The organism is Streptomyces resistomycificus, assembly GCF_001514265.1.
GTDB classification, from domain to species: domain Bacteria; phylum Actinomycetota; class Actinomycetes; order Streptomycetales; family Streptomycetaceae; genus Streptomyces; species Streptomyces resistomycificus.
In genome coordinates this window covers 165932-222478 of the sequence record NZ_KQ949000.1, presented here as the reverse complement: position 1 = coordinate 222478, position 56547 = coordinate 165932, and the positions used below count along the sequence as shown (strand labels likewise).

The 56547-nt window shown below is 72.3% G+C and carries 51 protein-coding genes and 2 pseudogenes (1 of these 53 running past the window's edge); 33 read left to right on the top strand and 20 right to left on the bottom strand.

What is annotated here, in order from left to right; all coding sequences use genetic code 11:
* Positions 1-234 precede the first annotated feature (234 nt).
* Positions 235-1158, bottom strand: a complete 924-nt coding sequence (locus AQJ84_RS32685; RefSeq protein ID WP_030042776.1) for a MurR/RpiR family transcriptional regulator — start codon at positions 1156-1158, stop codon at positions 235-237.
* Positions 1159-1392: 234 nt separating this feature from the next.
* Between AQJ84_RS32685 and AQJ84_RS43645 the strand changes: the two genes are divergently transcribed.
* The gene (locus AQJ84_RS43645; protein WP_164873139.1) at positions 1393-1554 is read left to right on the top strand and encodes a hypothetical protein; all 162 of its coding nucleotides are present in this window, start codon (positions 1393-1395) and stop codon (positions 1552-1554) included.
* Position 1555: 1 nt separating this feature from the next.
* Positions 1556-1957 (top strand): DUF3662 domain-containing protein, encoded by a 402-nt coding sequence (locus tag AQJ84_RS32680; RefSeq protein ID WP_030042775.1) that lies wholly within the window; start codon positions 1556-1558, stop codon positions 1955-1957.
* Positions 1958-1966: 9 nt separating this feature from the next.
* Here the strand turns inward: AQJ84_RS32680 and AQJ84_RS32675 are convergent, their stop codons facing one another.
* The 3 genes from AQJ84_RS32675 to AQJ84_RS32665 all read right to left on the bottom strand — a co-directional run bounded on the left by AQJ84_RS32675 (position 1967) and on the right by AQJ84_RS32665 (position 6766).
* A complete protein-coding gene (locus tag AQJ84_RS32675; RefSeq protein WP_225889217.1) occupies positions 1967-3523 on the bottom strand; it encodes a glycosyltransferase family 39 protein in 1557 nt (518 codons plus the stop codon).
* A 228-nt stretch (positions 3524-3751) separates the two neighbouring features.
* Positions 3752-5680, bottom strand: a complete 1929-nt coding sequence (locus AQJ84_RS32670) for a phosphatase PAP2 family protein (protein WP_053190397.1) — start codon at positions 5678-5680, stop codon at positions 3752-3754.
* Positions 5681-5857: 177 nt separating this feature from the next.
* Complete coding sequence (locus AQJ84_RS32665) at positions 5858-6766, bottom strand: N-acetylglucosamine kinase (protein WP_053190396.1); 909 nt, start codon at positions 6764-6766, stop codon at positions 5858-5860.
* 320 nt (positions 6767-7086) lie between these two features.
* Here AQJ84_RS32665 and AQJ84_RS32660 point away from each other — a divergent pair, with 320 nt between their 5' ends.
* The 6 genes from AQJ84_RS32660 (at position 7087) to AQJ84_RS32635 (ending at position 15372) form a co-directional block, all read left to right on the top strand.
* The gene (locus AQJ84_RS32660) at positions 7087-8217 is read left to right on the top strand and encodes an ROK family transcriptional regulator (protein WP_225877350.1); all 1131 of its coding nucleotides are present in this window, start codon (positions 7087-7089) and stop codon (positions 8215-8217) included.
* 274 nt (positions 8218-8491) lie between these two features.
* Positions 8492-9814: an extracellular solute-binding protein gene (locus AQJ84_RS32655; RefSeq protein ID WP_053190395.1), complete on the top strand. Its 1323-nt coding sequence runs from the start codon at positions 8492-8494 to the stop codon at positions 9812-9814.
* Positions 9815-9938: 124 nt separating this feature from the next.
* Positions 9939-10850 (top strand): carbohydrate ABC transporter permease, encoded by a 912-nt coding sequence (locus AQJ84_RS32650; protein ID WP_030042770.1) that lies wholly within the window; start codon positions 9939-9941, stop codon positions 10848-10850.
* Entirely contained in the window at positions 10847-11749 is a 903-nt protein-coding gene (locus AQJ84_RS32645; protein ID WP_030042769.1) for a carbohydrate ABC transporter permease, read from the top strand. The genes AQJ84_RS32650 and AQJ84_RS32645 overlap by 4 nt, the downstream gene beginning before the upstream one ends.
* Before the next feature lie 2 nt (positions 11750-11751).
* Complete coding sequence (locus tag AQJ84_RS32640; protein ID WP_053190394.1) at positions 11752-13470, top strand: hypothetical protein; 1719 nt, start codon at positions 11752-11754, stop codon at positions 13468-13470.
* Between the two features lie 69 nt (positions 13471-13539).
* A complete protein-coding gene (locus AQJ84_RS32635) occupies positions 13540-15372 on the top strand; it encodes a hypothetical protein (RefSeq protein ID WP_053190410.1) in 1833 nt (610 codons plus the stop codon).
* Positions 15373-15400: 28 nt separating this feature from the next.
* Here the strand turns inward: AQJ84_RS32635 and AQJ84_RS32630 are convergent, their stop codons facing one another.
* Together AQJ84_RS32630 and AQJ84_RS32625 are read right to left on the bottom strand one after the other, a co-directional pair.
* The gene (locus AQJ84_RS32630; RefSeq protein WP_053190393.1) at positions 15401-16027 is read right to left on the bottom strand and encodes a hypothetical protein; all 627 of its coding nucleotides are present in this window, start codon (positions 16025-16027) and stop codon (positions 15401-15403) included.
* On the bottom strand, positions 15963-16676 hold the full coding sequence (locus AQJ84_RS32625) for a nucleoside/nucleotide kinase family protein (protein ID WP_051870114.1): 714 nt from the start codon (positions 16674-16676) through the stop codon (positions 15963-15965). Before AQJ84_RS32625 ends, AQJ84_RS32630 begins: the two co-directional genes overlap by 65 nt.
* A 99-nt stretch (positions 16677-16775) precedes the next feature.
* On the opposite strand from AQJ84_RS32625, the gene AQJ84_RS32620 reads away from it, so the two are divergent.
* From AQJ84_RS32620 to AQJ84_RS32600, 5 genes are all read left to right on the top strand, one after another.
* On the top strand, positions 16776-17171 hold the full coding sequence (locus tag AQJ84_RS32620; protein WP_030042763.1) for a YybH family protein: 396 nt from the start codon (positions 16776-16778) through the stop codon (positions 17169-17171).
* 110 nt (positions 17172-17281) lie between these two features.
* Entirely contained in the window at positions 17282-18019 is a 738-nt protein-coding gene (locus AQJ84_RS32615) for a beta-phosphoglucomutase family hydrolase (protein ID WP_030042762.1), read from the top strand.
* Positions 18016-20370: a glycoside hydrolase family 65 protein gene (locus AQJ84_RS32610; RefSeq protein WP_053190392.1), complete on the top strand. Its 2355-nt coding sequence runs from the start codon at positions 18016-18018 to the stop codon at positions 20368-20370. The genes AQJ84_RS32615 and AQJ84_RS32610 overlap by 4 nt, the downstream gene beginning before the upstream one ends.
* Positions 20371-20652: 282 nt before the next feature.
* Entirely contained in the window at positions 20653-22158 is a 1506-nt protein-coding gene (locus tag AQJ84_RS32605; protein WP_079022605.1) for a hypothetical protein, read from the top strand.
* A 599-nt stretch (positions 22159-22757) separates the two neighbouring features.
* Positions 22758-23048 carry a DUF6355 family natural product biosynthesis protein gene (locus AQJ84_RS32600; protein WP_030042760.1) on the top strand — a complete coding sequence of 97 codons (291 nt, stop codon included), beginning with the start codon at positions 22758-22760 and terminating at the stop codon, positions 23046-23048.
* Between the two features lie 99 nt (positions 23049-23147).
* Here the strand turns inward: AQJ84_RS32600 and AQJ84_RS32595 are convergent, their stop codons facing one another.
* Entirely contained in the window at positions 23148-24107 is a 960-nt protein-coding gene (locus tag AQJ84_RS32595) for a hypothetical protein (RefSeq protein WP_053190391.1), read from the bottom strand.
* 11 nt (positions 24108-24118) lie between these two features.
* The gene (locus tag AQJ84_RS32590) at positions 24119-25591 is read right to left on the bottom strand and encodes an APC family permease (protein WP_030042759.1); all 1473 of its coding nucleotides are present in this window, start codon (positions 25589-25591) and stop codon (positions 24119-24121) included.
* 350 nt (positions 25592-25941) lie between these two features.
* Between AQJ84_RS32590 and AQJ84_RS32585 the strand changes: the two genes are divergently transcribed.
* Complete coding sequence (locus tag AQJ84_RS32585; RefSeq protein ID WP_030042758.1) at positions 25942-26475, top strand: DUF5709 domain-containing protein; 534 nt, start codon at positions 25942-25944, stop codon at positions 26473-26475.
* 10 nt (positions 26476-26485) lie between these two features.
* On the opposite strand, the gene sthA is transcribed toward AQJ84_RS32585, so the two are convergent.
* The gene (gene sthA / locus AQJ84_RS32580; RefSeq protein ID WP_030042757.1) at positions 26486-27889 is read right to left on the bottom strand and encodes a Si-specific NAD(P)(+) transhydrogenase; all 1404 of its coding nucleotides are present in this window, start codon (positions 27887-27889) and stop codon (positions 26486-26488) included.
* Positions 27890-28034: 145 nt separating this feature from the next.
* Entirely contained in the window at positions 28035-28241 is a 207-nt protein-coding gene (locus AQJ84_RS32575) for a hypothetical protein (protein WP_030042756.1), read from the bottom strand.
* Between the two features lie 216 nt (positions 28242-28457).
* Here AQJ84_RS32575 and AQJ84_RS32570 point away from each other — a divergent pair, with 216 nt between their 5' ends.
* Entirely contained in the window at positions 28458-30692 is a 2235-nt protein-coding gene (locus AQJ84_RS32570; RefSeq protein ID WP_053190390.1) for an MMPL family transporter, read from the top strand.
* 22 nt (positions 30693-30714) lie between these two features.
* Here the strand turns inward: AQJ84_RS32570 and AQJ84_RS32565 are convergent, their stop codons facing one another.
* Positions 30715-31812, bottom strand: coding sequence for a PP2C family protein-serine/threonine phosphatase (locus AQJ84_RS32565; protein WP_225877349.1), 1098 nt, complete (start codon positions 31810-31812; stop codon positions 30715-30717).
* A 292-nt stretch (positions 31813-32104) separates the two neighbouring features.
* Between AQJ84_RS32565 and AQJ84_RS32560 the strand changes: the two genes are divergently transcribed.
* The gene (locus AQJ84_RS32560; protein ID WP_030042754.1) at positions 32105-33001 is read left to right on the top strand and encodes a GNAT family N-acetyltransferase; all 897 of its coding nucleotides are present in this window, start codon (positions 32105-32107) and stop codon (positions 32999-33001) included.
* Positions 33002-33186: 185 nt separating this feature from the next.
* Here AQJ84_RS32560 and AQJ84_RS32555 read toward each other — a convergent pair whose 3' ends face one another.
* Positions 33187-33543, bottom strand: coding sequence for a hypothetical protein (locus AQJ84_RS32555; protein ID WP_030042753.1), 357 nt, complete (start codon positions 33541-33543; stop codon positions 33187-33189).
* Between the two features lie 302 nt (positions 33544-33845).
* Here AQJ84_RS32555 and AQJ84_RS32550 point away from each other — a divergent pair, with 302 nt between their 5' ends.
* Entirely contained in the window at positions 33846-34427 is a 582-nt protein-coding gene (locus AQJ84_RS32550; RefSeq protein ID WP_030042751.1) for a DUF4352 domain-containing protein, read from the top strand.
* A gap of 196 nt (positions 34428-34623) precedes the next feature.
* Here the strand turns inward: AQJ84_RS32550 and AQJ84_RS32545 are convergent, their stop codons facing one another.
* Positions 34624-35511, bottom strand: coding sequence for a Gfo/Idh/MocA family protein (locus tag AQJ84_RS32545; protein WP_030042750.1), 888 nt, complete (start codon positions 35509-35511; stop codon positions 34624-34626).
* A 289-nt stretch (positions 35512-35800) separates the two neighbouring features.
* On the opposite strand from AQJ84_RS32545, the gene bdeA reads away from it, so the two are divergent.
* The 10 genes and pseudogenes from bdeA (at position 35801) to AQJ84_RS32495 (ending at position 47556) form a co-directional block, all read left to right on the top strand.
* The gene (gene bdeA, locus AQJ84_RS32540) at positions 35801-36766 is read left to right on the top strand and encodes a bis(hydroxyethyl) terephthalate hydrolase (protein WP_053190388.1); all 966 of its coding nucleotides are present in this window, start codon (positions 35801-35803) and stop codon (positions 36764-36766) included.
* Positions 36767-37819: 1053 nt separating this feature from the next.
* A pseudogene (locus tag AQJ84_RS32535) lies at positions 37820-39015 on the top strand (helix-turn-helix transcriptional regulator); the annotation flags it as partial.
* A 133-nt stretch (positions 39016-39148) separates the two neighbouring features.
* On the top strand, positions 39149-40426 hold the full coding sequence (locus AQJ84_RS32530) for a PucR family transcriptional regulator (RefSeq protein ID WP_030042747.1): 1278 nt from the start codon (positions 39149-39151) through the stop codon (positions 40424-40426).
* Between the two features lie 171 nt (positions 40427-40597).
* Positions 40598-41401: an ABC transporter ATP-binding protein gene (locus AQJ84_RS32525; RefSeq protein ID WP_053190387.1), complete on the top strand. Its 804-nt coding sequence runs from the start codon at positions 40598-40600 to the stop codon at positions 41399-41401.
* Positions 41398-42213, top strand: coding sequence for an ABC transporter ATP-binding protein (locus tag AQJ84_RS32520; protein WP_030042746.1), 816 nt, complete (start codon positions 41398-41400; stop codon positions 42211-42213). Before AQJ84_RS32525 ends, AQJ84_RS32520 begins: the two co-directional genes overlap by 4 nt.
* The gene (locus AQJ84_RS32515) at positions 42210-43106 is read left to right on the top strand and encodes a branched-chain amino acid ABC transporter permease (RefSeq protein ID WP_030042745.1); all 897 of its coding nucleotides are present in this window, start codon (positions 42210-42212) and stop codon (positions 43104-43106) included. The genes AQJ84_RS32520 and AQJ84_RS32515 overlap by 4 nt, the downstream gene beginning before the upstream one ends.
* Positions 43107-43110: 4 nt before the next feature.
* Positions 43111-44217 carry a branched-chain amino acid ABC transporter permease gene (locus AQJ84_RS32510; RefSeq protein WP_051870113.1) on the top strand — a complete coding sequence of 369 codons (1107 nt, stop codon included), beginning with the start codon at positions 43111-43113 and terminating at the stop codon, positions 44215-44217.
* Positions 44214-45488 (top strand): ABC transporter substrate-binding protein, encoded by a 1275-nt coding sequence (locus AQJ84_RS32505; RefSeq protein WP_030042743.1) that lies wholly within the window; start codon positions 44214-44216, stop codon positions 45486-45488. Before AQJ84_RS32510 ends, AQJ84_RS32505 begins: the two co-directional genes overlap by 4 nt.
* 248 nt (positions 45489-45736) lie before the next feature.
* Complete coding sequence (locus tag AQJ84_RS32500; protein WP_030042742.1) at positions 45737-46594, top strand: aldo/keto reductase; 858 nt, start codon at positions 45737-45739, stop codon at positions 46592-46594.
* Positions 46595-46737: 143 nt separating this feature from the next.
* Complete coding sequence (locus tag AQJ84_RS32495) at positions 46738-47556, top strand: SAM-dependent methyltransferase (RefSeq protein ID WP_030042741.1); 819 nt, start codon at positions 46738-46740, stop codon at positions 47554-47556.
* 64 nt (positions 47557-47620) lie between these two features.
* Here AQJ84_RS32495 and AQJ84_RS32490 read toward each other — a convergent pair whose 3' ends face one another.
* Positions 47621-48538 carry a helix-turn-helix domain-containing protein gene (locus AQJ84_RS32490; protein WP_030042740.1) on the bottom strand — a complete coding sequence of 306 codons (918 nt, stop codon included), beginning with the start codon at positions 48536-48538 and terminating at the stop codon, positions 47621-47623.
* Between the two features lie 133 nt (positions 48539-48671).
* Positions 48672-48902 (bottom strand): DUF397 domain-containing protein, encoded by a 231-nt coding sequence (locus tag AQJ84_RS32485; RefSeq protein WP_030042739.1) that lies wholly within the window; start codon positions 48900-48902, stop codon positions 48672-48674.
* A 364-nt stretch (positions 48903-49266) separates the two neighbouring features.
* On the opposite strand from AQJ84_RS32485, the gene AQJ84_RS32480 reads away from it, so the two are divergent.
* The 3 genes from AQJ84_RS32480 to AQJ84_RS32470 all read left to right on the top strand — a co-directional run bounded on the left by AQJ84_RS32480 (position 49267) and on the right by AQJ84_RS32470 (position 50768).
* Positions 49267-49677 (top strand): ATP-binding protein, encoded by a 411-nt coding sequence (locus tag AQJ84_RS32480; RefSeq protein WP_374934773.1) that lies wholly within the window; start codon positions 49267-49269, stop codon positions 49675-49677.
* A gap of 41 nt (positions 49678-49718) precedes the next feature.
* Entirely contained in the window at positions 49719-50264 is a 546-nt protein-coding gene (locus AQJ84_RS32475) for a hypothetical protein (protein WP_030042736.1), read from the top strand.
* A gap of 246 nt (positions 50265-50510) precedes the next feature.
* Positions 50511-50768 carry a DUF5133 domain-containing protein gene (locus AQJ84_RS32470; protein WP_030042735.1) on the top strand — a complete coding sequence of 86 codons (258 nt, stop codon included), beginning with the start codon at positions 50511-50513 and terminating at the stop codon, positions 50766-50768.
* Positions 50769-50805: 37 nt separating this feature from the next.
* Here the strand turns inward: AQJ84_RS32470 and AQJ84_RS32465 are convergent.
* A pseudogene (locus tag AQJ84_RS32465) lies at positions 50806-51111 on the bottom strand (helix-turn-helix domain-containing protein); the annotation flags it as partial.
* On the opposite strand from AQJ84_RS32465, the gene AQJ84_RS44810 reads away from it, so the two are divergent.
* Entirely contained in the window at positions 51086-51208 is a 123-nt protein-coding gene (locus AQJ84_RS44810; protein ID WP_259294280.1) for a hypothetical protein, read from the top strand. The pseudogene AQJ84_RS32465 and the gene AQJ84_RS44810 sit on opposite strands and share 26 nt — an antisense overlap.
* A gap of 125 nt (positions 51209-51333) precedes the next feature.
* Positions 51334-51549 (top strand): hypothetical protein, encoded by a 216-nt coding sequence (locus tag AQJ84_RS32460; RefSeq protein WP_030042733.1) that lies wholly within the window; start codon positions 51334-51336, stop codon positions 51547-51549.
* Here the strand turns inward: AQJ84_RS32460 and tgmB are convergent.
* From tgmB to AQJ84_RS32445, 3 genes are all read right to left on the bottom strand, one after another.
* Positions 51543-52544: an ATP-grasp ribosomal peptide maturase gene (gene tgmB / locus AQJ84_RS32455; RefSeq protein WP_051870112.1), complete on the bottom strand. Its 1002-nt coding sequence runs from the start codon at positions 52542-52544 to the stop codon at positions 51543-51545. The two genes, AQJ84_RS32460 and tgmB, sit on opposite strands and share 7 nt — an antisense overlap.
* Positions 52545-52560: 16 nt before the next feature.
* On the bottom strand, positions 52561-52752 hold the full coding sequence (gene tgmA, locus AQJ84_RS32450) for a putative ATP-grasp-modified RiPP (RefSeq protein WP_030042731.1): 192 nt from the start codon (positions 52750-52752) through the stop codon (positions 52561-52563).
* 131 nt (positions 52753-52883) lie between these two features.
* A complete protein-coding gene (locus AQJ84_RS32445) occupies positions 52884-53177 on the bottom strand; it encodes a DUF1232 domain-containing protein (protein WP_030042730.1) in 294 nt (97 codons plus the stop codon).
* A gap of 266 nt (positions 53178-53443) precedes the next feature.
* Here AQJ84_RS32445 and AQJ84_RS32440 point away from each other — a divergent pair, with 266 nt between their 5' ends.
* The gene (locus tag AQJ84_RS32440) at positions 53444-54571 is read left to right on the top strand and encodes a hypothetical protein (RefSeq protein ID WP_053190386.1); all 1128 of its coding nucleotides are present in this window, start codon (positions 53444-53446) and stop codon (positions 54569-54571) included.
* Here AQJ84_RS32440 and AQJ84_RS32435 read toward each other — a convergent pair.
* A protein-coding gene (locus tag AQJ84_RS32435) for a xanthine dehydrogenase family protein molybdopterin-binding subunit (protein ID WP_053190385.1) crosses the window boundary here: on the bottom strand, positions 54568-56547 show its 3' portion. Its footprint extends 123 nt past the window's final position; only the last 1980 of its 2103 coding nucleotides appear in the window; its start codon lies off the right edge, out of view; its stop codon occupies positions 54568-54570. The two genes, AQJ84_RS32440 and AQJ84_RS32435, sit on opposite strands and share 4 nt — an antisense overlap.

The window sequence follows — 56547 nt, the reverse complement described above, 5'->3', positions numbered from 1 at the left end:
CGGCGGCAGACGGTGCCCGCGCGGCGTGTGGTGCAGCGTGCGCATGAGCGGACCGTCGTCTCTGTGCGGGCGGATGCGGGTGCGGAACAGGCGACCCGGTATGGCCGGGGCGTGATCCGTGAGCAGTATTTATATATGCCGACCGCTTTGCAAGAAGCATGAAAACATTCATGCGGGAAATGTGCCGGAAGTTCCCCTTGTGTCCTGAAATGTAGGTGGTGAGTGGTGGTGAGGTCAGTCGCGCAGGAAGAACTGGTGCTGGTCGGAAATCTGCTCGTAATCCTCGAGCCGCGCCTGCGTGCGCTCCGGGTCGGCGTCGGTCATGGCCTGCAGCAGCGCGGAGGCCATGACGCCGGGAGCGGCGTAGGAGTCGAAGACCAGTCGGGACCCGGTTCCGGTGGCGAAGACGACGTCCGCCTCGTCGGCCACCGGCCCGAGCGCCAGGTCGGTGATGAGCGCGACCTTGAGCCCGGCGCCGCGCGCGACCCGTACGGCGGTCAGGGTCTCCTGGGCGTGCCGGGGCATCGAGAACGCCAGCACCCAGGTGCCACCCGCCTCGCGTGACTGGAGCAGCGAGTCGTAGGCGACGCTGCCGCTGCGGTTCACCAGCCGCACGTCGGGGTGGACCCGGCGGGCCGCGTACGCGAAGTACTCGGCCAGGGACGCCGAGATGCGCAGACCGAGCACGGTCAGCGGGGTCGACCGGGACAGCCGGCGGCCGATGTCGATCACCTGGTCGGGGTCGGCGAAGTCGCGCCGCAGGTTCTCCAGGTTGTCGATCTCGGCGTCGACCGCCGCCTGGAGTTCGTTGCTCCCGTTCTCCTCCGCCGCGGGCGGGCCGCCGGCGAGCGTGCCGAGGGCGATCGACTGGAGCCGCTCCCGTAGCGCGGGGTAACCGCTGAAGCCCACCGCCGCCGCGAACCGCGTCACCGACGGCTGGCTCACGCCGACGCGTTCGGCGAGATCGGTGATCGAGAGGAAGGCCGCCTCGGTGATGTGCTCGATCAGGTACTGGGCGATCCGGCGCTGCCCGGGAGACAGCCGGGGCCGGTCAAACAGGCCCCTGAGCTGGGAAATGGGGGAGGCCTCCGCCTCCGGTGCGGTCTTCCCCGAGGTGATCGCGGACGCCTGGGCGCGTGCCTGCTGCGGCGATGGCACGGGTCCGCCTCCTTTGTCTTCCACAGTGCCTCAACATAGCTCACACAACGTGGTGGCCCCTGGCTGTGCGAAAGCCCGCGACCACGGTCCGGGGGGCGAACCGATCGACCTGCCGGAAGGACGGATACGCGCGCCCCGGACGGGAACCCGCCCCCGCGACAGTGCTTTCGACGACGACGCCCGACGCCGGTCGGCGACGACGCGAAGCCATGGACGACAGTTGAGGAGCCCCGCGTGACCGTCCCCGAGGAGAACCGCCCCAAGACGCACACCACCGACGACACTCTCGAACACCGGGAGGGGGAGGCCTCGCGCCCGACGGGCGGCACCGGCCGCACCCTGCGGGAGGCCCTGGAAGAGGCCGAGGTGCGTCCCGACGACTTCGAGGAGCGGTGACATGAGCGCGCTCAGCGTGGTGGAACAGGCCCTGGAGAACCGGTGGGAGGCGCTGTGGGCGCGGGTCTTCGACAAGGAACCCGTCGAGCTCGTCGACGCGCTGCGACGTGAGTGCGACAGCAACGCGGTCGTGTGCAGCGAGACGCGGATCGTGGTCCCCAACGCCTACGACGTCGAGCTCGCCGACTCCGTGCACGACGAACTCACCCGGCGCGGCAGCAGCGTCGGCCAGGCGCTCACCGACAGCCTCATGCGGCACGCCGAGGACAAGGGATACGAGTGGGCCGGACCCCTCGCCGTGCACGTCACGAGGTCGACGCAGGTGCCCAACGGCCGCTACCGCGTGACCAGTACGGTGATGGAGCACGTGAGCGCCGACGGATTCCAGCAGGCCGTGCACTAGGAGCCGGCGTCAGCGGCGGTAGATCGTGATCGAGTGACCGACCTGGTCGATCACGCGACTACCGGCGATCAACTCGGCCAGCCGTCCCTTCGCCTTGGCAACCGCGGAGTCGGACACGACCAGCAGCCCGCGCACCTCGTGCCGGGGCACCGCAAGCGGGTCGGACGCCTCGATGCCGTACCAGGACGGCACACCGCTGCCCTTGTACACGAGCCAGACCCGCTCGCCGCGGTGGCGTTCGCGCAGCCGGTCGGCGAGCCGGCCGAGATCCTGGCCCCAGTCGACGTTGGAGTCGTGCAGGTGCAGGTGGGTGCGGGTTGTCCCGCCGAACGCCTCGTTGGAGTACGGCAGATAGTAGGGGTACGTCCGCACGGAGCTGACCGCGAGGAACAGCACCAGTGCCGCTGTCACCGCCGGTGCCCACCGCCACCGCACGACCAGGACACAGCCGGCCGCCACCGCCAGGAACATCGGCACGAAGAGGGCGTAGCGGGTGCCGAAGTCCCGCGACCCCTGCATGGCCGCCGCGAGGAGCACCGCAGGGGGCGCGAGCAGGTACGGCGCCACGGGGCGCGACCGCCGTACCGCCACCACCGCGACGGCACCGGCCGCCCACAGCGCGAGCAGGCCGAGCGGCGTCTTCACCAGCAGCGCGACCGGGAGGTAGTACCAGAGGGACCCGGTGTAGACCCGGCCGAACAGGAAGCCCTCCCACGGGCGGTTCTCCAGGCCGAACTGGATGCGCATCCCGTCCCGGTACGACTCGGGGAACGGTGACAGGTGGACGAGCAGCCCCCGCAGCCCGTGCACGACGGGCACGTGCTGCCGGGGCGTCCACCGCAGCCGGGGATCCACGGCCAGGTACGAGACCCATACGACGGCGAGCGCGATCAGCGCCACCACGGCGGCGCCCCCGATCGCCCGCAGCAGCCTCCCGCGCCGGTCGGCCGTTCCCGCGCCCGCGCCCGCGCACCACACGGACACCCCGGCCAGCACCGGCAGGACCAGAACCGCCGGCAGCGCGCTCATCTTCGTGGCGAGGGCCGCCCCGAGCGCGGCCCCGCCGAGCGGGAGGTACAGCCGTGGGCGCCGGCGCGCCCGCCACAGCAGCCACACGGACGTGAGCAGGAACCCGGCCGTCGGTACGTCGAGCGTGGCCAGCGAGCCGTGGGCGACGACGTCGGGGGAGAGGGTGTACGACGCGAGGGCAACCAACCCGCCCACCGCTCCCGCCAGTTCGCGGGCGAAGGCGAAGACGACGAACCCGAACAGCAGGGTCAGCACGATCACCGGGAGGCGGGCCCACAGCATGACCTGCCACGGGTCGTTGCCCGACTCGTACAGCAGGTGCCGGCCGAGCATGCCCTGGTCGCCGGTGAAGGACCGGTCGACGTGCGGGTCGGCGAGGGCCACACCGACGGCGACCACGAGCTTCCCGAGCGGCGGATGCTCGGGGTTGTGACGCACCCGGTGTGCGTGCAGGTAGTCGGCGGCCGTCGCCACGTACACCGGTTCGTCGATGGTCGGGGTCTGCTGGAGGGCGGTGGTCACCATCGCGGCGGCCATCTGGGCGAGCAGCAGGAACACCAGGAGCGGCACCGGCCACCGCCGGCCGGACCACCGGCGCCGCGGCGCCGGGGCGTCCGCGACCCGGGGGCATGGGGCCGGTTCGAGGGCCGAGCGCCGTTCTCCCGTCATCATCCGCCCCGCGGTAACACCGGGCGGGCGGTGGCGGGAGCGAGCGAGGGGCGTCTCATGCGCCCTACTCTGCATCAGCTCCCGCCACGGGAGGCGTTACCGCTTGAGGAGTCGTACCGACAGACCATCCGCCGTGTAGACGGGTACGGCCCGCAGCGTGTCGGAGTTCAGCTCGATCCGGTCGAACTGGCCCCGCAGCACGGGAGCGCCGAGGACGCGGACCGTGCGGCCCGCGGCAGGCGGCCGCTGGGCGTCGAGGCGCAGCGACAGCGTGCTGCCCCGGCCGAGCACCGCGCGGCGCGTCACCTCCAGGACGGGCTCCTGGCCCGACCGCAGGGTGACCTCCAGGGTGCCGGACTCCTGCGCGTACGTGCCGTGGACCTGAAGCGACTTGCCCAGCCGCAGCGTGCCGCCGGACACCCGCACGTCACCGTGGCCCAGCGCGTGGGCGGATCCGGCGACCAGCACACCGTCCGCCAGCTCGGTGCCGCCCGTGTACCGGTTGTGGCCCGTCAGCGTCAGGGTGCCGGTGCCGCGCTTGGTCAGACCGCCGTCGCCGTCGATGTCGTTGCGCCAGCTGTCGGCCGCCTTGAAGCCGCCGGCCGCCGCGTCGAGCGTCACGCTCACGTCGGAGTCGAAGGCGCCGTAACCGTCCGCCGCGGCGAACAGGTTCAGCCGGCCCCACTGCTCGAAGCCGTCCAGCAGGACGTATCCCGAGGGCAGCGCGGTCGTCCGCAGCACCTCGCGCCGCTGCGCCGCGTCCAGGTACGGCAGCCGCGTCTCCAGCAGCACCTCGGCGCCCTTCGGCACGGTCAGCGGCTCGTCGCGGCCCCGCCGGGTCAGTACGTACGTCAACCGGGGCCTGACCGCACACTCGTTGGCGTCCCGGTCGGCGTAGGCGTCGGAGCCGTCCGCGTGGGCGTACGCGTACAGCGTGTCCGCCGTCGTACCGGTCTTCTCCTGGAAGTACGCCAGCGCCTGGGCGCGTGCCGCGGCCTTGAGGTCCGCGTTCGCCGGGTCGGCCAGCGCGGCGGCGGCCAGGGCGGTGGCCATGATCCGGCCGCCGAGGACGTCGACGGTGGAGTGCATGCCCGACATGATCCGGGTGTGGCTCAGTTCGAAGGCCCGGGTCACCAGCTCCTGGAAGCGCTCCGGCACCGCGTACGCGAAGCCGAGGGCCGCCAGGTGGAAGGCGTTGGTGTGGCCGCTGGGGAAACCGCCGTCGTCGGTCGGGGAGGTGCTGCGCTGGCGCAGCAGCTGCGTCACGACGACGACCTCCGAGTCGTACACGGGGTAGCCGAGGGCGTCCTTGGCTCCCGTGTCGACGACCTCGCTGTCCTCGTTCATGCGCCACGGACGCGGGTACTGGAAGGCGTACTTGCCGGGGTTGCCCGAGGCGAACGGGCCGCGCACGGTGTCGACCAGCCTGGCGACCTGGCCGAGCGCGGAGTCGTAGGAGCCCGCGCCGATCGCGGAGCCCGCGGGGGCGCCGGCCGGGACGGCGTCGCTGATGGTGGTGGCGGGCGTGGTCTCGGGGGCCTCGGTGATCGAGGTGACCGCCTTGGCGCCGGTCCGGTACAGGTCGGCCAGCGGGCCCAGGGCCGCGATCATCGCGTAGCTCTGGTGCTGCCGGTCGTAGACGAACGCCTCCCGGGCCTGTGCCTCGGTGCGCGCGGACGTGATCCGGGCGCAGTAGCGCATGTTGGCGCGCAGCACCTCGGGCATCAGCGGGGTGCCGGTGTTCCAGGCGCCGCCGGTCTTCCACACCTTGGCGAAGCCGCCGAGGATCCGGACCACGGCGTTGGTCTCGGGCGTCAGGTTCGCCACGACGTTCGTCTTGTAGTCGTCGACGAACGCGGCGAAGGCGGTGGCCGCCTTGGCGTCCGTGGCGGCCAGCCAGGTGGCGAGGGTGGGCGCGGCCAGCACACCGGCCGAGGCGCCCAGGGACGTCTTGAGGAATCCCCTTCGGTTCACGGCGAGTTCACGGACCGACGACGGGGAACGGTGCCCGGCTGATGACGGCATGCGTCTGCCTCTCTGGAGTTCATCGGCCCTGCGGCCAAAGGAAGGAGGTGGTGCGAACGACTGCGGCCGACGGTGTGGCGCGTGACGCGGGGGCCGAACGCGCTTTCCGGAGCCGTACGAGCGAAGAACTACGGGCGAGTCGTGTCGGACCGGGGGTGACCCGGCGTCCGCCACATGTCATACGAGTGAACGGGCCATCGCCACCGCACCCTCGACCGGCGCCACCTCGAGGGGACTCGGCCGGGCCGTCGGCACACGCTCGGCCAGCGACGACACGAAGGCGTCGTAAAGGGTGGGTTGGGCGAGGACGGTGCTGCCCGCGACCACGACGTCGTCGACGGCGACCCCGCGGGCGGCGAGCCGCGCGACGAGGGCCGCCAGGGCGCGGCCGCCCTCGGTGACGACGGAGCGGGCGAGAGAGGAGCCCGCCTCGGCGGCGGCGAACACCACGGGTGCGTGCCGGCCCCATTCGGCGGAGACGTCGCCGGCGCTCTCCAGCGCCGCTCCGAGCGCCGGCACCTCGGAGACACCGAAGGCGGTGACGAGGCCCTTGGCCAGTTCGTCGGGTTGCTCGCCGCGGTCGTGTGCCGCCCACACCGCCCGTGCGGCCTCCCGGACGAGTCCGGCCGAGCCGCCCTCGTCGCCGAGGACCGCGCCCCAGCCGCCGACCTGGACGGCGGTGCCGTCGTCGAGCCGGCCGACCGCGACCGAACCGGTGCCGGCGACCAGGCCGACACCCCGGTGAAGACCGGCGGCGGGTACGAGGAGTTCGGCGTCGCCCATGACCAGCGCGGGCGCGTCGAAGTGGAGCTGCAGGGCGGTGCGTATCTGGGCGCACTGGCGGGGCGTCTCGCAGGCGTGTCCGCCCACGGCGACGGCGGACGGGCGCGTGCCCGCCGGCAGTGCCTCGGCGACCAGGGTGGCCAGCCAGCCTGCGGCGGCCACGGGGTCGTGCGGTCGCCAGCCACTGCTCGGCCGGACGTGATCGGCGACGCGCAGCTCGCCCGCGAAGGCGCGCAGCTGCGTCTTGGTGCCGCCCACGTCGATACCGACCACCACAGGGCCGGCGGGGGAAGCGTCCTGCACGGATCCTCTTTCGTCGTTGCGCGGGGCTGCGACGGTGGGCGAACCGTGCCTGCAGGAGGGACGTTCGAAGTGCTAGGGAAGCCCCGGGACGGGCCTCTGACGGAGCACGGCAGGCGAGTACCGTGACGTTCGTTAGGAAGTTAACTAACGAAGTACAGTGCGTGTCAAGAGCATCGCGTACCCGACCGCCGCGGCGTCCCGGACAGGCCGCCGGCGGGCGGTCGGGGGCGACGCCAGGGCATCCCATCGCCGCACCCGCGGAGACGAAAGAACCCGGGAGCGCGGCCCTCGACCCGAGTGGGAGAACTGTGGAACACGACGTGGCGAACGCCCCACGCCTGACCGAGAGCGCGAGCGCGGTGTTCGCCGTACTGGCCGGGGCGGGCACGGCGACCCGGCCCCAGCTGGCGAGCCTGGCGGGTCTGTCCAAACCGACGGTGTCCTCCGCCGTCGCCGAGCTGGAGGGCGCCCGGCTCGCCGCCCACTGGGGCACCGCCTCCGGCGGCACGGGCCGCTCCGCCGCCGTCTACGGACTCGGACCGGCCGCCGGGAGTGCCCTCGCCGTCGACCTCGGCCCCGCCCTCACCCGGGTGCGCGGCTGCGCCCTGGACGGCACCCTGCTCGCCCAGGCCACCGGGCCCCGGCAGGAGGCCGCGGACGTGGTGCGCGAGGCTCTCGCCGCGCTGCCCGCCGGCGCTCCGCTGCGCAGCGTCGTCGTCGCCGTCGGTGACGTCACCGCGCACGAGGACGGCACCGGTGAGCGCCCCGCCACCGCCAAGGCGGGCCCGGTCTTCGACGCCATGGCCGTCGCGCTGCCGCCGGGCGTTCCCGTGCACCTCGAGAACAACGTCAACTGCGCCGCGCTCGCGGAGCTGCACGAGGGGGCCGCCCGGGGCCGCAACACCTTCGGCTACCTGCGGATCGGCGTGGGCATCGGCCTGGGCATCGTGGTCGGCGGCCAGGTGCTGCGCGGGGCCAACGGGGCCGCCGGTGAGCTGGCCCGGCTGCCCTACCCCTGGGACGACGGCCGGGAGCCCCGTCACGAGGCCCTGGAGGAGTACATCGGCGCCCGCTCCCTGCTGAGACGGGCCGCAGAGGCCTGGCCGGAGGCCGACGGGCCCTGCCCCGACACCACCGAACGGCTCTTCGCCCTCGCCGACGAGGGCCGGACCGCGGCCCTCGCGGTGGTCGGTCGCCACGGCACGGACGTGGGCCGTCTGGCCGCCGCGGTGACCGCCGTACTGGACCCGGGACTGATCGTGCTGGGCGGCAGCACCGGCGCGGACCCGCAGGTCCTGGCCGGGGTCCGGGCCGAACTGGACCGTCTGAGCTGGCCCACCGAAGTGATCACCGGCACCCTCGGCGAGCTCGGCACCGTCGTGGGTGCCGCCCGCCTCGCGGTCGCCCGGGGAGTCCAAACCGTGACCGAAGCCGCGCGAGCGAAGGATTGACGGCCTCGGACTCGGTCTGCCAATGTCCGGACAAGCGCTTTCTAAGTCGGCCGGGACGCCGGCTTGGGGCGAGCCTCCCGCCCGTACTCGACGTACGGCAACCGCACGAGGGCGTGCCCGTGCGGTGACGGCCAGGACGGCCGGGGATGCCACCCCGCGTGGACGACGCGGCCGGGCGAGGCCGCGCCCCGGAAAGTGACTTTTCCTGCACAATGCACCCCCGTGCCGCCTCGGTCGGCGCCGGGCCGTCTCCTACGACGAAAAGGGATCGAAGATGACCACTGTGGGTGTGCGGCGTTCCCGCCGACTCGGCCGCGGCGGTATGCGCCGCCTGGCTCCCCTCGCTGCCGTTGCCACGGCAGGTGCCCTGCTGCTCTCCGCCTGCGGAGGGGGATCCGACTCGGGCGGGACCTCCAAGTCGCTGACGTTCTGGATCTCCACGGTGCCGGGGCAGGACGCGGGCTGGAAGAAGATGGTGGCGCAGTACGAGAAGGAGACCGGCGTCAAGGTCAAGCTCGTCAACATCCCCTACGACGGCTACGCGACGAAGCTGCGCAACTCCGCGCAGGCGAACTCGCTGCCCGACGTGGCGGCCGTGCCGGCGCTGGACCCGATCTGGTCGAACAAGCTGATCGACCTCAGCGACATAGCCAACAACAAGACCAACAAGATCAACGCCAACTTCGTCGCCAAGGACTCGTCCGGGAAGGTGCTGTCCATCCCCTCGGACGTCACCGCGTCCGGCATGTTCATCAACAAGTCGCTCTTCGAGAAGGCCGGCGTCGACTACCCGACCTCGCCCGACAAGACCTGGACCTGGACCGACTTCATCAAGGCGGCGGACGAGGTCCGGGAGAAGACCAAGGCCAAGTACTCCCTGACGTTCGACCAGTCGCCGTCCCGGCTGCGCGCCATGGTGTACGAGATGGGCGGAAAGTACGTCCACGCCGACGACTCCGGCAAGTTCTCGGTGGACGCGGCGACCAAGAAGGCCGTGAACACCTTCGTCGGATGGAACGACGACAAGACCATGCCGAAGTCGGTGTGGACCAGCGGCGCCGACCCGTCGGCCATGTTCCAGAGCGGTGACGTCGTCGCCTACTGGTCCGGCGTGTGGCAGGTCGCCGCCTACGCGGAGAGCATCACGAAGTTCGAGTGGGCGAGCGTCCCGACCCCCGCCCAGCCGGTGCAGGCCAGTGACGTCAACAGCGGCGGCATGACGGTCGGCTTCAACAACAACGCCGACGCGGCCGCCGCCGCGAAGAAGTTCCTGTCCTGGCTGTACGAGCCCGACCACTACCAGGCGCTGTGCGAGGCCTCCGGCTTCCTGCCGGTCGAGAGCGGTCTGAACCCGAAGTACCCCTTCAAGTCCGAGGCGGCGCAGGCGGCGTTCAAGCTCTACAACGAGTCCATCCCGCTCTACGACCCGATCTCCGGCTACTTCAACAGCGCGCAGACGAACTGGGTGCTGAAGGGCAAGAGCCTCGCCGACGACCCGACCAAGGCGGAGCTCGGCAAGGCGATCAACGGCGAGCAGTCGGCCGACAAGGCCCTGCAGAACATCGTGGACGGCTACAACCAGCAGGTCGGCGGCTGAGCGCAGCCCGGCAGTCCCGGGCGGCGGTGTCCCGACCCCGCCGCCCGGGACTCAGGCCCCACATGACGCCGGGCTCATGGCCTGAGCCCACAGGAACCCATTCCACCAGCACGGAGTCAGGAAGATGACAAAACGAGCCTCGGACACGTCCGTGAGCCCGCCCAGGAGACGAAGCAAGTACACCCTCGCGCCGCTCGTCCTCATCGCGGGCAATGTCGTGCTCTTCGCGCTGTTCTTCGTCTGGCCGGCGGTGATCGGGCTCGTCTACTCCTTCACGAACTACACGGGCGTAGGGGCGTTCCAGTTCGTCGGACTGGACAACTACCAGAAGCTGCTCGGGGACTCGACCTTCTATGCCGCGACGACCCGCACGCTGCTGTACACCGTGCTCTTTGTTCCGCTGAACTTCGTGTTGTCGCTGCTCATCGCCAACGTGCTGGTGAGCAAGCACGCCAAGGGCGCGTCGGTCGCCCGCATCTTCTTCTTCATCCCGTGGCTGCTGTCGCCCATCATCGTGGGTGTCCTGTGGCGATGGTTGTTCGGTGAGAACTTCGGACTGGTCAACTACCTCATCGAGAAGGTCGGCGGAAGCGCCGTTCCATGGCAGTCGAACGCGGACCTGTCACTGATGGTGGTCGTGGTGGCGGCAGCCTGGGCCTGGACGGGCTTCTCCATGCTGCTGTTCATCGCGGCGATCAAGAACGTACCGACGTCGTACTACGAGGCGGCGGCGCTCGACGGCGCCGGTCCGTGGCGCCAGTTCTTCAGTATCACCCTGCCGAGCATCGCCCCCACGTCCTTCATCGTCATCCTGCTCAACACGATCCACGCGATGAAGGAATACGCGGTGTTCGCCTCCCTCAACAACGGTGGACCCGGAACGTCGAACAACCTGCTGGTCCAGTACATCTACCAGACCGGGTTCAAGACGGGGCAGATCGGCTACGCGAGCGCCGCGTCGTTCGTGCTCATGCTCATCCTGATGGTCGTCGCGGTCATCCAGATGATGGTCAACCGGCGGGTGGAGAACCGATGACAACCACAGACATGCCACGCAAGGTCGACTCCGGGCCCGGCCGGGCCGTCCTCAGGAAGCGGTCCGGCGGCGCGGCCACCGGTGGGCTTCGGCGCGCGATTGCCCCGACGACACTGCTGTGGGTCCTGGCGGCCCTCTACGGGGTGCCGGTGCTGTGGTTCGTCCTCAGCTCCTTCAAGCCGGCCGGAGACCTGTTCTCCCTTCCGCTGACGCTGTTCCCGGACGACCCCACCGTGTCGGGTTACAAGGAAGCGTGGGCCAGCGCCAACTTCTCCGGGTACTTCATCAACACGATCATCGTGTGCTTGATCGCGACGATCCTCACGGTGGGAGTCAGCTGCTGCACCGGGTACGCGCTGGCCAAGTACGACAACAAGTGGCTCAAGGCCTTCTTCCTCTGCATCCTGGCCACCACGATGCTGCCGGCCGAGGTCATGCTCGCCCCGCTGTTCCTGGTGGTCCGCGACCTCGGCCTCTACAACTCGCTCTCCGGCATCATCCTCCCGGCCCTGCTCACCGCGACCGGCTGCTTCATGTTCCGCCAGTTCTTCCTGACGGTCCCCGACGAACTCATCGAGGCCGCCCGCATCGACGGCGCGAAAGAGCTGGCGATCTTCATGCGGATCATGGTGCCGCTCTCCCGGCCCATCATGCTGACGCTCGCCATCCTGTCGTTCCAGTGGAGGTGGAACGACTACATCTGGCCGCTGCTGATGCTGAACGACCCCGAGAAGTTCACGGTGCAGATCGGCATCCAGAGCCTCGTCGGCGCGCAGAACATCAACTGGTCGGTGCTGCTCGGCGGATCGGTCATCTCCATGGTCCCGCTGATCGTCGTCTTCCTGGTGTTCCAGAAGTACGTCATGAACGCCGACATCAACGCCGGCCTGAAGGACTGACCTTGCCCACCCCGCTCGACCACGAGTTCGTCCGGTCGGCGGCCCGTGCCGCCGACCGGACGGCCGCCCCGCTGGCGGCCAGCCCCGACGAGGAGCCCGCCGGTGTGCCGCACCGCGGTCTGGCGCGGCGGGTGAAGACCCTGGTCGCGGCATACCGTTCCCCGGACTCGGCACTGCACGGCAGCGGGCGATCCGTCGCCGCCGCGCTGACCCACCTGGGCGCCCTCCGGGCCGTTCAGACACCCACCGGCCTCTTCGCCGGCGGCGACAACGTGCAGTCACCGCCTGACTCCGCGTTCACCGTCAACGACGTGTGCGACGCGCACGTCCTCGCCACCGGCGCGGGGCCCGAACTGCGCGAGGTCACGGCCGCGCTCGCCGAGATCGCCGGCGCCGCCTGTGGCAGTCTCCTGACGGGTGGGGTGCACACCCCGAACCACCGCTGGGAGCTGTGCGCGGCGCTGGCCCGGCTGCACCGGTCGTTCCCGGACGACCGGTTGCTCGACCGCGTCGAGGAGTGGCTCTGCGAGGGCGTCGACATCGACGCGGACGGCCTGTACTCGGAACGGAGCGCCAACTACGCGGCTCATGTGTCCAACCCGTCGCTGCTGGTGCTGGCCGAAGTGCTCGGCCGCGCCGACCTGCTGTACGCCGTCGAACGCAATCTGGCCACGACGCTGGACCTGATCAGGCCGGACGGCACGGTGGAGACCGTCCACTCGCGACGGCAGGACCAGAACCACCCGTTCCCGCTGGCGCCCTACCTGCCGCACTACCGGCTGCTCGCGATCCGCACCGGCCGGGGCGACTTCGCCCGGGTGGCGCGGCTGGCGGCCGTCGGCGGCATCGACGACCCCGACCTGCTCGCTGAGACCCTCCTCACCCCGGACCTGTGCCGCGCCCTTCCGGCCCCGACTGCGGAGCCCCTTCCGCGCGACCGGTACCTCACCACCGCACGCCTCGCCGCACGCGCCTCGGCCACCGCGCACACGGTGGTGTACGGCGGCTCCGACGTGCCCGAACACCGGCGCATCCGCTCGGGCCTCGCCTGCAACCCCACCTTCCTGCGCCTGTTCGCCGGCGACGCCGTCCTCGACGCCGTCCGCCTCTCGCGGGGGTTCTTCGACCTGGGCCCGTTCCGCGCCGCCGACATGCAACAGCTCGACGCCAACCGGTACCGGCTCACCGAAACCCTCACGGCCGCCTACTACCAGCCGCTCCCGCCGGACCGGCGACGGGACGACGGCGCCTACCGGATGGCGGACGAGGGACGCTTCTCGGCCGCGATGGCCTTCCCGGACCGGCCTCGGGACGAGGTCTCCCACACGACCCGCGTCGAGGTGGACCTGAGGGAGGACGGGGCCGACCTGCGGATCGACATCAGCGGACCACGGGTGCCCTGGGCCCTCGAACTGACCTTCCGGCCGGGCGGCGTGCCGGAGGGCGCCGTACCGATCGGCGACGGACGCTGGTGCCTGACGACCGGGCCGATGACCTACCGGGTCGGTGACGACGAGATCCGGATCGAGGCCGCGGTCGAGGCAGGCGAACCGCTTGCCGGACCGGACCGGAGCGACGCACTGCGGTACGACCCTGGTCAGGACTACACCGTGGTGGGCGGCACCGACGCCACGACCGGGAACCGCGTCTACATCGGTGGACACGGCCCGCACACCCTGACCGTCGCACTGCGCGCCCGCCGCCCCGCACCAGTCGTGTGACCCCGACGAATGACGCCAGGCCATCTCAGGCATGAAGGGCTGATCCCCGTGCACCTCACGTCCCCTCCCGTGCACCTCACACACCAGCGCGGCCCCCTGCACGACCTGCCCGACAGCCCCGAGGCCTACGACGCGGTCCTCGCCGACGTCGTCGAGCAGGCCCTCGCGCGCGTCACGCCCGAGGGCAACCTCGAACACCCCGACTGCGTCGACGACATCGGCGACACCTCACTCGGCATCACCTCGCTCCTCGCGCTCGCCTGGCAGCGCACCAAGGACCCACGGCTGCCGGAAGCGGTGCGCCGCAGCCTCGCCTTCCACCTCCGCGAACGGGTGTACACCGAGGACAACCCCGGATACCCCAACCTGAGGGTGCGCGACTCCGGCCTGCCGTACGCCCGTTACACCCTCGCCCCGGGCGCCCACCCCATCGGCGACTGGCCCAGCACGGTCTGGGCGCTGCTGCAACTGGTCAACGTGCTCGACGTGGCCGACGGTCTTGTTGACGACGAACCGCGCTCCGCGACGGCCGAGTTGGGGCACGGCTACTGGCGCTGGCTGACCGAGGCCACCTTCTTCAACCCGCAGGAGGCGGGCAACCAGGCCATCGGCTGTGTGGTCGGCGGCCTGATGCTGTCCCGTCATCTGCCCCCAAAGGACGGGAAGGCGGTACGCGCCCGCGCGCTGGAGCTGTACGCCGACGAGATCCGCGCCCACCGGGTCCGCGACCGGGGCGCCCTGCTGCCCCCCGAGCACGGCGGCGCCTACGACAACAACTACGGTCCGATCTCCCTGTCGTTCCTCGCCCAGGCCCACCTGGTCAGCGGCGAGGAGGTCTTCGCCGAGGACGGCGACGCCCTCGCCCGCTACATCGACGCCCGCCTCACCGGCGGCGGCTTCGACAACGGCGGCCCCCGCTACAGCGAGCAGCACTCCGCCTTCGAGTCGGTACTCGGCCTGCGCTACTTCGGTGCCCGCATCGGCGCCGACCTGGGCCGATACCGGGGCGACAGCCGCTGGGCCCGCCACGCGGTCAAGCCGGACGGCGGCGTCGACGGTCACTTCGCGTGGATGCTGGTCTGGCAGATCCAGGACACCACGCCCTGGCACCGAGAGCCGTCACCGGTGCCCGCACGGCACCAGCTGCGCGCCGGCACCGTCTCGGTGGCCTTCGACGACCGCATGACCCCGGCGGTGATCGAGGCGGCCGGCACCTACTGCCTGCCCGCCGCCGTCAACCGCCAGCACGGCTTCGGCCCCGTCACCGACGGCTTCCTGCTGTGCCGCCCCATGGGGGAGGTCCGCGTCCGCGACGTCCGCGCCGACGGCCTGACGGCCAAGCTGGTCACCAAGCCGGTCGTGGGCCGCGACCACGTCCTGCGCCGGGTGCGCTCCCTGTACGTCACCGACGGCACGACCCTGTGGACCACGGTCGCCGTCGAACGCCTCGACGGGACGCCGTACCTGCTGGCCGGCCTGCCCTACGCCGAGGACGACGGCGACCGGGTCCGCCGTACGGCCCACGCGGCCGTGTCCTCGGCGGGCACCCTGCGGCTGACCCACCCCGAGGCCCGGGGCGCCGAGCACTTCGACGCCCGCGCGGAACTCACCCAGGAACAGGCCGCGTTCGCCCTCGCCGAGGACCCGCGCGGCTACGGCAACCCGGACCAGGGCTGGCGCCATCTGGTCAGCTCGACGGCCCTGGAGGCCGGGCCGGTCGCGGACGCGCCGGACGACCTGCATGTGTTCGCGGTGCGGTACGGGTCCGAGGAGCCGCTGGCGGTGTCGGTCGAACGGGGCGAGGACGGGCTGGTCGTCCGGACGGGCGCCTTCACCGCGGTCCTCGGGCCCGAGGACGCGCACGGGGAGCCGGAGCTGACCGTCCGCGGTGCCGGTCACTGAGAGCCGTACGCGGCTCGGGCTGCCCGTGTCAGACGGTCAGACCGAGCAGCCCCCAGCCGCGCCGCGCGCTCTCGTCGACCACCTCGGCCCACTGGCGCAGCAGGGCGTCGAACGCGTCGAAGTCCGGGACCCACCCTCCAGGACGCGCGGCACGGGCGTCATAGGTGTCACGGAGGCCCTCCAGACGTGGGGCCGCCCGGCCCCAGTGGGCGGCGAGCGACAGGACCTCCGGCGGCCGACGGACGAGCAGCCGACGTGGCCCGGTGGGCGCGGGATCCGAGGGGAAGAGGCGGCCGTCCGCCCCGTCGAGGCCGTCGTCCTCGTCGTCGGGGTCCGGCCCCCACCAGATCAGGCCCCGCAGGAAACCGTCCAACGGCTCACGCAGGGCCGGATCCGCGAACCCGCGGGCCCTGTCCCAGCCGTCCGCCGCCCAGAAGTGCGGCTTGTACGAGCCGAGGGTGCGGCGGAACTCGTAGCGCCCGCTGAACGGCACCTTCGGCGAGGCGGGAAACACCCAGCCCTCCTCGGGCTCCGGCCACGAGCCCGGCTCGTCCTCGGGATCCATGGCCTCGTACAGCAGGCCCTCCCGCTCACCCGCCGGTGTCCGCTCCAAGCGCTCCCAGTCCACCGCCAGCACGGTGATGTCCAGCCCCATCCGGCCACCCTACGACGCCCCGCACCACCAGATCCGCCCGCTCCCGCGTCGCCTCGACCAACTCGGCGTTGCGCTGGTCGCTGCGCCGCACCCACGCCACCGCCTCCGCGTGGGCCTTGCCGAACCGCTCGTGCCGGGCGACCAGCCGCCGCAGGCGCTCCTGTTCGTCGATCTCGCAGAACCACACCTCGTCCAGCTCGGCCCGGACACGCGCCCACGCGCCCGTGCCCAGCAGCAGGTAGTTGCCCTCCGTTACGACCAGCCGGGCCGACGAGGACACCGGGATCGCGCCGGCGATCGGCTGCTCCAGCACCCGTTCGAAGCCGGGCGCGTACACGATCTCGTCGTCCGCCTCGGGAGAGCGCAGCCGCCTCAACAACGCCGCGTACCCGGCCGCGTCGAAGGTGTCGGGCGCACCCTTGCGGTCGCGCCGGCCGAGCCGGTCGAGTTCGACGTCGGCGAGGTGGAAGCCGTCCATGGGGACGTGGGCCGCCCACGGGTCGCCGGTCGCGTTCAGCGCCCGCACCAGGTGCTCGGCGAGGGTCGTCTTGCCCGCGCCCGGACCGCCGGCGACACCGAGCAGCGCACGGCGGCCGTGACGGGTGAGGGCGCGGGCACGGGCCAGGAGATCGTCGAAGGTCAGCGGCACGCCACCGAGTGTGTCACCCGGTGTCCGATTCGATGTCCTCAGGTACGCGGTGCACCCTGGTGCGTAGGGGAGGAGGGAGCCGACACCGTGTCCGACGCCATGTCCGACGACCAGACGCAGATCCGCACACTGATCACCAAGTGGGCCGCGGCCGTCCACCGGGGCGACCTCGACGGCGTTCTCGCCGACCACGCCGAGGACCTCGTGATGTACGACGTGCCGCCGCCCCACGAAGGCATCAGGGGCCTGGCCGCCTACCGCGCGGCCTGGCCGCCGTTCTTCGCCTGGCAGGCCCAGGGCGCCTGCTTCGACATCGAGACCCTCGACGTCACGGCCGGCACCGACGTCGCCTACGCGCACGCGCTGCTGCGCTGCGCCTCACCCGAGGAACTCGCCGCGCACCCCACCTTCCGGCTGCGCCTCACCTTCGGCCTGCGCAAGGAGCGGGGCCGCTGGCTGGTCGCCCACGAACACCACTCGTTCCCGCACGACTGACCTCCGGCGCGCGCGGCCGGCACGGCAGAGGTGAGAATCCGTCACGAAAGTGCGCCCGGTGTGGCGTGCGCCACCCACTGGACGCGCCCTCGTGGGGAACCGTGTCCTGTATGACGGAGCTCGGTCTACCCGCAGACATCCTGGCCTGCCTCTTCGACCTCGACGGCGTGGTCACCAAGACGGCCGTCGTGCACGCGGCCGCGTGGAAGGAGATGTTCGACGCGTTCCTGCGCGAGCGCGACGGCGACGACTTCAGGCCGTTCGGCGACAGTGACTACGACGAGTACGTCGACGGCCGCCCCCGCGCCGACGGTGTCCGCACCTTCCTCGCCTCCCGGGGCGTCGAACTCCCCGAGGGGTCACCGGGCGACCCACCCGACGCCCCCACCGTCCACGGCCTCGGCAACCGCAAGAACGAGCTGGTCCTGGAGAAGATCCGCACCGACGGCGTCGAGGCCTACGACGGCACCCTGCGCTACCTCGAGGCGGTCCGCGCCCACGGCCTGCGCACGGCGATCGTCTCCTCTAGCGCCAACTGCCGTGACGTGCTGCGCGTCATCGGCGCCGAGCACTTCTTCGACGTACGCGTCGACGGTGTGGTGGCCGCCGAACGCGGGCTGCCGGGCAAGCCGCACCCGGACACCTTCCTGGCCGCCGCGCACGACCTGGGCGTGGACGCCTCGCGCTGCGCCGTCTTCGAGGACGCGCTGGCCGGCATGGACGCGGGGAGGGCCGGCCACTTCGGCCACGTCGTCGGCGTCGACCGCGTCGGCCAGACCGACGCCCTGTACGCGCACGGCGCGGACGTCGTCGTGCGGGACCTCGCCGAACTCGGAGGCAAGGCGTGATCAGCCACAGGTCGTACACCGTCGAACCCTGGGCCGTCCGCGAGACCGGGCTCAACCTCGACGTGCTGGCCCAGAGCGAGTCCGTGTTCGCGCTGTCCAACGGCCATGTCGGCTGGCGCGGAAACCTCGACGAGGGCGAACCGCACGGCCTGCCCGGCTCCTACCTCAACGGCGTGCACGAACTGCACCCGCTGCCGTACGCCGAGGCCGGCTACGGCTATCCGGAGTCCGGCCAGACCGTCATCAACGTCACCAACGGCAAGGTGCTGCGACTGCTGGTCGACGACGAGCCCTTCGACCTGCGCTACGGCCGGCTCGTCGCCCACGAACGCACCCTGGACCTGCGCCGGGGCGTGCTGGAACGGACCTGCGAGTGGGTCTCGCCGGCCGGCTCGCGGGTGCGGGTGCGCTCGACGCGGCTCGTGTCCCTCACCCAGCGGGCGATCGCCGCCGTCGCCTACGAGGTGGAGCCCGTCGACAGCCGGACCCGGGTGGTGATCCAGTCGGAACTCGTCGCCAACGAGAGCCTGCCCGAACCCGACGGGGACCCGCGGGCCGCCCAGACGCTGAGGTCGCCGCTGGAACCGGAGGAGGACTTCGCCTCGGGCTCCCGGCTGCGCCTGGTGCACCGCACGCGCCGCAGCGGCCTGCGGGTGGCCGTCGCCGCCGACCACGTCGTCGACGGACCCGAGCGGACCACGACCGCCGGCGAGAGCAACGTGGACGTGTCCCGGCTGACCGTCACCTCGGTCCTGGAGCCCGGACAGCGGCTGCGGGTGGAGAAGCTCGTCGCCCACGGCTGGTCCGGCGCCCGCTCCCGGCCCGCGATGAGCGACCAGGTCGAGGCGGCGCTCGCCGCGGCCGCGCACAGCGGCTGGCAGGGCCTGCTGGACGAACAGCGCGAGTACCTCGACGACTTCTGGGCCCGCGCCGACGTCGAGGTGGACGGCGACGAGGAGATCCAGCAGGCCGTCCGCTTCGCCCTCTTCCACGTCCTGCAAGCCGGTGCCCGCGCCGAGCGACGCGCCGTCCCCGCCAAGGGACTGACCGGCTCCGGCTACGACGGCCACGCCTTCTGGGACACCGAGACCCTCGTCCTGCCGCTGCTCACCTACACCGCCCCTGACTCCGTCGCCGAGGCGCTGCGCTGGCGGCAGAGCACCCTGCCCGCGGCCAAGGAACGCGCCGCCCAACTCGGCCTGGAGGGAGCCGCGTTCCCCTGGCGGACCATCGAGGGCTCGGAAGGGTCCGCGTACTGGCCCGCCGGCACCGCAGCCTTCCACGTGAACGCCGCCATAGCCGACGCCGTGGTGCGCTACACGGCCGCCACCGGCGACACCTGCTTCGAACGCGACACAGGCGTCGAACTCCTCGTGGAGACCGCCCGGTTGTGGCGCTCGCTGGGCCACCACGACCACCACGGCGTCTTCCACATCGACGGCGTCACCGGCCCCGACGAGTACAGCGCGGTCGCCGACGACAACCTGTACACCAATCTCATGGCCCGGGCGAACCTCCTCGCCGCCGCGGAGGCCTGCCGACGCCACCCGGAAGAGGCGGGCCGCCTCGGCGTCGACGACGAGGAGAGCGCCGGCTGGCGGAACGCCGCCGAGGCCGTGCACATCCCCTACAACGACGAACTCGGTGTCCACGAGCAGCACGCGGGCTTCACCCGCTACCAGCGCTGGGACTTCGCCGCCACCGGCGCCGACCAGTACCCGCTGCTCCTGAACTTCCCCTACTTCGACCTCTACCGCAAACAGGTCGTCAAGCAGGCCGACCTGGTGCTGGCGATGTACACGTGCAGCGGCTGGTTCGAGGAGTTCCACGACGAGGAGCAGATCGCCCGAAACTTCGCCTACTACGAGCCCCTGACCGTGCGGGACTCGTCGCTCTCGGCGTGCTGCCAGGCGGTCGTGGCCGCCCGGACCGGCCACCTCGGCCTCGCCTACGACTACACCGCCGAGGCGGCCCTGATGGACCTCGCCGACCTGGAGCACAACACCCGCGACGGGCTGCACATCGCCTCCCTCGCCGGCACCTGGACGGCCCTGGTCGCCGGGTTCGGCGGAATGCGCCGCGACGGCGACTCCCTGCGGTTCACCCCACGACTGCCCGAGCAGTTCAGCCGGCTCGCCTTCACCCTCCAGCTCCTGGGCAGGCGCCTGCGCGTGGAGATCGGTCCGGACAAGGCCACCTACACCCTGGTGTCGGGCGAGCCCCTGACGATCAGCCACCACGGCACCCCGTTGACCGTGAACGGCGACGGCCCCCTCGCCCGCACGGTCCCGCCCCACACCGCGCGCCCGACACCCGACCAGCCTCCCCACCGCCGCCCCAACACGCGCTGACCAGGGAGTTCACCCGACGGCCCGCGGGCCCGGAATCCGGGCCCGCGGGCCGTCGACGCGCACCTGACGCCGCCGCTCCAGGTCGACGGGAGCGCTGTCGTGGCCTGCCCCACGGCCGGCTGGCCCGGTGATCGGCCAGGCACCTGGCCCAATCCCAGCCTGCGCATCGGTGCGATGCGGGATAGTTTGGCCCTGTTTTTCCGGTCCTGTTCCCGCTTCCGGCCCGCACGCCGGACCGTGGGTCCGACAAGCCCTACGACGGGTAGGGGTGAGGGGTGGACGATGGCCCACGGCACGAACGCCATGCTCGTCGGCATGCGACGCGGCGAACCGGCGCCCGTGCCCGGCACGTCCTGGCGCACCCGTGGTGAGTGGCTGCTCGTGGCCGTGGCCGGCGCCTTCACGCTGGCTCAACTGCTCCTCGTACGCCCGGGCCTGGGTTTGGGCTGGGACGAGACGGTCTATGTCAGCCAGGTCGGCACCCAGTCACCCGCCGCCTTCTTCAGCGCGCCGCGCGCCCGGGGCGTCTCGGTGCTCGTGGCGCCGGTCGCGTCCTGGTCGACCTCCACCGAACTGCTCCGCGTCTACCTCGCCCTGCTCTCCGGCCTCGGCCTCTACCTGGCCCTGCGCGTGTGGCGCCGCCTGTTCCCGGCCCGGGTCCTCGCCCTCGGCGGGGCCCTCTTCGCCTCCCTGTGGATCACGCTCTTCTACGGGCCGCAGGCCATGCCCAACCACTGGGTCGCGATCGGTGCCCTGGTCTGCGTCGGCTGCTTCCTGCGCGCCCGCGCCGACCGCTGCGACCGAACGGCCCCTTGGGGTGTCGCGGCGGGCGCCGCGCTCATGGCCCTGATGCGGCCCACGGACGCCGTATGGGTCGTACTGCCGCTGCTCGTGCTGGTGGTCGTCGCCCGCCGGTGGCGCCTGGCGACCGCGCTGGTCGGCGGGCTCGTCGCGGGCGCGGGCCAGTGGGTGATCGAGGCGTTCGTGAGCTACGGCGGCCTGGGGCGGCGGCTGTCCGACGCGTCCGACATCCAGGGCGGACTCGGCCTGCACCTCGCCGTCGACGACCAGCTGCGCGGCCTGGTCGGACGGACCCTGTGCCGCCCGTGCGCCGGACCGCTGCCCAACCCCGCCGTAACGGCCTGGTGGTTCGTGCTGCCCCTGATCGCCGTGATCGGCCTGGTCGTCGCGGTGCGGGCCGGGCGCACGGCGCCCACCCTGCTGCCGCTGCTCTGTGCCACGACCGCCGCCGTGCCGTACCTGTTCATGATCGGATACGCGGCCCCCCGCTTCCTGCTGCCCGCCTACGCGCTGCTCGCCGTCCCGGTCGCCGACGCCCTGCTCTTCCTCGTCACCAACCCGGCCGGCCGATGGCGCCCCCTGACGGCGGCCCTGGTCGCGGTCGGGCTGGCCGGGCATCTGGCCGTGCAGTACGTCGTCCTGGCGCGTGCCGTCGACCGCACCACCGCCGACCGCCGCGACTGGGCCCGCACCGCAGACGAGCTCCACCGACTCGGCATCAGCCCGCCCTGCCTGATCGCCGGCCACGAGGCCATCCCGGTCGGCTACTACACCGGCTGCTCCTCGGCGGCGACCGCGGGCCACAACGCCAACAGCACCCGCGCCGACATCCTGCGCACGGCCCGCCGGGTACCGACCGCCGCCCTCACCCGCCCCGGAGCCCCGCCCCCCTCGTACGCCCACGGCTGGCGGACCCACCGGTCCGCCGGGCTGGACCTGCACATCGCGCCGAAGCCGACGCCGGCGGCCCAGGCACGGCCGGAGTGACATCGGGGCGCACACCGGCCGCCGAGGCGTGACGCCAGAGCCGATCGGGTGCACCGCGACCGGCGTTTCCCCTCCGGCCACTTCTGACAGGAGTCCGGCCGTCGGCCGGAGACGAGGGGGAACGCCAATGACGGGAAGCGAGAACGGCGCACGGCTGGGCGCCGCAGCAGGCCCGACGGACCGAACGCGACGCGGTGGCGTCGTGGCGCCGTGCCGTCACGGCACGGGCGATGACCGGCGGCTTTTCCCTATCGTGGTGAAGATCTGCCCCGGGCTTTACCGCACATGCCTTTGCGGTTGCCGGCGGATGGCACGAGGCTGCTGAGCGCGACCGTGCGACCGGAAGAAGGACCACCCCCGATGGCGGCCGCCCCTGAATCCGCTCCGCCCCTCCTCCCCGGCACCGCGTCCATGGCTCCGGACGCGGCAGGGAGTGGTTCAGGGTGGGCGGGGTCCAGCCCGCCGGGCAAGATCACTCCAGCGGCGTAACGGCAGAACGATTCGCCAGGTGAAAGGGGGCGGTGATCGATCCGCCGCCCGGGACGCACCGGTCATTCTGGGGCGGCAGTTCAACCCCTTAACCGGTCAAGGAGACTCTCTTGCGCATCCGTCGTACGGTCACCAACGCCCTCGGCGCCGCCGCCCTCGTGTTCGCCTCCCTGGGTGCGGTGACCACCACCGCGAGCCCCGCGGCCGCCGACCCGTGCGGGTTCTACGAGACCGGCTCCGACGCCTTCTACAACCACTGCACCTCCGACGGCTCGCGGGTCGTCATCAAGGTGGAGGTCGCCTGGCAGGCCGACTACGAGCGCTGTGTGGCGCCCGGGAAGTCCTGGCTGGGTGCCGCGAGCAAGATCGAAGGCGCCTACTACCTCGGCCGTACCTGCTGACGAACAGCCCGTCCTTGCGACCCTCGCCACAGGGCCGGGGCCGTGCTCCGTACCGTCCCGTGCCGGACGGTACGGAGCACTCCGTGTTCTCCGGCTCCGTCAGGACAGCAGCTCGAATTCCCTGCGCCACTTGACGAACTGCTTGTCCGGATCGCCGGTGTACGACCACGGAGTGCGCGTGCCCCGCCGCCCCAGCACCCGCAACAGCGATTCGGCGACGTCCTGGAGACCCGCGCAACAGGCCGCGTGAGTGAGGTAGTTGACGTCCCGCAGCTCCGCCGGCGCCACCCCGCGCTCGCTCCGGCCCAGGAACCACCGCTGCCAGGTCCGCCGTACGTCGCTGACCGCGCCGTCGTTGCTCCAGTGCTCGGCGAGCCCCACGGACGATCGGCTGACCTGCCCCTCGTCCAGGGAGTGCCGGAACTCCTCGACCCGGGCGTACTGCACCAGCACCGGCAGGGCGCAGCCGGACGGTGCCACGCCCGCCGCGTCGCGGGCGAAGTCGTACATCAGGCCGTGCGAACCGTGCCAGCGGGACGAGTAGTAGTGCAGCACCTGGAGATGGCCCTCCACGCTGTAGGGGTCCCGCCCGTGCAACTCGTCCCACCAGCGGGCCAGTTCCTGCCGACGTACCCCCGACGGATACAACCGTGCCACGGAGATCAGCGAGATCCACGGTGTCGGGTCGTCCGGGTACGCCTCGGCGGCCCGCAGACACGCCGCGACCGCGGCGTCGACGCGGTGCTGGTCGATCGGCGCGCCCCGGCCCGCGGCGATGGCCACGTTGAAAGCCCTGGCCGTCTCGGTCGCCGCGTACAGCACCAGCGCGTCGGCATGGTGCGGCTCGGCCGCCAGCCAGGTCTCCGCCGTCGAACTGGCCGTGCAGGCCTGGGCGAGCAGCCGGACCCGGTGGCCCCGGACGAGCCAGTCCGGGCCGGTGGCGCGCAGCAGTTCGCGCAGGCCCTGCCAGCGGCCGATGACGATGTCGTGGCGGGCACAGCTGAGGCCGGTGTCCCCGCAGTCGGGGTCGAAGTCTGGAGCGAAGCGGTCTCGCGCCATCGGGGTCTCCCTCAGAAGTCGGTGGGCAGACCCTCGTGGACACGGGAGTTGGCGCTCGCGTCGACGGCCGGGACGTAGTGCGTCTCGACGGTGCGGCTGGCGTCGAGCCGCGCGGGACGGTAGTAGTCGCTGCCCTGCCTCCAGTACCAGAGCATCGGGAACAGGCCGACGGCCAGCCCGCCGATGCCGATCGTGACCGCCGCGGTACTCAGCTCGCTCAAGGACTCGACGAAGATCCAGAACATGAACAGGGAGCCCATGAGCGGCCACAACCCGCCGAGGAAGAAGTTCGCCGCCGACTTCAGCAGCAACCTGCGGTACGCGACGACCGCCGCGAGCCCGGCGAGCCCGTAGTAGACGGCGATCTGCAGACCGATCGCCGAGATGGCGTCCGAGAGGATGTCGCCGACCGTGCCCAGCGCGTTGGAGGCGACCAGCATCCCCAGCGCGACCGTGCCGACGACCACGATGGCCACCCAGGGCGTGTTCCACCGCGGGTGGACCCGGCCGAGCGCCGACGGCATCGTACGGTCGCGGCCCATCGCGAACAGCGAGCGCGTGACCTGGATGAGCGTGGTCTCCAAGGTGGCGATGGTGGACAGCATCACCGCCACGATCAGCAGCTTGCCGCCCCAGCCCGGCCACACCTGCTCACCGAGCACCGCCAGCACGTTGGCGTCGTTCGCCTGGATCTGCCCCGAGGACAGGATCACGTTCACCGCGATGGTGAACGCCTCGAACAGCAGGAAGACGACGCCGATGCCGATGAGGCCCGCGAGACCCGTCGTGCGACGGCTGTTGCGGGTCTCCTCGCTGAGGTTGCTGGTGACGTCCCAGCCCCAGTAGTAGAACGCGGCGATGAGCGCGCCGGAGGCGAAGCCCGCCATGCCGTCGAAGTGGCCGAAGCCCAGCCACGACCAGTCGAAGGCCCGGGCACCCCCGGTGTGGAGGAGGGCGAGCACCGCGAACAGCGCCAGGATGACCAGCTCGACGCCCGACATCAGGAGCTGCGCGCGGACCGTGAGCCGGGCCCCGCCGAGGACGACCAGCAGCATCGCCAGGAACCAGGCCGCGCCGACCACCGTCGACAGCGCGGTGTTCTGAGCGAGTTCGGCGTCGAAGAGGGCGAGCGTCATCGACCCGGCGGGCAGCGACCCCGCCACCATGAAGATCGTCGCCGAGATCACCAGGGCCCAGCCGCTGATGAACCCCAGAAAGGGATGCAGCGTACGGCCCACCCACGAGTAGCTGGCGCCCGCGTTCACGTCGATCCGGCCGAGATAGCTGAACGCCAGCGCGATCCCGAGCATCGGCAGGGCGCAGTACAACAGGGCCGCGGGACTCGCCAGGCCGACCGCGCCGACCAGGACCGCGCTGGTCGCGGCGAGTGAGTAGGCCGGGGCGCTGCCCGCCACCGCCATCACCACCGTGTCGAAGGTGCCCAGGGCGTTGGCCTGCAGCCCTCTGCCCCTGAAGTTGCTCATGGATGCGCTGCTTTCCGTCTTGCACGACGCGGGGACGACAAGACCCCGACGACGTAAGGGGAGTGGGGGTGAAACCGCCCCGGACGGGCGAGGGATGGCCTCGGGTCAGGGCGGTGAAACGAAGACAGGGCGGCGGATACCGCGAGATCGCTGCGTAGACGGACGGTCACACCGTGTGTGCGTGTGATGATAGCGGGACTCGTTGAGCTTTCAAGATTGACCGGGAAGTAACCTCCCGAACCGTCGAACACGCCACTCCCGTACCTCTTTTCGGGGTTGGAGATCCCATAGCTGGAAACGCGGATCAGGACACCCGAGACCGACGAGCGCGCAGCGCGAGGGAGGCGGCGATGGACACGGAGCGCACGGACTCCGAACCGATGGCGGACGACGCTTACCAGCCCACCGGGACCAACGAGGAGCAGGAGGACGCGGCTCCGCTCGACCTGCAGGACGCCGTCGACGAGCGGACGTACGACGAGACCCTCGACGAGGGCTACTCGCCGCCCGAGAAGCCGCTCGGCGTCACCAAGTACGGCACCACGGCCGCCGAACAGCACGACGGCGAGAGCCTCGACCAGCGCCTCGCCCAGGAGGTGCCCGACCCCGCCGAGCCGGTCGGTGACGGGGTCGGCGACCTGCCCGGCGGGGACGGCGAACCCGTCGACCCGGAGGCCGGCACCGAGCGTGCGGGCCGTCTCGTGGCCCCCGACGAGGGCGCCCACGCCGACACCGTCAAGGAGGAGGTCGCCCGCGACGTGGGCATCGACGCGGGCGCCGCCGGCGCCGAGGAGGCCGCGATGCACGTCGTCGAGGACGAGACCGAACTCCCCGACGACGGCAGCGCCGACGGTGGGTACCTGGACGAGGGCGAGAGGGCCTGAGGCGGGCCGCTCAGTCCCCGATCCGGTCGATCAGCCGGAGTTTGTTGGTGGCGTCCAGGGCGGCGACCTTGTAGGACTCCGCGAGCGTCGGGTAGTTGAACACGGCGTCGACCAGGTAGTCGACGGTGCCGCCGCAGCCCATCACGGACTGACCGATGTGGATCAGCTCGGTGGCGCCGGTGCCGAAGCAGTGCACCCCGAGCAGACTCCGGTCCTCGGGGGATACCAGCAGCTTCAGCATGCCGTGCGAGTCGCCCATGATCTGCCCCCGGGCCAGCTCGCGGTAGCGGGAGATGCCGACCTCGAACGGCACCCGGTCCTCGGTCAGTTGGTCCTCGGTGCGGCCGACGAAACTGATCTCGGGGATCGTGTAGATGCCGATCGGCTGGAGGTTGTGCATCCGGGGGGCGGGCTCCCCACAGGCGTGATAGGCCGCCGCCCGGCCCTGCTCCATCGAGGTCGCCGCCAGCGCCGGGAACCCGATGACGTCACCCACGGCGTAGATGTGCGGGACCTCGGTGCGGTAGTGCTCGTCCACCGTGATCCGGCCGCGGGCGTCCGCCGACAGGCCCGCCCGGTCGAGCTCGAGTTCGTCGGTGAGGCCCTGCCGGCCCGCCGAGTACATCACCGCGTCCGCGGGGATCTTCTTGCCGCTCTCCAGAAGGGTGAGAGTGCCCCGCGGATGCCGCTCGACCGCGGCCACCGTCTCGCCGAAGCGGAACGTCACGGCCAGGTCCCGCAGGTGGTACTTGAGCGACTCGATCACCTCGACGTCGCACATGTCGAGCATCCCGGCCCGTTTCTCGACGACGGTGACCTTGCTGCCGAGCGCGGCGAACATGGACGCGTACTCCATGCCGATGACACCGGCGCCGACGATGACCATGGACCGCGGCACCCGTTCCAGGGCGAGCACGTTGTCCGAGTCCATGATCGTCCGCCCGTCGAACTCGACGCTCGACGGCCGCGCGGGCCGGGTGCCGGTCGCGATCACCACGTGCTCCGCCGTGATCAGCCGTTCATGGCCGGTGACTTCACGCAGGGCGACGGTGTGGGCGTCGGCGAAGTGGGCGGTGCCCGAGTACAGGGAGACATGGTTGCGGGACAACTGGCTGCGGATGACGTCCACTTCACGGCTGACCACGTGCTGGGTGCGGGCGGTCAGGTCGCCGACGGTGATGTCCTCCTTCAGCCGGTAACTCTGGCCGTACAGATCTCGCTGGGTCAGGCCGGTGAGGTAGAGCACCGCCTCCCGCAGCGTCTTGGAGGGGATGGTGCCGGTGTGGAGGGAGACCCCGCCGACCATGTCGGGGCGGTCGACGACGGCCACCCGGCGGCCCAGTTTGGCCGCGGCGATGGCGGCCTTCTGGCCGCCCGGACCGGATCCGATGACGAGCAAGTCGAAGTCGGGCACCCTCGGGAGTCTGGCAGTCCCGGTGCCCCGTGCGGAAGAGCGGGACCCACGGCACACCGGTTCCCGGGCGGGCCGGCCCGCCCGATGGCGGTGCCGGTGCCGGAACGGGCCGGACGCGGGGCCGTGAGTGCCGGAAGGAGCTGTCCTACGGCAGCAGCTTCTCCATCGCGGCCGGCCCCTCCGCCTCCAGCTTGCGGCGGGCCCACTCGAGGTTGCGCGGAGTGATGTCCCGGCCGGTGGCCAGGACCAGGTCCTCGGGTGACACGTCCGTGCCGGTACGGGTGTGGAGCAGGGCGTCCGGGGTGGCACGGTCCTCGGACGGCCCGGTCGCGTCGGGTTGTGACGTCGCCATGATGTGTGCTCCTCGGATCCGGATCGTTGCTCGGTCCCGGTTTCGCTCACCGGGCCCGCTATCACCATTCAACGCCTGAGCGGACCCTGCATCCCGAGGAGGCGGAAAGCACCTCCCGGAGCCCGGCCGGCGCCCCACGCTCCGGGATGCCCGGGCGATCACCCGGGCGTCTAATGGGGGTACCGCACGACTCGGCCGACCGGAAAGACCAGGGCCATGTCATCCACCCAGACACCTGACGAGGGAGGGGAAACCGCCGCTCCGGGGGCACTGCGGCGGCTGGGGGAATGGTGTGCACGGCACTTCGTGATCGTCATCGTGGCCTGGCTCGTGGCCGTCGTCGCGCTGCAGGCACTGAACCGTTCTCACGGCGGCACCTACTCCGACGACTTCTCCCTGCCCGGCGTGCAGTCCCAGCAGGGCCTCGACGTCCTGCAGCAGCACGATCCGGCGGCGGGCGGCTACAGCAGCCAGATCGTCCTGCACGACAAGGACAAGGCCCTCACCTCGCTGAGCTCGCAGATGTCCACGACAGTCGCCGACCTGCAGAAGCTTCCGCACGTGCTGGCCGTGCAGAACCCGCTCTCGCAGAGCGCGTCGAAGATCGGCCCGCTGTCCACCGACGGCGACACCGGCTACATCACCATCCGCTTCGACGTCCAGCCCTCCACCCTCGGCGACGACTACCTGCACGGCGTCGACGACGCCGTACAGCCACTGCGGTCGGCCGGAGCCGACGTCGAGTACGGCGGACCGCTCGGCGAACTGGCCAGGCCGGCCGCCGACGACCGGGTGAGCGAACTGATCGGCTTCGGCGTCGCGATCGTCGTTCTGCTGATCGGCTTCGGCAGCGTCCTCGCGGCCGGTCTGCCCCTGGTCACCGCGCTGATCAGCGTCGTCGCCGGGCTCGCCGGTCTCGGTCTGCTCGCCGCGGCGTTCACGTTCGCCACCGTCTCCCCGACCCTGGCCACGATGATCGGACTGGGTGTCGGAATCGACTACGCCCTCTTCCTGATCACCCGTCACCGGCAGAACCTCATGAACGGCCGTGACGCGGTGCACGCGGCGGGCCGGGCCACCGCCACCAGCGGCCGCGCCGTGCTCGTGTCCGGCTGCACGGTGATCATCGCCCTGGCCGGCCTGTACGCCTCCGGCGTGTCCTTCATTGGCAAACTCGGCCTGGCCGCCGCCGTGACGGTCGTCTCCGCGGTGCTGGGCGCGCTGACCCTGGTGCCCGCGCTGCTGGGCCTGATCGGCCGGCGCATCGACCGCTACCGGGTGCGCCGCCCCGTCGCCGAGACGGACGCCGAGGAGGGCGCCGCGCCCCAGGGCGCCTGGCACCGCTACGCCCAGCGGGTCGAGCGGCGGCCCTGGCACTTCCTGGCCGCGGGCGTGACGACCGTCGTGATCCTCGCCATCCCGGTCTTCTCCCTCCAGCTCGGTCACATCGGGGACGGCGCCGACCCGACGTCCTTCACCGACCGAAGGGCCTACGACCTGATGACCGACGCGTTCGGCCCCGGCTCCAACGGCCCGCTCACCGTCGTCATCGACCAGACCTCCGTGCCGTCCTCGCAGCGCTCCGACCTGTCGTCCCAGGCCCAGAAGACGATCAACGCGGTCGCCGGGGCCGCCGAGGTCACGCCGCTGACGGCCACCCAGGACGGAGACGTCCTGATCTCCACCGTCTACTCGAAGCAGTCCCCGCAGAGCGCGGACACCACGGACCTGACCAACCGACTGGTCGACACGACCCTCCCCGAGGCGGTGAAGGGAACGGACGCCAAGGGGTACGTCACCGGGACCACGGCCGCCCAGGTCGACTTCCGGGACATCGTCGCGAGCCGGCTGCCCCTGATCATCGGCGTCGTCGTCGCCCTCGCCTTCCTGATCATCCTCGCCGTCTTCCGGGGCCTGCTCGTCGCGCTCAAGGCGGCCGCCCTCAACGTCCTGTCGATCGCCGCCTCGTACGGGGTCGTCGTCGCCGTGTTCCAGTGGGGCTGGGGCGGCCCCGCGCTCGGCGTGCACGGCGACGTGCCCATCGAGAGCTACGTCCCGATGATGATGTTCGCGATCATCTTCGGGCTGAGCATGGACTACGAGATCTTCCTGCTCTCCCGGGTGCACGAGGCCTGGCTGCGCACCGGAGACGCCAAGGGGTCGGTCGCCCACGCCCTGGAGATCACCGCGCGGGTCATCACCTGCGCCGCACTGATCATGGTGAGCGTCTTCGCGGCCTTCATCGTCAGCGACAACATCGTGATCAAGATGATGGGGCTGGGGCTGGCCGTGAGCGTCCTCATCGACGCCACCGTCGTCCGGCTGCTGATGGTCCCGGCGGTGATGACCCTGCTCGGGCGGCACGCCTGGTGGACGCCCCGCTGGCTCGACCGGATCCTGCCGCACATCGACGCCGAGGGGGAGGGCGAGCGGGAGCCGGAGCGGGTCTGAGCGTCACCGCGGCGCATCCCGGTCAGTCCCGGGGCGCCAGGACCAGCATCGTGACGTCGTCCTCGAGCGTCCGGCTGTAGTGGACGAGGTCCGCCCACACCCGTGCCGCGAGCGCGGCGGGGTCGTCGTCGGCGAAACCGGTGAGCCGCTCGGCCAGCGGGTAGAAGACACCGGCCGCGTCCCTGGCCTCGCTGACCCCGTCGGAGGCGAGGAAGAGCCGGTCCCCGGGCCGCAACGGCACCGTGCGGCAGACCGGCGGCACGGCGTCGGACAGCCCGAGACCGAGCGGGCTGCCCGGCGGGACGTCCAGCTCGACCACACGCCCACCACGCAGCAGCAGGGGAGCGGACTGCCCGCACGCCACGATCCGCACCGCCCGCCCGTCCGCGGCGAAGTCCATGAGCACCGCCGTCGCGAACAGCTCCGAGTGCCGTACGCCGGCCGAGTCCAGCACCAGCCTGCGATCCAGCCGGGCCGCCACCGCCTCCGGGTCAGGCTGGTCGAGCACCGCCTCCCGGAACGCCCCCAGCAGCGAGGCGACCGTGGCGACGGCCGACAGCCCGTGCCCCTGGACGTCACCCATGACCGCCCGTACGCCGTAGGGCCCCTCCCGCACGTCGAAGAAGTCGCCCCCGACCAGCGTCCCGCGCTGCGCCGCCCGGTACAGGCCCGCGCATCGCACGGGCCCCACGCGCGGCGGCAGCGGCGGCATCACGGCGTGCTGCGCCGCCTCGGCCACCGCCCGTTCGGTGACCAGCTGGGCGTCCCGCCGGCTGCGGACGAACGACACGAACACGCTCAGCGTCGCCACGAAGCACACGGTGAGCAGATCGGTGCTGCCGGGATCGTCCAGCCGGAAGGCCGGGACGACCAGCACCGCCACCACCAGCGAGCCGAGCAACGCCGTCGCGGCGGGCCCGTAGGACAGGACCGCCAACGGCGGGATGGCGCCCAGCACGAACCCGATGTCGAGGGGCTCGTCACTGAGGAGGGTCGCCGCGCACACCCCCGTCAGCAGGGCCGCCGGCAGCACCCGCACCCAGCGGGGCGGCGGCGCGCCCCGCAACCAGCCACGCCGGTCGCGGTCGCGCCGCGACCACGGGCCGCGCACGGTGCTCACACCCCTACGCTGCTACGACGGCTCCCGCACCGCATGCCGGGGCAACCCGGGCGGCCCCGGCGCGAGCGTCGGCCGTACCGCGGTGGGTGCCGCGTTCCCGGATGTGACCGCGATCGTTCAATTCGGCCTCGAACACCGCTTCATCCGTGTAGCGTGAGGCGCCACGCCCCGACACCGACGGAAGGAGGCGAGTGCCGTGCAGTTCACCACCATCCAGCGCTCCCTTTCCGTCGCCCCGGCGTGCTTCGTCTGACCGGGAGCGCTTCACGCAGTACGCATCCCGGAGGAACCCATGACCGACTCGGTCATCCACGCGCTCGACGAGCGCGACGCCCATCTCTTCGACGCCCTGCCCGACCCGCTCGGCGCCCGTGAAGGCCACCGGCTCACCCGGCACCGCCCCGACTGGAAGCGCGTCGCCCTGCGCGACGGCGAGGTGGTGGCGCGCGGCGCCTGGTGGGGCGGTCCCGACGACGCCGAACCCCTCAACATCAACTGGTTCGACGTGGCCGAGGGCGAGGAGGAGGCCGGTGCCGAACTCCTGCGCGGCGCACCCTGGCAGGTCGAACTCGAGCTGAACCTGCCCGGCGGCTGGCGCGAGGACCCCGCCCTGCGCGCCGCCGCGGAGACCCGCTTCGCCGCCGCACGCGCGGCCGGCTACGAACTCCTCGTGGAACGCTTCCTGTACCGGTGGACGCCGGAGTGCGGTCTGCCCGAACGGCCCGGCCGTCTGGTCTTCCGTCCCGAACCCGACGACGAGGTCTTCCTCGACGCCCTGCGCCGCATCCACTCCGCCACCCTGGACGCCCACAGTCTGCTGGCCATCGAGGAGGGCGGGGTCGAGCAGGCGGCCCAGGAGGAACTCGACTTCTTCCACTGGTGCCCGTCACCGCGCGAGTGGTGGCAGGTCGCCCACACCCCGCAGGGCGACCCGGTGGGCATCCACATCCCGGCACACAACCCGTCGGGCCCCTGCGTCGGCTTCATCGGCGTGCTGCCGGCACAGCGGGGCCGCGGTTACGCGTACGACCTCCTGGCCGAGTGCACCCACTTCCTCGTGGAACAGGGCGCGGAGTTCGTCACCGCCGCGACGGACCAGGGCAACTTCCCCATGGCCGCGAACTTCGACAGGGCGGGCTACCCCGTCGTGCGGGAACGCCTCAACTTCCGGGCCCCGCGCACCGGCTGAGCGACCGGCACCGGAACACACCCGTACCGGGTCACCGGCACTCACCCGTCCTGGGTCACGGGCACACACCCGTTCCGGGTCACCGGCACCGGCAGACGGCCCCGTCCGTCCGCCGGTGCCGGGCGGCATGCTGATCGGCCGGCTCCAGGAGCTGTTCGCCTGCCGGAGTCGATGCGACGACCCTTTCAGGCACCCGCCCATGGAACACGGCACGTGTGCGGCGCCATGCCCTCTGGGCACAGGGTCTTGATCACTGTCCTGCGGATCGCCCGCCATGTCCGCAGGGAGCACAGCAAGTGGACGCGCAGTTCCACGGCTTCGCGTGCGCCGCTGCTCTGGGCAGGATGTTCCAGCGCCCACTGTTCGGCGAGGTGGTCGTACACCTCGGCGGTCGACAGTTCGCTCCCGGGGAAGGTTCGGGCGATGGTCTCGTCGACGATCCGGGCGTTCCGGGATCCCACGGCCTCCTCGACGAGTTCGCTGACCCATGCCAACCCCTGCTCGTCCGCGTACAAGCCGAACTTCAGGACGCGCGTCCTCATCGCATCAGGCCTTTGTGATCGTCGTCATCGCTCATGGCGAAGGTGGTGGCGAGGCAGGTGCCTCGGGAGCGAGTGGCGGTGACACGTGGTCCGCTCGCCCAGCGGGAAGGCTACGGTGCGGCACGAAGATGGGCCGGCCGTACACCTGGCGCCCACGCTGTGCCGCCTGCCCACGCCGGTGCGTCACCTCCAACTGTGGCGTGGCTTAGGCTTGCTGCTCCGTGTGGCCAGGGGGGCCACTGAGCCATGGGGGATGCGCTATGAGCGCTTACACGCGTCGTGCCTGCGTGCCGGCATTACTGATGTCCGCGGTTCTGATGGCGGGGTGCTCGTCGGAGAGCGGCTCGGGGGAGTCGGTCGCGAAGAAGCCCAGGACGGGGGCACCCGCCGAAGACGCGGCCGTGGAGTCGTCGGAGCCATCCGCCTCCGCCCCGGGCCCTGTTCTGGAGGTCGGGGAGACAGGCGAGTTCGAGACCGGCGAAACCGACGAGTACGGAGAGAACTACAAGACCACGTCGAGGATGTCGATCAAGGTCGTCGGCGCGGAGTACGTGACGCCGGACGAGGTCGACACGGGCAACGAGCCGGAGAACGGACAGTTCGTCAAGGTGACGCTCACGCTGAAGAACATCGGCGACGCTCCTGCCGAGATCATGACCTACGGCACGATGGAGTGGGAGGACACCGACACCGCACCTCAGGACGCCTCCACCCTGGAGGGCGCCGGTGACGGGCGGAGCATCGACACGTCGTACAAGCCAGGCCAGTCCGTCACGGGGTTCCTGATTCTCGACGTCGGCGAGAAGGGTGGGACCGTGAGCTACAACGGATCCGAGGATCCGAACGCGGAGGGCCCGGTGTTCTCCGTCAACCTGCCGGAGTAGTCCGGAACATGGTCAGCCCCGCTCTCCAAAACCTCTCCTCCGGGCGGGCCAGCCGAACGAGCGGCAGCGCGGGTACGTACGTCGTAGGACAAGTCCGCCCTCAGAGGCGGTCGGGGGCTGCGCACCGGCTCCCTGACCGAGTGGCCGCGTCCGCCGGGCGCCGGCTCCGGTGCCCACGTCCAGGACGCCCTGGACCTCATCTCTGGTTGCCGTCCAGCAGGCCTTCGGCAGCCGCGAGGATCTCGGTGACGCGCAGCCCGAACCGGGCGTCGCACGCGTGCGGGCGGCCGGTACGGGCCGCGCCGAGCAGGGCGTCCGCGGCCCGGGAGAGGGCGGTGACGACGTCCTCGGAGCTCTCCGGAAGCAGCGTCACGCCGGCCTCGCCCCACAACTCCACGGCCGCTCCCGCCGCCGCGGGCGGCGCGGTGAGACTGAGCGTCAGCGTGCTGGACGCGCCGCCGGCGTGATCGAGGACCACATGCACGGTGTCACGCGGACCGCGCGCGGCCGCCGCCACCCGCCGGACGTCGCCGAACACCGGCAGCAGCACGGACAACGCGTGCGGGCCCACGTCCCACAGGGCGCCCTTCTCCCGCCGCCACGGCGAGTCTGCGAACGGGCTGTCGCTGGTGAACACCGAGCCCAGCCACTGGGCCCGCCCGGTGAACCAGCCTTCCGTGTCCGCCTGTTGGGCGATCCACGCCGCGGTCTCCGCCTGGAAGCGGGCGGTGAAGAAGACGACCGAGGCGACTTCGGCCGCCTCGACGGCCGCCGCCACGGCCCGCCCCTCCTCCACCGTCGCCGCGAGGGGCTTGTCCAGCAGCAGATGGCATCCCGCCCGCGCGGCCCGCACGGCGAGGTCCGCCTGAACGTCCGGCGGCAGGGCGACGGCCACGGCGTCCACATCAAAGAGCAGCGCGTCGACGTCGTCGTAGGCGCGAGTGCCGTGCAGGTCGGCCAACTCCTTGGCCGCGTCCGTTCGACGTCCCCACACACCGGCGAACTCCAGCCCGTCATGTGCGCTCAGGGCGGGAGCGTGGGCCATCCGGGCCCAGGGACCGGTACCGAGCAGACCGATGCGCATGCCGCCGCCTCTCCATGCCGTACGACCTCGTGACGACCGGTGCGGGAGAGCGACCGACCGGGGCTGAGCGTGCCACACGGACCGGGCGGGCGCGCAACCCCCTCCCGAGGGCCGGACGCCGTCGGGGTGAGCCGGCGGTGTCACGAGACCGGTGACATTGCCGGTGCCCGCTCCCGGGGGGCCCGCCGACAGTGGCACGGCCAGCAGTCGGCGGCGCCCTCCGGTGCGGCACACCCATGTGTGCCCCCTTTCGGCGGGCGGTTCGCCACGACCGAGAGGACGACTCGTCGTGCAGCAGCAGCAGCACCAGCACCCGCACCAGCACCCGCACAGCGCCCATCCGCGGGGTTCCCGCCCGGCCCTTCCGGGCGGTCGCCGCCCGACGGCCCGCCGCCTCACCGCGGTCCTCGCGGCGATCGCCGCGACCGCTGGGCTCGGCTGTCTCGCCGCGCCCGGCGCACAGGCGGCGGACAACCCCTACGAGCGCGGCCCGGCGCCCACCAACACCTCGATCGAGGCGCCGCGCGGCCCCTACGCCGTGTCCGAGACGACCGTCTCCCGCGCCGTCGTCACCGGGTTCGGCGGCGGCACCGTCTACTACCCGACGAGCACCGCCGACGGAACCTTCGGGGCCGTGGTGATCTCTCCCGGCTACACCGGCACCCAGTCCTCCATCGCCTGGCTGGGACCGCGCCTGGCGTCCCAGGGATTCGTCGTCTTCACCATCGACACCCTCACCACGCTGGACCAGCCGGACTCACGCGGCCGTCAACTGCTCGCGGCCCTGGACCACCTCACCGAACGCAGTACGGTCCGCGGCCGCGTCGACAGCAGCCGACTCGGCGTCATGGGGCACTCCATGGGCGGCGGCGGCAGCCTGGAGGCCGCGAAATCCCGCCCCGGCCTCCAGGCGGCGATACCCCTCACACCCTGGAACCTCGACAAGTCCTGGCCCGAGCTCAGCACACCCACCCTGATCGTCGGCGCGGACGGCGACACGGTCGCACCGGTCGCGAGCCACGCCGAACCCTTCTACACCGGCCTGCCCTCGTCCCTCGACCGGGCCTACCTGGAGTTGAACAACGCCACGCACTTCTCGCCGAACTCGTCGAACACGACGATCGCCAAGTACAGCGTGTCCTGGCTCAAGCGGTTCATCGACAACGACACCCGCTACGAGCAGTTCCTGTGCCCGCTGCCCCGGCCGAGCCTGACGATCGAGGAGTACCGGGGCAACTGCCCGCACGGCTCCTGACGGCGCGGACGGCCTTGTGCCGGTGCACGGACACCAGCCGGGCACGCTGGGCACCGGCACAAGCCGCGCACCCTTTCGGACGTGTGGCTTCCGCCTCTCATTACGGGTCAGTAACGTCGCGGGAATGACCGGACACAGGACCGTGCCGCCGGCGGGCCCCAGGCTCACGACGTGCGGTGCGCGGGCGCTGTCGGCCGCGCTGCTCCACGGGACGACCGGCCCGGCTGCCGACCCGGTCGTCCGCGAGGCGCTCGAGGCGGCGGCCGAGGGCGACCCCGCGCCGCTTCTCGCCCTGGTACGCCGACGGTTCCCCGCGCCGCTGCCACGCCCGCCGGCAGCTGCGCACGCCCCGACGGACGACGGGGGCACTCGCCTCACCGGCCTGACGGCAGGGGCTTTCGCCCTCGCCCCGGGGGTCGCACCGACGCCGGACGGCCGGGACCGGGCGGGCAAGTGTGCCGCCGCGGCGGAGCAGGCGTTACGCGCGGGCCGCCCGCACCGGGCGCTCCGGCTGCTCGCCGCGACCGGCGGCGGCACGGCACCGGACAGGGTGCGCGGCCGTGCGGACTGGTGCGAGGGCTCGTCGAGTTGCGCGACGGCCCCGTCGGCGACGCCCACGCCACCCTCCTCCTGGCCGCCTCCCTCCTCGCCGCCGACGCCCCCGACCAGTCGGCCCGCGCCACACTCGCCGCCGCGGACGCCGCGTGGTCGACGGGCGACCGGGCGGCATGCCTCAGGGCACTCGCGGTGGACTCCGGGAGGAAGGGGGCCGGGCAGGGCTCGGGCGAGGTTGCCGGGGAGGCCGTCGGCCAGGCTGCCGGGCAGGTTGGCGCCGGGGAGGGCGTGGGTGAGGTTGTCGGGGTGGTTGTGGGTGTGGCTGTCGGAGGGGGCGGGGGACTGGGCGTCGGGGAGGCCGTCGGCCCGGCTGGCACCGGGGACGGCGTCGGCCCTGCTGCCGGGCAGGGCCTGGGCGGGGCCGCTGGGCGGGCCGGGGCTCGGGCGGCGGGCGGCGCCGGCGTGGAGGCCGGGCAGGTCGGCGTCGACCCGGTGTGGGACCACGCCCTCGGGATGCGGGCCGTACTGGAGGGGCGCTTCGACCGGGCGGCGGGCCGCTGCGACGGGTGGTGGAACGCGGCCGTACCGGCGAGGAGCCGGAAGGGCTGTTGCGGTCGGCGGCCGCGGCGCTGTTGCTCGGGGACATGGGCGCGGCCCGCCGGGCCGGCGCCCGGGCCCTGGCGGCGGCCCGCGACCGGGGGGCGGTGGGGCTCGTGCCGCAGGCCCTGGAGTACCTGGCCTACGCCGAGTTGCGCGCCGGCCGCCACGCGCAGGCCCGCACCCACGCCGGCCAGGGCCTGCGCGCCGCCCTGCGGGCAGGCCAGCGCAACACCGCGGCGCACCACCACGCCGTCCTCGCCCTGGCCGCCTCGATCGAGGGGGACACCGCCTCGGTCACCGGGCACGCCACGGCCGCGCTGGCCATCGCACGTCGGCACGGTCTGACGCAGGCGGCCACGCTGGCGCAGTGGGCGGCGGCCCGCGCCGACCTCGGGCGCGGTCGCCCCCTCGACGCGGCCGACCGGCTCGGCCCGCTGGTCAGGCCAGGCCCGCGGCGCGGCCACTTCGCGGTGTGGATGCTCGCCGTCCCCTGCTACGTGGAGGCCGCCGTGCGCGCGGGCTGCCCGGACGACGCCGCCCAGGTCGTCGACGAGTTCGCCCTGTGGGCCGCCTTCGGCGCGGATCCGCAGGCCCCCGCCCAGCTGGCCCGCTGCCACGCCCTGCTCGCCGCGCCGGACGAGGCCGACGCCCTCTACCGCCGGGCCCTGACCCTGCACGACGGGGCGGGCGGCGACTTCGAACGGGCCCGTACCGAGCTCCTCCACGGAAAGTGGCTGCGCCGGCGTCGCAGGCCGCGCGAGGCGCGCGACCGGCTCGGCGCCGCACTCGTCGCGTTCGAGCGGTGCGGCGCCCGGGTGTGGGCGCAGCAGACCGGCGCGGAACTGCGGGCCAACGGAACGGCCCCCTGCCCGGCGGGGACGGACGCGTTGTCCCGTCTCACCCCGCAGCAACTGCGTATCGCACGGCACGTGGCCGAGGGCGCCACCAACCGGGAGGTGGCACTGCGGCTGGCGGTGAGCACCCGCACGGTCGACTACCACCTGCGCAACGTCTTCGCCGTACTCGGCGTGCGCTCCCGGATCGAACTGGCGCGCATGGTCGACCAGGCGGAACAGACCGGTGCACGACCCTAGGGACCGACCGGACGGTATGTCATCCTTCGGGTCAGGACGATTCGGGTGGCGGGCACCACGGGACGGCCCGTGGACCGGCAGTGGGTCCGCCGGCGGCGAGGTGCCGCGCCGCCGAACGTGGGGGAGGACCGTGATGCACCACGCCGTACGGCCACGAACAGCGCTCCGCCCGGGACCGGCGCCGCTGCCCGTCGCACAGCCGCGTACCCGGCACCGGCGGTCGTCGACCGACGCCGACGCCCTGCACGTCCTGCACCGCGCCGCCCGGGTGCTGCTGGACGACCTGCCCGACCTGACCGACCGGCTGGTGGCCGCCCTGCAGGAGCAGGAGCCCGCCTACCGCGCCGCGCTCGCCGGGGACCCCGCCGGGACCTGGCAGGAGGTGCACCGTTCGCTGCGGCACAGCGTGGCGTCGCTGCTGGACCCGCGCAGCGCCCGCGACGCGGCCCGCCGCTGCTCGTGGAAGATCGGAGCCACCCGCGCCGAACAGGGGCTCCCGCTGGACGCCCTGCTGCACGCGTTCCGCCTGGGCGGTTCGCTGGTGTGGCAGGGGCTCGTCGAGGAGACCTCCCGGGCCGCGCCGGAGGACGTACGCCTGCTCGTCCACGTGGCGTCCGACGTCTGGAACTTCGTCGACGAGCACTGCACCCTCGTCGCGGACGCCTACCGGCAGGTCGAGCGGCAGCTGGCCTGGCGGCGCGAGAACCGGGTACGGCTGCTGGCCACCGCCCTGCTCGACGGCACCAGCCGCATCGCCGACCTGCCCGAGGCCGCCCAGGTCCTCGACCTGCCCGAGCACGGTCGGTACGCCGTGGTCGCCCTCGCCGGCCCCGATCCCGCCGTCTGCGCCGACGCCCGGGCCGCGGCCGTGCCCGGCGGGGCACGGGTCCACTGGCACACCGGCGTGGAGGCGGACTACGGAATCGTCCTGATCGGCGCCGGTGACGCGCCGGAGCCGGAGCCACCCCCGGAGGGCGCCGCCGCGCTGGCGAGGATCGGTGTCGGCGGCGTCGTCGAGGGACTGGCCGGCATCGGTGACGCCCGCAGGCAGGCCGACGTCGCGCTCGGCATCTGTGCCCCGGGCGGCGGAGTGGTCCGGCTGGCGGAGCACCTGCCCGCCGCCCTCGTCGTCTCCTGTCCCGACCTCGGCACCACCCTCGCCGACCGGGTGCTCGGCCCGCTGCTGCGGCTGGAGCCGGGCGACCGGGAGGTGCTGCTGGAGACGCTGGCGACCTGGCTCGACTGCGACGGTTCGGCCCAGCGGGCCGGTGAGCGGCTCTACTGCCACCGCAACACCGTCCTGAACCGGCTGCGGCGCTGTGAGCACCTGACAGGACGCTCGCTGGCCCGGCCGACGGACCTCGTGGAGATCAGTCTCGCCCTGACCGCCCACCGGTTGCTGCGCCCCTGAGGACACCGCCGTCCCCGTATCCCCTGGGCGCCCGCACAGGGGGTAGGGGCGGGCACTGGGACGGCGCAGCGACCGCGCCCCAAGTCCTGTACCGGCGGCCGACGCCCGTGCTGTCGTGAGCTCCCCTTCCCCCGCAGCCCGTGCCCCCCGGCACGGATACGAGGAGCCGCGATGCCCGCAAGTCCACCGGCCGAGGAACCCGCCCTGCACGTCGAGGAACTCGACGTGACGTACGGCCGGGCCCTGTCCGCCCTCCGCTCCGTGTCCCTGACCGTCCCGCACGGCGGCGTCGTCGCCCTGCTCGGTGCCAACGGCGCCGGGAAGTCGACCCTGTTGCGTGCGGTGTCGGGCACGCTCCGGTTGCACCGCGGGGCGATCACGGGCGGGCGGATCCGTTACGGCGACACGGCGCTCGACGGCCGGGACCCGGTCGCCGCCGTCCGCGCCGGAGTGGTCCAGGTGCCCGAGGGCAGGCGGGTGTTCGCCGGGCTCACCGTGGACGAGAACCTCCGCAGCGGCGGCCTCGGACTCGGCCGGCGCAGCCCGGCACTGGTCCGCGCCGGCCGCGAGCGGGTGTTCGCCTTCTTCCCCCGGCTCGCCGAACGCACCCACCAGGCCGCCGGCCTGCTGTCCGGGGGAGAACAGCAGATGCTGGCCATCGGCCGCGCCCTGATGGCGGCCCCCCGCCTGCTGCTGCTCGACGAACCCTCGCTGGGCCTCGCGCCGCTGATGGTGCACCGGATCGCCGAGGTCGTCCGCGAGATCAACGCCCAGGGCACGGCCGTCCTGCTGGTCGAACAGAACGCCGGCATGGCGCTCTCGCTCGCCGACCACGCCCACGTCCTGGAAGTGGGGGAGGTGCGGCTGTCCGGCCCCGCCGGCGAACTGGCCCGCACCGACGCGGTGCGTCGCCTCTACCTCGGCGAGGAGACCGGCACCGACCGCCCGTCCGACGCAGGCCAGGGGGTCGCGTGAGCACCCCCGCACCCCGTTCTCGAACCGCCGGACCACCCGTGCTGCGGGTACGGGACGTCACCGTGCGCTTCGCCGGACTCACCGCGCTCGACGATGTGTCCTTCACCGTGTCCCCCGGCTCGGTGCACGCGCTCATCGGACCCAACGGCGCGGGCAAGTCCACCTGCTTCAACGTCCTGTCCGGCCTGTGCCGGCCCGCCGCCGGCGACGTCACGCTCGGTGACGCGGAACTGTCCCGGCTCGCCCCGCACCGGATCGCCGCCCTGGGCGTGGCCCGGACGTTCCAGAACATCGTCACCACGGAGGGAACCGTCGCCGACAACCTCATGCTCGGCCGCCACCTGCACTCCCGCGCGGGCTTCGCCGCCAGCGCCCTGCGCCTGCCGTGGGTCGTGCGCGAACAGCGCGAACACCTGGCGAGGGCCCGTGAGATCGCCGAACTCACCGGACTGGAGGCGCACTTCGACACACCGGTCGCGCTGCTGTCGTACGGCGACCGCAAGCGCGTGGAGTTCGCCCGGGCCCTGTGCCTGGAACCGAGCGTGCTGCTGCTCGACGAGCCCGTGGCCGGCATGAACGCAGCCGAGCGCGCCCGGACCGCCGAGGCCGTGCGGGACGTCCGCGCCGAACTCGGCCTGTCCGTCGTCCTCGTGGAGCACGACATGGGCCTGGTCATGCGCCTCGCCGACGAGGTCACGGTCCTCGACTTCGGCCGCCGCATCGCCCACGGCACGCCCGACGAGGTCCGTGGCGACCCCGAGGTGCTGCGCGCCTACCTCGGCACCGACACGGCACAGGAGGACGTGGCATGACCGGCCTCCTCGACAACCTCCTCAACGGCCTTGCCCTCGGCTCGGTCTACGCCCTCGTGGCCCTCGGCTTCGTCGTCATCTTCAAGGCGTCGGGCGTACTGAACTTCGCTCACGGCTCCCTGCTCCTGCTCGGCGGCTATCTCACCGCGGTCTGGCACGACGACCTCGGCTTCGCCGGCGCCCTGGCCCTCGCCGTGCTGGTGACGGCGGCCGTGGCCGGAGCGCTCGACCGCCTCCTGCTCCAGCGCGGCGAACCCGATCCGCACGCCGCCCATGTGCAGACCATCGTGACCATCGGCATCGACATCGTCCTGGTCACCGACCTGGCCCGGCGGATCGGAGGCGACCTGCTGTCCCTGGGCGACCCCTGGGGCGACTCGGTGCGCGACCTGGGGCCGGTCACCGTCGCCGACAGCAGGCTCGCCGCGGTCGTCGTCTCGGCCGTGGTCATCGGCGCGGTCTTCGCCCTGTTCCGGTTCACCGCCTGGGGGCTGTCCCTGCGGGCGGCGGCCGAGGACGTGGAGGCGGCCGCCCTGATGGGCGTACGGCTGTCCCGGGTGCGCGCCCTCGCCTGGTGCCTGGCGGGCGCCCTCGCCGCGCTGGCCGCCGTGTTCCTGGTCGCGTTCCCGGCGCCGGGGCTGGAACGCACCACCGGGCAGATCGCCCTCAAGGCCTTCCCGGCCGCGATCCTCGGCGGTATGACCTCACCGGCCGGTGCCCTGGCCGGCAGCATGCTGATCGGCCTGACCGAGGCTCTGGTCGCCGGCTACCAGTCCGAACTGCACGTCCTGGGCGAGGGGTTCGGCGACGTCGCCCCGTACGCCGTGATGGTGCTGGTGCTGCTCGTGCGGCCCACCGGCCTCTTCGGCACGAAGGGAGCGGCACGTGTCTGATCCCATGATCCGCGCCCGGGCCCGGCTCTGGGGGAGAAGGTTCCTTCCCGTCGTCGTCCTGTGCGTCCTGCCCTTCTACCTGGACGCCTTCTGGCTGCGCATCGGCCTGTTCTCCCTGGCGGCCGCCATCGGCGCCGTCGGCCTCGGCCTGCTGACCGGGACCGCGGGACAACTCTCCCTCGGCCACGCCTTCTTCCTCGCCGTGGGCGCGTACGGATACGTGTGGCTCGCGGGTGAGCCGGGCCCGGGTCTCCCGCCCGCGCTCGCCCTCGTGCTGGCCGTGCTGCTCGCCGGGGCGGCGGGCGGGCTGTTCAGCCCCGTCGCCGGCCGGGTGCGCGGCATCTACCTGGGCGTGGCCACACTCGCGCTGGTGTTCCTCGGCCACCACGTCCTGCTGACCGCGGACTCCGTCACCGGCGGATTCAACGGCCGCTCGGTCCCGCCACTGCCGGGCTTCACCGACTCCGATCCCCAACCGGTCCTGCTCGGCGTGCCGTTCGGGTCCGCGGAACGGCTCTGGTACCTCGGCCTGGCCCTGTTCGCACTCACCTGGTTCACGGCCCGCGGCCTGCTGCGCGGCCGCCCCGGCCGTGCCCTCGCGGCGCTGCGCGACAGCGAGACCGCGGCGGCGGTGATGGGCGTGCACGTGGCCCGGTACCGCTCGGCGGCCTTCGTGGTGTCCTCGATGTACGCGGGCCTCGCCGGAGTGCTCCTGGCCCTCGCGTTCCGCCGTGTCGTACCGGACTACTTCGCCCTGGCACTGTCCGTCGACTATCTCGCCATGATCGTCGTCGGCGGTCTCGGTTCCGTGGCCGGAGCCACCGCCGGAGCCGTCTTCGTGACCGCGCTGCCCCTGCTGATGGCCCGCTACGCCGACCAGCTCCCCCTGGTCGCGGCGCCGGGAGCGGCGGACGGCGCGGTCGGCCCCACCGAGGCGGCCCGCTACCTCTACGGCGCCGCGATCGTCCTGGTCCTGCTGTACGCGCCCGACGGCCTGCGCGGTGTGACCCGCCGCCTGCGCGCCCGGCGGCCCCGCGAACGTCCACCGCGCACCCCGACCTCATCCCCCGCGTCCACCCCAGCCGTACGAGCCAAGGAGCACACCCCGTGAACGTCACGCACCACAGCAACCGCCGCCTCACCGGGATCGCCACCGCCGTGGCCGTGGCCCTGCTGATGGCGGGCTGCAGCTCCAAGGCCGGTGATCAGAGCACCGGCGACGCGGCCGACGGCGTGAAGGCGGGGCCCGGTGTCACCGACGACACCGTCCGGCTGGGCGCGCTCACCGATCTGACCGGCCCCTACGCCACCCTCGGCAAGAGCATCGTGCAGGCCCAGAAGATGTGGGCCGACGAGACCAACGCCAAGGGCGGCGTCTGCGGCCGGGACGTCGAGATCGTCGTCAAGGACCACGGCTACGACGTACAGAAGGCCGTCGCCGCCTACGCCGACATCTCGGCGGACGTGGTGGCGCTGCCCCAGGTCATCGGGTCGCCCGTGGTCGCCGCGCTCCTCGACGACATCGAGCGTGACCGCCTGCTGACCTTCCCGCAGGCCTGGGCGGCCTCCCTGCTCGGCAAGGACTCCGTGCAGGTACTGGGCACCACCTACGACGTCGACATGATCGCCGCCGTCGACTTCCTCACCCGCGCGAAGAAACTCGGCAAGGGCGACACGATCGGCCACGTGTACTTCGAGGGCGACTACGGGACCAACGCGCTGGAAGGCTCCCGCTGGGCGGCGGAGCAGGCCGGCCTGAAGATCGTCGACCAGAAGATCAAGGCGACCGACACGGATCTGTCCGCGCAGGTGTCCGCGCTGCGCAAGGCGGGCGTGAAGGCCGTCCTGATCAGCGCGGGCCCGGCCCAGACGGCCTCGCTGACCGGGGTTGCCGCCTCCCGGGGGCTGCGCGTGCCGATCGTCAGCAGCGCACCGGGCTACGCGCCCCAGCTCATGAAGACGCCCGCGGCGGCCGCACTGGAGGGCATGCTGCACGTGGTGAGCGCCGCCCCGGCGGTCAGCTCCGAACTTCCCGGGGTACGCCGCATGGTCAGCGCGTACGAGAAGAAGTACCCCGGCTCCCCGGTCGACTCCGGAGTGCTGTCCGGGTACAACGCCGCCCAGCTCCTGGGCGCCGACCTGAAGAAGGCCTGCGAGGCGGGCAGCCTGGCCCGCGAGGACGTGGTCGCGGCCCATCGCGCGCAGAAGAACGCCGACACCGGTCTCGGCAGCCCGCAGGACTTCTCCGACGTCGCCCGCCCCGCGAGCCTGTCCACCTACGTGCTGCGGCCCGACCGGAAGGCGGTCGGCGGACTCGTGGGCGTGGAGGAGGCGCACCGGGCTCCCGGAGTCGAGGAGTACCTGGCCTCACGCAGCTCCTGAGTCCGGCACCGAGCCGCCCCGGCCCCTGCCGACCTGCAGGGGCCGGGGCGGCTCGGTGCCGGACGACCGGATGAGCAGGGAGCGGCCCGCCGGGGATTCAGCGCCCCGGCTGCTGAATCCGTTCTCGTTCTTCTATTGGACCTTCGTGACCCGGCCAGCGAGGCTGGAGACCGTCCCGCGCCGCCGCGCCCCCGCCCGGCGCGACGACGCCTTCCGTACCGCGCGAGAGCCGAAAGAGGTCACGAGCCATGCACACTCGCCGCATCGGTGACGTCGAAGTCAGCGCGATCGGCCTGGGCGCGATGCCCATGTCGATCGAGGGGCGGCCGGACGAGGCGCGCTCCCTCGCCACGATCCACGCGGCCCTCGACGCCGGCCTCACCCTGATCGACACCGCCGACGCCTACCACCTCCACGCCGACGAGGTCGGTCACAACGAGAGCCTGATCGCCAAGGCCCTCGCCTCGCACGACCGGGGCGCTGAGGTGCTGGTCGCGACCAAGGGCGGGCACCTGCGTCCCGGCGACGGCAGCTGGACCCGGGACGGCAGCCCCCGCCACCTCAAGGAGGCCTGTGAGGCCTCGCTGACCCGGCTCGGCGTGGAGGCCGTCGGCCTCTACCAGTTCCACCGCCCCGACCCGAGGGTGCCGTACGCGGAGTCCCTCGGCGCGATCCGCGAACTCCTCGACGAGGGGAAGATCCGCATGGCGGGGATCTCCAACGCCGACCCGGAACAGATCAGGCAGGCGAACAGAATCCTCGGCGGCCGACTGGTCGCCGTACAGAACCAGTTCTCCCCGGCCTTCCGCTCCAGCGAGCCCGAACTGCGCCTGTGCGACGAACTCGGCATCGCCTTCCTGCCCTGGAGCCCGCTCGGCGGCATCTCCCGGGCGGGTGAACTGGGCTCGGCCCACGCCCCGTTCGCGAGGATCGCCGAGGTTCACGGGGTCAGCCCGCAGCGCGTGTGCCTGGCCTGGATGCTCGCCAAGTCGCCGGTCGTGGTGCCCATCCCGGGCGCGAGCCGGCCCGAGACGATCCGCGACTCGGCCGCGGCCGTCGACCTCGTCCTCACCGCGGGCGAACTCGCGGAACTGGACGCCGCCTGAGCGCAGAACCGTTTCATCGGCGGCTCTCGTGGCGTTCTTACCCGGACGGACCGGACGTGGACTGGCATCGGCAAACGTCCGGTCCCTAGGATGGACTCCCTGTCCTGCCGGGCCAGTTGGCGTGGCACGAAGCTGGGGGAAAGATGGAGACCGGTAACAAGCTGTCCACGTCGATCGACGCCACGGTGCCGACGGCCGCCCGTATGTACGACCACTATCTGGGCGGCAAGGACAACTACGCGGCCGACCGGGCGGCGTGCGAGGAACTCGACAAGGTCGTCCCCAGCACGCGCCGACTGGCGGTGAACAACAGGCGCTTCCTGCAGCGGGTGGTCAAGACGCTGGCGGCGGAGCACGGGATCCGGCAGTTCCTGGACCACGGATCCGGCCTGCCGACCCAGGACAACGTCCACCAGGTCGCCCAGCGCATCGACCCCGAGTCGCGCGTCGTCTACGTCGACAACGATCCGATGGTGCTCGTCCACGGCCGCGCGCTGCTCGAGCAGGACGAACGTACCGCGGTCATCCACGCGGACATGCGCGAGACCGAGGCGATCTTCTCGCACGCCGAGACGCAGCGGCTGATCGACTTCGACCAGCCGGTCGCGGTGCTCTTCAACTCGGTGATGCACTGCATCCCCGACAGCGAGACGGACGGCCCCCTCGCCCTGGCCCGCCGGGTGGCCGACCGTCTGGCGCCCGGCAGCTTCATGCTGATGTGCCAGCTGGTCAGCGAGGACCCCGAGGTCCGCAAGTTCGTCACCGACTTCATGGACCAGGCGACCCAGGGCCACTGGGGCCGGGTCCGTGAACCGAAGGACGTCGCCGAGTGGTTCGAGGGTCTGGACATCCTCGACCCTGGCCTGGTCGAGGTATCCACCTGGCGTCCGGACTCGGAGGTGGCGCCCCGTCAGCTCACCCACGAGTGGATCGAGTTCGGCGGCGTGGGTCGACTCCGTTAGGGCACAGTCACCGCCCGGAGAACACGAACGCCCCTCGACAGTGCGTCGAGGGGCGTTTTCCGTCTCACGCGCCGTAGCGCTGCTCCATCGTCTCGCGCAGTAGCTTCAGGGAGTCACGGGGTTCGAGTGCCTCGTCGGCCAGGCGGTCCAGCGCCAGCCGGTACTCCTCCGTCTCGTCGCGGTCCTCGAGGAAGTTCGCGCTCTTGATGTGCTCGAGGTAGACGACGTCGGGCAGGTCCAGGCCGCCGAAGCGGAGATACGTGATCGGGATGGACGGCGCCGAGGCGTTGGTGACGTCCAACGGCACGATCTGCACGGTCACGTTGGGACGCTGGGCCATCCGCACGAGGTGCTGGAGCTGCTCCCGCATGACGTCACGGCTGCCCAGGACACGCAGCAGGACCGACTCGTCGATGACCGCCCACAGCTGCGGCGCGTCCGCGCGCAGCAACAGCTCCGCCCGCCGGGTGCGCAGCTCCACCCGACGCCGGACCTCGCCGGCGGCCGCGGCAGGCAGACCGCGCTCCACCACCGCCCGGGTGTACTCCGGGGTCTGCAGCAGTCCGGGCACGTACTGGATCTCGAACGTGCGGATCGCGGCCGCCGCCTCCTGCAGGCCGACCAGCCGGTCGAACCACTCCGGCATCAGCCGCTTGTCGTAACGCTGCCACCATCCCGGCTCACCGGCACGCTGCAGCAACTTCAGCAGCACCGAAACCTCGTAGTCCTCGGTGCCGTACAGCTCCAGCAGTGCGCGGACGTCGACCTCCGCCGGGGGCCGCCGGCCCTTGCCCGACTCGATGCGCGACAGCTTCGCCGGGCTGAACCCGAGGGCCCGCGCCGCCTGCTCCTGGGACAGACGGGCATCCTCGCGGAAACCCGCCAACTGCACGCCGACCAGCATCTTCAGCAGGGTGGGGGCCGGCTCGGGCCGGTCCAGATACGGCTGCAGTCGGGAGATGCGCTGCGACTCGGCGGACATCAAGACTCCCAGTGAACCGGCATAGAGACGACTTACACTATCGCACCCCATCGTGTCGCAACGCATCCGCCCGTGTACAGAAGGGAGTTGACCCCTCCGGTCGGGGAGCTCACGGCAGGGAGGCCGAACTCCCTCACAGCAGGTGGTCGAACTCGCCCTCCTTCGCGCCCGCGACGAACGCCGCCACCTCGGCCGGCGTGTAGACCAGGGCGGGCCCGTCGGGGTAACGGGAGTTGCGCACGGCGACGCCCCCGTCGACCAGAGTGGCCACTTCGACACAGTTGCCCTCGGCGTTGCTGTGCCTGCTCTTGATCCAGCGGGCGTCCAACGAGCTGGCCCGCACTCCGTTCTGCACTGGTGGCACCACACTCTCCTAGCTGTTCACGTTCTTTCGCGGGCGCCGTCCACGGCTCTCGGGTCGGGCCGGACCGGGGTGTCATCGGCCCCTCCCGCCCCACCGGTTTTTGCGTGCAATTTCTCGTGCAATTGCACGCGAGCGCCTTCAGCGTGGATAATAGCTGCGGCGTCAACCCCCGGGGAGGCGCACCGTCTTGACGTCGCATCAGGGAGATGCCGTGTCATCACCTGCGAAACATGTGCTCAGGGAGCCTGGTCGGGCTGCGCCGGGAGCAGGTGGAGCGGCGACCGTGACCGGTGGGCCTCCGCCGCGACCGCGACCGGTCGACCCGAGCGTGCTCTCGTCCTCGCGCCCCGTGTCCCCGGGCGGCGTGCCCGACTCCGCCGCACTGCGCATCAGATGCAGCGGGGAGGGGTTCGCCCTGGCCCGGGCCTTCACCCGCGACACCCTGCGTGGCTGGTCGCTCGAGCACCACAGCGACGACGCGGTCCTCGTGATCACCGAACTGGCCGCCAACGCCGTGGCGCACGCCGTGCCGCGCTCGCCGGCGGGTGACACCGAGGTATGGCTGGGACTCCTGCTCGGCCCCGACCATGTCGTGCTCACCGTTTCCGACCAAGGCGAGAACACACCCAGGTGCACGGCCGACGCCCCCGACCTGCGGGAGCACGGACGCGGGCTGCTCATCGTCGACGCCCTGGCGGACGAGTGGGGCTGGACCCTCCGGCCCCCGGCCGGCAAGACCGTCTGGGCCAGGCTGTCGACCTGCCCTCCCCCCTGACCCGACCCTCCGACATGACTGCCGCGGAAAGGCCCCACGCCATGCGCACCGCTCCGACGCACCTCCCGAGCACCGAGCGCGCCGATGACTGCCTGCCGCCGACCGGGGTGGCCAAGGCCACCCCCCTCATGGCACTGGACCGCGTGCCGTGGCGGGACATACAGGACTCCACCGGCTGCGCCGCGGCCATCCCCCTCCTGCTGGGCAGCGTCGCCTGGGGTGATCCCAAGACCGCCCGGTCGGCCCTCGCCGACCTGCGGGCGCGGATCTGCCAGTACGGCTTCGTGGTCGAGCAGGCCACCGCCGCGACGGTCCCCTTCCTCTGGGAGCTGGCCCAGTCACCCCACGTGACCTGCCGTGCGGAGATCATCCAGCTGCTCAAGAGCATCGCCGACGCCCGTCAGTGGGAGAGCACGGCCGCCGTCTATCCCAAGCTGCTCAACCACCGGGAGAACCCGGTCGTGTGGGAGCGCGAGGCGCGGCAGGCCGTCCGCGACCGGCGCGGCGCGCTACGGCGGCTGATGGCCGAGGACGACGCCGAGATCGCCCGGGCGACCACCGAACTCGCCCGCACGCTGGGCGACTAGGCGCGCCCGTCACCCGCCCCGGCGCACCCTCACCGCGTCGACCGGCTGTCGCAGGCACTGGACACCCTGGTCGGCGGGCACGCCCCGCCCGCCGCACCGCCGCACCTCTGTGCCGCCGCTGACGGCGTACGGGGGCGCAGGCCGGGAGGTAACGAAATCGCGCCAAATGCGCCCCCTTCGGCATCGGATGTGAATGGTCTGTCGTGGTTCGGGCATACGGAGCGAAAATCGAGAGAGGGGCGCTACGTGCTCGTTCCGGACCCGAAGGTCGTCAGGAAGCTGCTGACTCGGTACGCATCGCTGCGGATCGCGCAGGCAGAGAGGGAAAGGGAGGCCACGGCACGTGAACTGGAGGACGTCAGCTACACGCTGTGCGTGATGATGGGCAGCACCGACATCCATGACGCGGTCGCCAAGGCCGACGCCCTGCTCGTCGAGGGCGGGCGCACGCCGGTCGTCCCGACCGACCCGGACGGCGACAGCGGACTGCGGCTGGCCGTGTGACACCGTGCCGTCCCGGCAGCCGCCGGGCCGGGCAGGCCTACGGTCTGCCCCGGGGGCGTACTGCCGGGACGGCGTTCGACGTCGCGTTCCTCGCGTTCCTTCCGTGGAACGCGGCGCGGTAGGACTGCGGAGTGGTGCCGACCACCCGGCGGAATCGTTCGCGGAAGGCGGTCGGTGAACCGAACCCCGCCTGTCGCGCGATCCGTTCCACCGGGTGGTCGCTGTTCTCCAGCAGGTACTGGGCCCGTCGCACGCGCGCCCGCAGCAGCCACTGCAACGGCGTGGTGCCCGTCTGTTCGCGGAAACGCCGGCCGAAGGTGCGCTCGCTCATTCCCACGCGGGCCGGCCGACTCGCCATGTTCACCGGAGTCTTCAACCTGCTGTGGGCGACCGTCACCGTCCTCATGATCGTCCGGCCCGGCTTCACGACCGGCGCCTGACCGCACACGGCGAGCGGCCTCGGCGTCAAGCCCTCCGACCGAATGTGCGTGCCGGTGGGCGGGGGCGCCTACACTCGACAGTCGTGCCCAACTGCATGGGCAGTGACACGAAAGGCGCGTGACGGGTGTTCCAGGATTCCCCCATCTACGACCGACTCGTCGCGGAGCGCGGCGACATCCCCCTCCAGACACGCAGGGAGGCCGAGCGGGTGACCAGGGAGCTGGAGTACGTCATGCGACCGCTGCAGTCCTCCCTCGGCTCCCCCCACCCGGCCGACCGCCCGGCGGCCCCGGGCGCGGGCTGGCAGCGTGCCGCCCTGCCCGGCCCGCGACCCTACTGATCAGCGCTCAGCGCGCCGCCGCGTCGGCGCCGCTGGTGTGGCACCGCGGCCGCCGACGGGCCCGGCCGGGCCAGCCACCCGGCGACGCTGTGCGCGATGGGCTGGCCCGTGTCCACCTCGACGAAGCCGAACTGCCCCGACTGGTTGCACTCGAGGAACCACCACATCCCGTCCCCGTCCTCGGCGAAGTCGAAGGCGCCGTAGGCGAGTTCGGCGTCCCGGAGGTAGGCCCGCACCGCGGAGGCCAGACGCGGGGGCACCTCGACGGGACGCCACGGGGCGTCGTCCCGCGCGAACCGCACGTCGACCTCGTCGGGGTGCGCGTCCTCGGCGACGGCCTTGCGGGCCGCCAACAGCCGCTCGCCCACCGCCGTGAGGCGGATGTCCGCCTTCTTGGCGACCCGGCGCTGCAGCAGCGTGGGACCGAACGCGACGGCTGAGAAGTCGGTGTCCGGGGCGACCCGGCTGGTCGGCACCGCCCGGGGCGGGTCCTGCGGATGCGCACCGGAGACCGGCTTGACCACCAGGTCCGGATAGCGTTCCGCGAACTCGCGGGCGGCCTGCGGGAACGTCGTGATGAGGGTGGCCGGCACCGGCAGGCCGCAGCGCTGCGCCAGCCGGAGCTGCCAGGGCTTGTGCCGGGCCCGGCGGGCCGCGTCGGGGTGGTTCATCCAACGGGCGTCGCAGCCGCGGAGCATGCCGTAGAGCGCCTGCGAGGCCTCCTCGGTCAACCAGGCGGACGGCGTCGCCGCCCGCGCGGCCGGGACCCCCGGCCGGCGCACCCAGACGGACCGCAGCCCCCCGATGCTCACCAGCCGCCCCCCGGCCGACAGATGGCCGCGGAACGTGCCGTGCACGAACTCGCCGGACAGGGACACCCCGTCGGTGAGGTCGGCCGGGTCGAGCCGGACCACCGGAACCCCCGTGGCGTTGAGGTGCACGACCACCATGTCGGCGGTCACGTCCTCTTCGCGGGTCAGAATCAACACGGTCATATGGGCCGGACCGTGTTCAGTCGTCGAAGTGGGTCTTGGAGCCCGCGGTTGAGGTCGTGGTCCCCAGTTCCCTCATCAGGGCGTGGTCGCGGGCGGCGATCCGCCCGTCGAACAGCACGTTCAACTGCCGCCCGGAGTCATAGACGTACGGAGTGGTGGCTTCCAACTCCGCTGCCGGACGTGCGTAGTTGAGCGCGAACGGTTGCATCGTCTCTCCCTCGCCGGTGGTGCACGATCAAACGACGGTCACCCCGCGGCCTCGCTTGGTCCGCCGACTTCCTCGGGCTTCCAGAGACTTATACGAATCGAACGGGTGATTGGTTTCCTCACGGAGCGTAGTCAGAGTCCGTGAGGTGCCTCGTGCTCGCGCGCGCCGGGGGAGGTGCGCAGGGTGCGCAACGCCAGGAGCAGGACGCCGATGTCGTCCAGATAGACGGGATCGGGCAGCAGATCGGTCGGCAGTACGAAGTACAGCAGGGCGCCCCAGAACACCCAGCGTGGCCCGGTCGGCAGTCCCGCCTGCCGCAGACTGCGCCGGGTGCGCACCAGCCGTACCAGCAGCAACACGGCGAAGACCAGAACCAGTGCCGCGACCACCGCGGCGACGACGATGACCGTCGTGGTCGTGTCCATGCCCCGCCCCCTTCTCCTCCGGCCGGGCCTCGACGAGCCCGCTCCAGACGGATTCCCTCTGTGGGGCCCGGTAAGGCCTGCCGAACGGGTAACGGGCACGGCCGGGGCCCCTGCGACGCGGGAGATCCCGGTGGGCCCACCCGTTAACCCCCGTGGGCCCGCCCCGGTGGCAGGCCGCGCCCGGGACGCTTAGTAATGGTCCCGTAACGTCGCGTGTCGCATTCGGCGACGCACACAGCGGCCGCACTCTTCCTCGGGAGCAGAGCATGACCACCGGCCCTTCGTCAGCCCCATCGAACCAAGCCGCGATACCTCTCTCCGAGCTGACCGGCGTCCATGAGCGGCTCGAGTCCTCGCACGGTGACCCGGCGGGTGAACTGGTGCGTGTCGCCGTGGCGGACCGGCCGCTGGAGGACATCGCTCACCTCATCACCCTGCTCGAACAGTCGCCCGAGTACGCCGAGGCCACGGTCGCCGCGCTGCGGGCGGTCGGTGTGAACCGGTCGGTGGAGGACGTCACCCGCCTGGTCACCCTGCTGACCCGGCCGCCGAGGGACGCCGCCTGCGCGGACGAGGCGATCCGCGCCGCCGCCGAGTGCCGGCCGGTGGAGGAGGTCACCCGGTTGCTGGCGCTGCTGCACCGGACGCCGCTGCAGCCCCACTGCGGTGAGGAGGCGGTGCGGGCCGCCGCGGCCGGCCGGCCGGTGGAGGAGCTCGTGGAACTGATCGGACGGCTCGCCGAGGAGCGCGAGCTCTACGCCGACCTGCCGGAGCTCGACCCCGAGCTCGATCCGGATCCGGAGCCCGACGCGGTCCTGGAGACGCCGGCGACCTTGGATCACCCGGAGACGGCCGGAGTCCCGGCCGGCGGTCCGGTCGGCGGCGGCGTCGGCCGCGCCGTGCTGTCCGCCCTCGACACGCGCCGTAAGCGCGAGGCCGCCCCGCCCGCGCCCCGCGAAGCCGGGCCGGCGTTCCGGCCCGTCCGCCTCGCCGTCCTCGCACTCGTCGGGTGCGGGGTGCTCAGCTTCCCGCTGGACCGGGACGGCGCGTCCGCCCGGATCTACGGCCTGGCACTCGGCGTGTCCGTGCTGTGCGTGTTCCTCGCGCTCGTGCTGACGGTACGGCCGAGCGTGCCCACTCTCGCGGCGGCGGCCCTGGTACCGGCGGGGCTGGCCGCGGGCCGGCTGTTCGAGGGCAGGCTGGTGCACTCCGCCGGACTGTCCCGGGCACTGGAACTCGCGCTCGCCCCCGCCTCGCTCGTCGGCGTGGTCGCCGTCTGCGCGTCCTTCGCGGCGCTGGCGGCCCTCCTCGCGCGGCTGGCGTGGCAGATGCCGCGCACCGCGACGCCACGACCTCCGGCCGAGGCCGACCGCGCGGTGGACCCACTGCGCTAACGGGCGAGGAGAGCGGGCAGCACCCGGTCCGGGGTGAGCGGCAGTTCCCGGAACCGGACACCGGTGGCGTGGTGGACGGCGTTGCCGATCGCGGCCGCCGTGCCCACGATGCCGATCTCGCCGATGCCCTTGCTTCCCATCGGGTTGAGGTGCGGATCGTTCTCGTCGACCCAGTGCGCCTCGACGGCCCCGACGTCGGCGTGCGCGGGCACGTGGTACGACGCCAGGTCGCACTCGGTGAAGTCGCCGAAGGCGGCGTCCATCGTGCTGCCCTCGGTCAACGCCATGCCCAGGCCCATGGTCATGCCGCCGACGAACTGCGAGCGGGCGGTACGGGGGTTGAGGATCCGGCCGGCGGCATAGACACCCAGCAGACGGCGGACGCGGATCTCACCGGTGACCGTGTCCACCGTCACCTCGGCGAAGTGCGCGCCGAAGGCGTGCCGCGCCCAGGGGCTTACGGCGTCGGCCCGGCCCGTGGTGTCGGCGCGGGCCACCATCCCCTCCCCGGGCAGCGGACCGGAGTGACCGGCCAGGCGCTCCGCCAGCCGGGTGCACGCCTCGTGGACCGACCAGCCCCAGGACGCGGTGCCGGACGAGCCTCCCGCCAGGGGCGCCGAGGGCAGATCGCTGCTGCCCACCTCGATCCGGATCCGGTCCAGGGGCGCGCCGAGCGCGTCGGCCGCGATCTGCGCGAGGACGGTCCGGGCCCCCGTGCCGATGTCCGTGGCGTTGACCCGCACCAGGAAGAGCCCGTCCGGCAGCGCCCGGGCGTCGGCGGTGGAGGGCGACGCCTGCACGGGGTAGGTGGCCGCGGCCACGCCCGAACCCACCAGCAGCGGCCCCTCGCGGCCCGAACGCGGGAGCGGATCGCGCCCCGCCCAGCCGAACCGGTAGGCACCCTCGCGCAGGCACTCGACGAGGTGCCTGCTGCTGAAGGGCTTGCCGCTGTCGGGTTCGGTGTCCGGCTCGTTGACGATCCGCAGCTCCACCGGGTCCATCCCGAGCTCGCCGGCCAGCTCGTCCATGGCGGACTCCAGGGCGTACATGCCGGGCGCCTCACCCGGGGCGCGCATCCAGGACGGCGAGGGCACGTCCAGGGCGACCACGCGGTGGAGCGTACGGAGGTGGGGAGCGGCGTACATGACACGGGCGGGTGTCGCGGCCTGCTCCACGAACTCCTTGACGCGGGAGGTGTGCGTGGTGACCTCGTGCGTCACGGAGGTGAGCCGGCCGTCGGGCTCGGCGGCGAGGCGGAGCCGGTGCAGGGTCGGTGCGCGGTGACCGACCACGGCCGGCAGGTGGCGGCGGGGCAGGGCGAGGGTGACGGTCCGCCCCGTCAGCCGGGCCGCCATCGTCGCGAGCACCACGTCGGGACGCGGGGTGCCCTTGGAGCCGAAACCGCCGCCGACGTGTTCGGAGACGACCGTGACCCGTTCCGCGGGCACCTCGAACAGCGCGGACAAGGTGTCCCGTACGACCGTGGCGCCCTGGCCGGAGTTGTGCACGGTCAGCCGGTCGCCGTCCCAGCGGGCGGTGGTGGCGTGCGGTTCCATCGGGTGGTTGTGCAGCGGCGGCACCCGGTAGGCGGTGTCGACCCGTACGGCGGCGGAGTCGAAGGCGCGATCCGGGTCGCCCCGTTCGGTGCGGGCCGGATAGCCGGCGTTGGCCTCCTCGGGGACGTACGCCTCCGGGTGCGCGGCGGTGAGGGTGACGTCGTGCGGTTCCGTGGCGTACGTGACGCGCACCGCGGCGGCGCCGGCCCGGGCGTCCTCGGGGGTCTCGGCCACCACGAGGGCGACGAACCAGCCGCGGTGCGGGACTTCGGGGTTCTGCAGTACCGCGAGGGTGGGGTCGTCCGGCTCGGCGAGCCGGGGCGCGTTGTCGTGGGTGAGCACGGCCAGCACGCCGGGCAGGGCCAGCGCGGCCGTCGCGTCGACGCCGGTCACCCGGCCCCGGGCGACGGTGGCGGGCAC

What these genes read in the sequence shown, in the direction of transcription:
- AQJ84_RS32655 (WP_053190395.1), top strand. Translation starts at nt 8,492, where the DNA reads ATGACCACTGTGGGTGTGCGGCGTTCCCGCCGACTCGGCCGCGGCGGT.
- AQJ84_RS32670 (WP_053190397.1), bottom strand. Translation starts at nt 5,680, where the DNA reads ATGCCGTCATCAGCCGGGCACCGTTCCCCGTCGTCGGTCCGTGAACTC.
- AQJ84_RS32575 (WP_030042756.1), bottom strand. Translation starts at nt 28,241, where the DNA reads ATGGCGACGTCACAACCCGACGCGACCGGGCCGTCCGAGGACCGTGCC.
- AQJ84_RS32645 (WP_030042769.1), top strand. Translation starts at nt 10,847, where the DNA reads ATGACAACCACAGACATGCCACGCAAGGTCGACTCCGGGCCCGGCCGG.
- AQJ84_RS32475 (WP_030042736.1), top strand. Translation starts at nt 49,719, where the DNA reads ATGCGCACCGCTCCGACGCACCTCCCGAGCACCGAGCGCGCCGATGAC.
- AQJ84_RS32550 (WP_030042751.1), top strand. Translation starts at nt 33,846, where the DNA reads ATGTCCGCGGTTCTGATGGCGGGGTGCTCGTCGGAGAGCGGCTCGGGG.
- AQJ84_RS32440 (WP_053190386.1), top strand. Translation starts at nt 53,444, where the DNA reads ATGACCACCGGCCCTTCGTCAGCCCCATCGAACCAAGCCGCGATACCT.
- AQJ84_RS32510 (WP_051870113.1), top strand. Translation starts at nt 43,111, where the DNA reads ATGATCCGCGCCCGGGCCCGGCTCTGGGGGAGAAGGTTCCTTCCCGTC.
- AQJ84_RS32445 (WP_030042730.1), bottom strand. Translation starts at nt 53,177, where the DNA reads ATGGACACGACCACGACGGTCATCGTCGTCGCCGCGGTGGTCGCGGCA.
- AQJ84_RS32590 (WP_030042759.1), bottom strand. Translation starts at nt 25,591, where the DNA reads ATGAGCAACTTCAGGGGCAGAGGGCTGCAGGCCAACGCCCTGGGCACC.
- AQJ84_RS32605 (WP_079022605.1), top strand. Translation starts at nt 20,653, where the DNA reads ATGGCCCACGGCACGAACGCCATGCTCGTCGGCATGCGACGCGGCGAA.
- AQJ84_RS32675 (WP_225889217.1), bottom strand. Translation starts at nt 3,523, where the DNA reads ATGGCCGCCGCGATGGTGACCACCGCCCTCCAGCAGACCCCGACCATC.
- AQJ84_RS32680 (WP_030042775.1), top strand. Translation starts at nt 1,556, where the DNA reads ATGAGCGCGCTCAGCGTGGTGGAACAGGCCCTGGAGAACCGGTGGGAG.
- AQJ84_RS32515 (WP_030042745.1), top strand. Translation starts at nt 42,210, where the DNA reads ATGACCGGCCTCCTCGACAACCTCCTCAACGGCCTTGCCCTCGGCTCG.
- AQJ84_RS32560 (WP_030042754.1), top strand. Translation starts at nt 32,105, where the DNA reads ATGACCGACTCGGTCATCCACGCGCTCGACGAGCGCGACGCCCATCTC.
- AQJ84_RS32525 (WP_053190387.1), top strand. Translation starts at nt 40,598, where the DNA reads ATGCCCGCAAGTCCACCGGCCGAGGAACCCGCCCTGCACGTCGAGGAA.
- tgmA (WP_030042731.1), bottom strand. Translation starts at nt 52,752, where the DNA reads ATGCAACCGTTCGCGCTCAACTACGCACGTCCGGCAGCGGAGTTGGAA.
- AQJ84_RS32570 (WP_053190390.1), top strand. Translation starts at nt 28,458, where the DNA reads ATGTCATCCACCCAGACACCTGACGAGGGAGGGGAAACCGCCGCTCCG.
- AQJ84_RS32500 (WP_030042742.1), top strand. Translation starts at nt 45,737, where the DNA reads ATGCACACTCGCCGCATCGGTGACGTCGAAGTCAGCGCGATCGGCCTG.
- tgmB (WP_051870112.1), bottom strand. Translation starts at nt 52,544, where the DNA reads ATGACCGTGTTGATTCTGACCCGCGAAGAGGACGTGACCGCCGACATG.
- AQJ84_RS32630 (WP_053190393.1), bottom strand. Translation starts at nt 16,027, where the DNA reads ATGGGGCTGGACATCACCGTGCTGGCGGTGGACTGGGAGCGCTTGGAG.
- AQJ84_RS32650 (WP_030042770.1), top strand. Translation starts at nt 9,939, where the DNA reads ATGACAAAACGAGCCTCGGACACGTCCGTGAGCCCGCCCAGGAGACGA.
- AQJ84_RS32620 (WP_030042763.1), top strand. Translation starts at nt 16,776, where the DNA reads ATGTCCGACGACCAGACGCAGATCCGCACACTGATCACCAAGTGGGCC.
- AQJ84_RS32555 (WP_030042753.1), bottom strand. Translation starts at nt 33,543, where the DNA reads ATGAGGACGCGCGTCCTGAAGTTCGGCTTGTACGCGGACGAGCAGGGG.
- AQJ84_RS32495 (WP_030042741.1), top strand. Translation starts at nt 46,738, where the DNA reads ATGGAGACCGGTAACAAGCTGTCCACGTCGATCGACGCCACGGTGCCG.
- AQJ84_RS32595 (WP_053190391.1), bottom strand. Translation starts at nt 24,107, where the DNA reads ATGGCGCGAGACCGCTTCGCTCCAGACTTCGACCCCGACTGCGGGGAC.
- AQJ84_RS32585 (WP_030042758.1), top strand. Translation starts at nt 25,942, where the DNA reads ATGGACACGGAGCGCACGGACTCCGAACCGATGGCGGACGACGCTTAC.
- AQJ84_RS32615 (WP_030042762.1), top strand. Translation starts at nt 17,282, where the DNA reads ATGACGGAGCTCGGTCTACCCGCAGACATCCTGGCCTGCCTCTTCGAC.
- AQJ84_RS32545 (WP_030042750.1), bottom strand. Translation starts at nt 35,511, where the DNA reads ATGCGCATCGGTCTGCTCGGTACCGGTCCCTGGGCCCGGATGGCCCAC.
- AQJ84_RS32530 (WP_030042747.1), top strand. Translation starts at nt 39,149, where the DNA reads ATGCACCACGCCGTACGGCCACGAACAGCGCTCCGCCCGGGACCGGCG.
- AQJ84_RS32490 (WP_030042740.1), bottom strand. Translation starts at nt 48,538, where the DNA reads ATGTCCGCCGAGTCGCAGCGCATCTCCCGACTGCAGCCGTATCTGGAC.